Raw genomic sequence first — 52,614 nt, 5'->3', positions numbered from 1 at the left:
GTGGCGCCGTGAGCGGCCAGCGGAGCGGCTCGGGCCGCGAGCCAGAGGTGCAGGGTTGGCTCGCGGAGGCGCCGGAGCGCAGCGGAGGTGGCGCCGCGAGCGCCACCCCGGGCCCGCAGCCGGAGGGGCCGCTGGCGGGCCTGCGCGTCCTCGAGCTCGGAGGGCAGGGGCCGGCGCCGTTCGCGACGATGATGCTCGCCGACCTCGGCGCCCAGGTCGTGCGGGTCGATCCGCCGGGCGAGCCCGACCGGCGGGAGCGCGCGCAGGTCAACGCGATCGACCGGGGGCGCACGACCGTCACGCTCGACCTGAAGTCCGAGGCCGACCGGGCGCTGGTGGACCGCCTGCTCGCCGGCGCCGACGTGCTGCTCGACCCGTTCCGCCCCGGGGTGCTCGAACGTCTCGGCCTGGACCCGGCCGAGCTCACCGAGCGGCACCCGCGCCTCGTCGTGGCGCGGATGAGCGGCTGGGGCCAGGACGGTCCCCTCGCCGCGGCCGCCGGGCACGACCTCAACTACATCGCCGTCTCCGGGGTGCTCGACACGATCGGCCGGCCCGACTCCGGCCCCGTCGTGCCGCCGATGTACCTGGCCGACTTCGCCGGCGGCGGCATGGTGCTCGCCTTCGGCGTCCTGGCGGCCCTGCACGAGCGCGCCTCCTCCGGGCGGGGGCAGGTGGTGGACTCCTCGATGCTGGAGGGCAGCGGGCTGCTCACCGTCGTGATCCGCTCGATGCTCGCGCGGGGCGCCTGGAACCTCACCCGTGGGACGAACTACCTCGATGGCGGGGCGCACTTCTACCGGGTGTACCGCACCGCCGACAACAAGTTCATGTCCGTCGCGGCCATCGAGGCGAAGTTCTACCGCACGTTCCTGCTCACCCTCGGCCTCGAGCCGGAGGACGGGCCGGGGCAGTTCGACGAGTCGGGGTGGGCCGGCTGGGCCGAGCGGATCGCGACGGTCTTCGCCGGGCGCACCCGGCAGGAGTGGACCAGCATCTACGAGGGCGTCGACGCGTGCGTACACCCGGTGCTGGACGTCGCGGAGTCGGCCTCGCACCCGCAGGTGCGTGCCCGGCGGGCCGTCATCGACGTCGATGGCGTCGCCCAGCCGGCCCCGGTGCCGCGCTTCTCGCGGACGCCGGCCGGGATCCCGCGGGCACCGCGGCGCCGCGGTGAGGACACCGACCGGGTGCGCTCGGCACTCGCCACGGACCGCCCCTGGGAAGCCTTGGCCAGGCCTTGACCTGCCTTCGCATCCCACCCTACGATCTCAACCAAGCGCTTGCTTGCTTCGGTTGCTCCGTGTTCGACGACGAACGAACGGAACGTCAATGACACCCCAGACCCCGGCAGCCCGAACCTCGGGACCTGCCGTCTTCGCTGACATCGTGCGCGGGCGCACGGGTGACGATCACCCGGGCCTGCTGTTCGAGGGTCGCACCATCACCTGGGGCCAAGTCGTGCAGGAAGCCGCCGACCGCGCCGCCGCGCTGGCCGACGTGCCCCGGCCCGAGGACAGGCCGCTGCACCTGGGTGTGCTCCTGGAGAACACTCCCGACTACGTGTACTGGATCTGCGCGGCCGCGCTGTCCGGCGCCACCGTCGTCGGGATCAATCCGACCCGCCGCGGCGCCGAGCTGGCGCACGACGTGCGGCACACCGATTGCGACCTGTTCATCACCGAGGACCGCCTCGCCGGCCTCGTCGACGGGCTCGACCTTGGCATCCCCGCCGAGCAGGTGCACAACATCGACTCCCCGCAGTACGCCGCCTGGCTGGCCCGGCACGCCGGCGCCCCGATGCCCACCGGCAGCGCCGACCCCGGCGCCCACCTGCTGCTCATGTTCTCCTCGGGCTCGACCGGGGCACCCAAGGCGGTCATCTGCTCGCACGGGCGCCTTGCCGCGGTCTCCGAGGCGCTGCTGACCCGCACCGAGCTGACCCGCGACTCGGTCAGCTACCTGGCGATGCCCCTGTTCCACGGCAACGCCGTCATGCTCAACCTCGGGCCCGCCATGGTCTGCGGCGCGACGATCTGCATGGTCCGCAAGTTCTCCGCGTCCGGCTTCGTGCGCGACGTGCACGAGCACGGCGTCACCTACTTCAACTACGTCGGCCGGGCCCTGGCCTACGTCCTGGCCCAGCCGGTCGACCCACGCGACGCGACGAGCACGCTGCGCCGCGCCGTCGGCACCGAGGCCTCGGCCGCTGACATCGCCCGCTTCACCCAGCGCTTCGGTGCCGTCGTCTCCGAGGGGTACGGCTCCAGCGAGGGCGTCATGCGGATCAACCGCACCCCCGTGACGCCTGACGAGGCGCTCGGCGTGGCCGTCGCCGGCGCCGAGGTCAAGGTCATGGACGAGGTCACCGGGCTGGAGTGCCCGCCGGCCAAACTTGACGAGACCGGACGGCTCGTCAACGCGGACCAGGCCATCGGGCAGCTCGTCGGCGTCGGCATGGCCGCCCGGTTCGAGGGCTACTACAAGAACCCCGAAGCCGCCGCCGAGCGGGTCCGCGGCGAGGACTTCTGGTCCGGCGACCTGGCCTACCGCGACGCCGACGGGTACTTCTACTTCGCCGGCCGCTCCTCGGACTGGATCCGCGTCGACAGCGAGAACTTCGCCGCCGCGTCCGTTGAGCGGATCATCGAGCGCTGGGACCGCGTGTCGGTCGCCCCCGTCTTCGCCGTGCCCGACCCACGCACCGGCGACCAGGTCATGTGCGCGCTCGAGCTGCGTGCCGGCGCCGGCTTCGACCCCGAGGCGTTCACCGCCTTCCTCGACGAGCAGGCCGACCTCGGCACCAAATGGCGGCCCCGCTTCGTGCGCATCGTCGCCGAGATCCCCACCACGGGCAACAGCAAGGTCGCCAAGCAGGTCCTGCGCCGCGCCGCCTGGGCCACGACCGACCCCGTCTACGTCCGCGACGGCGCGTCCACCGCGTACCGGCCGCTCACGGCAGCGGACGTCAGCGACCTCGAACGGCAGTTCGCCGTCAACGGGCGCACCGCGCTCCTGCCGCCCCCCTGACCCGGCCGGCCCGCCGAACACCGACTGGCGCCCCATGCCCCGAGAGAGGACATGTATGTTCCTGGAGTACACCCCAGCGCAGCGAGAGCTGAGCCGGGAGCTGCGCGCGTACTTCGCGGGCCTGCTCACGCCTGAGGTCCGCGAGGCGCTCGGCGGCACCAACGAGGACCGGCCGGCCTACCGCGAGATCATCCGCCAGATCGGCAAGGACGGCCTGCTCGGACTCGGCTGGCCCAAGGAGTTCGGCGGCCAGGGCCGCCCGCCGCTGGACCAGTACATCCTTTTCGACGAGATCAACCGCGCCCAGGCGCCATTCCCGTTCGTCACCATCAACAACATCGGCCCGATGCTCATGCGCTACGGCACCGAGGAGCAGAAGCGCACCTACCTGCCGGGCATGCTCACCGGCGACGTCATCTTCGCCATCGGCTACAGCGAGCCCGGCTCCGGCACCGACCTCGCCTCGCTGCGCACCAGGGCCGAGGCCACCCCCGAGGGTGGCTGGGTCATCAACGGCCAGAAGGTCTTCACCAGCGGCGCCAGCCAGGCCGACTTCGTCTGGCTGGCCGTGCGCACCGACCCCGACGCCCCGAAGCACAAGGGCATCACCATCCTCATCGTGCCGACGTCGGACCCCGGCTTCAGCTGCACGCCGATCGCCACCAGCGGCATCACCCACACCAACGCCTCCTACTACGAGGACGTGCGCGTCGGCCCCGAGGCCCTCGTCGGCGAGGTCAACGGCGGCTGGCGCCTCATCACCGGCCAGCTCGGTCACGAGCGGGTGGGCCTGGCCGCCATGGGCGGGCGCACGGAGCAGCTGTGGACCGACATCGCCGCGTGGGCCGCCGAGCCCGACGCCGACGGCGTCCGTGTCCTCGACCGGCCGTGGGTGCGCACGCAGCTGGCCCGTGACTACGCGGAGCTGACCGCGATGCGCCTGCTCAACTGGAAGATCGCCGTCGTCGGGGAGGGCCAGAACCCGGCCCCCGCGGCCGCGTCGGTCGCCAAGGTCTACGGCACGGAGACCCACGACCGGGTCTGCCGCAGCCTGGTCTCCGTCGCCGGGCCCCGCGCGACCCGGCGCCCCGGGGCCCCGGACGCCGTCCTCGGCGGACAGCTGGAGGCCTACACCCGCGGCTCCTACATCAACACCTTCGGCGGCGGTACCAACGAGGTGCTGCGCGACATGATCGCGGTCACCGGCCTCGGCATGCCGAGGAAGGGACGGTCCGCATGAGCACCACGACGCAGACCCCGGCCCCGGCCCCCGGCACCACCGACGAGGAGGCCTTCCTCGCCCGCCTGCTCGAGTTCCGCGGCCTCGAGGCCACGCCCACCCGCTACGCTCAGGACGCCGTCAACCAGGCGATGATCCGCCACTTCGTCGAGGCGATGGGCGACGAGAACCCCATATACGTCGATGAGCAGGCCGCCCGTGACACCGGACGGGAGGGTGTCGTCGCCCCGCCGCCGATGCTGTCGACCTGGCTCATGGTCGGCTACAAGGCCCACATGGCCGCCGCCGCGGGCGCCGCGCCGGACACCCCCATGGCCCGGCTGCTCGCGATCCTCGCCGAGGCCGGCTACGTCGGGGTCGTCGCGACCAACGACGAGCACGAGTACGTGCGCGAGCTGCGCCTGGGCGACGAGATCAAGATGACCACGGTCATCGAGGACATCTCCCCGCGCAAGACCACGGGTCTGGGCACCGGCCACTTCATCACGACCCTGCGCACCTACACCGACCAGCACGACGAGGTCGTGGCTCGCCAGCGCTTCCGCATCCTGCGCTTCGACCCGTCCGGCGCCAAGCCCGCTGCTCCGGCTCCGGCTCCGGCCGCGGCCGACCCGGCGCTGCGGCACAAGCCGTTCATCCTGCGCGACAACGCCTTCTGGTTCGAGGCCGCCGCACAGCGCCGCCTCGTCATCCAGGCCTGCACCGACTGCGGCACACTGCGCCACCCGCCCGGCCCGGTCTGCCCCTCCTGCCATTCGTTCGCGTGGCACGAGGTCGAGGCGAGCGGCCGGGGCACGGTGCACAGCTACGTCGTCAGCCACCACCCGAAGGCCCCCGGGTACGACTACCCGCTCACCGTCGTGCTCGTCGACCTCGAGGAGGGCACCCGCCTCGTCGCCGACTTCGCCGGGGACGCCGGCGAGGTCGAGATCGGCCTGCCCGTGCAGGTCGATTGGGTCGACTACGACGAGCACCTCACGCTCCCGCGTTTCCGGGCCGCGACCTCCGTGTCGGAGTCCACCGAACAGGAGACGAACTGATGGACTTCCAGCTCACCGAGGAACAGGTCACGGTCAACGACCTGGCGCGGGACATCTTCGCGCGCAACGGCGACCCGCAGCGCCTCTTCGACATCGAGGCCGGTCCGGAGCGCTTCGACCGCGTCCTGCACCGCGACCTGGCCGAGTCCGGCGCCCTCGGGCTGCTCGTGCCGGAGGAGCACGGCGGCGCCGGGCTGACCCTGGGCGCCGTCGCGGGGGTCTTCGTCGAGCAGGGCCGCACGCTGGGCACCGTCCCGCTGTGGGAGACCCTCGTCGGCGGCGTCCTGCCGCTGGTGCGCTACGGCGACGCCAAGCAGCAGTCCGAGTGGCTGCCCCGCGTCGCTGCCGGGGACGCGGTCCTCACCGTGGCCGTCGACGACCTGTCCGACGCCCGGCCGTACGGCGCCCGCGTCCGCGCGCGGTCCGGCGGTGCGGGAGTCACCCTGAGCGGCACCGCCGTCGGGGTCCGCTCGGCGCACCTCGCCGACGCGATCATCGTCCCGGCCACCGACGAGGAGGGCACGGTCGGGCTCTATCTCGTGCCGACCGCCGGCGGCGGGGTGCGCCTCGACACCTTCGAGCGCACCGACCGCGGACTCGCCTCCGACGTGCACCTCGAGGGCTCCGCCGCGGAACTGCTCGCCGAGGGCCCCGAGGACGACCGGGTCGACTGGCTGCTGTGCCAGGTCTGGATCGCCCTGTCCGCCCTGCAGAGCGGCATCAGCCAGGCCGCTGTGCGTCAGGCCGCCGACTACACCTCGGGCCGCGAGCAGTTCGGTGTGCCGATCGCGACCTTCCAGGCCGTCGCCCACCAGATCGCCAACTGCCACATCGACACCGAGGCGATGGAGGTCACCTACCTCAACGCGCTCTGGCGCGAGACGACCGAGCGGCCCTCCCGTGCGGCCGTGCATGTCGCGAAGTACTGGGCCAGCGAGGCCGGCGACCGTGTCGCACGCACCGTGCAGCACGTGCACGGCGGCATGGGTGCCGACGTCACGTACCCGATCCACCGCTACATGCTCTGGACCACCCAGCTGGCCAACACCGCCGGCTCCGGGGCCTGGCACCTGCAGCAGCTCGCGGACCTGGTCGACGCGGGGGAGCAGCTGTGAGCGAGGCTCAGGTCACCATCGAGCAGGTGAGCGTCGGCGACACGCTGCCGGAGCTCGAGATCCCTCTGACCCGGACCCTCATCGTCGCCGGCGCTCTCGCGACCCGCGACTACGAGGACGTGCACCACGACCCGGCGCAGGCCGAGCGGCGCGGTACCCCCGACACGTACATGAGCATCAACAACACCAACGGGCTCGTCGGCCGCTACGTCACCGACTGGGCCGGCCCCGCCGCGCGCATGGTGCGCCTGAGCACCCGCCTCGGGGTGCCGAACTTCCCCGGCGACACGATGCGGCTGACCGGTGAGGTCGTCGGCGTCGAGCAGGACACCGTGCGGGTCGCGGTGCGTGGCATGAACAGCAAGGGCGCGCACGCCATCTCCGAGGTGACCGTGCGCCTGCCCCGCGGAACGGAGCAGTGACGTGACGGACAACTTCCTGTCGGGTCGCACCGCGATCGTCGGCATCGGCGCGACGGAGTTCTCCAAGGACTCCGGCCGCAGCGAGCTGCAGCTGGCCACCGAGGCCGTCCTGGCCGCCCTGGCCGACGCGGGCCTGAGCCCCGCCGACGTCGACGGCATGACGACCTTCACCATGGAGACCAACCCGGAGAACATGGTCGCCCGCAGCCTGGGCATCCCCGAGCTGAAGTTCTTCTCCCGGATCCCCTACGGCGGTGGCGGCGCCTGTGCCCCCGTCCAGCAGGCCGCCATGGCCGTCGCGAGCGGCATCGCCGACGTCGTCGTGGCCTACCGTGCCTTCAACGAGCGTTCCGGCGTGCGTTTCGGGCAGGGGCCGCCTCCGGCGAAGACCCAGGCCACCTCGGACAATGAGTACCGCTCCTGGGTCAACCCGTACGGTCTGCTCACGCCGGCCCAGCACACCGCGATGTTCGCCCGCCGCTACCTGCACAAGTACGGCGCGACCAGCGAGGACTACGGCCGGGTCGCCGTGCTCGCCCGCAAGCACGCCGCGAACAACCCCAAGGCGTGGTTCTACGGCAAGCCGCTCACCCTCGAGGAGCACCAGGCCTCCCGCTGGATCGCCGAGCCGCTGCACCTGTTCGACTGCTGCCAGGAGACCGACGGCGGCCAGGCGATGGTCATCGTCAGCGCCGAGCGCGCCAAGGACCTGCCGTCCACCCCGGCGTACATCGTCGGGGCGGCCCAGGGCCTGGGACCGGACCAGTACCAGATGGTCAGCTACTACCGGGAGGACCTGACCCGGATCCCCGAGGTCGAGCTCTGCGCCCAGCAGCTGTGGGCCCAGTCAGGCCTCGGACCCGCCGACATGGATGCGGCGATCCTCTACGACCACTTCACCCCGTACGTGCTCAACCAGCTCGAGGAGTACGGCTTCTGCGGCCGCGGCGAGGCCAAGGACTTCATCGCCGACGGCAACCTCGAGGTCACCGGCTCGCTGCCGACCAACACCCACGGCGGCCAGATCGGTGAGGCCTACCTGCACGGCACGAACGGCGTCGCGGAGGGCGTCCGTCTCGTCCGGGGCACCTCGACCAATCAGCCCGACGGCGTCCGCAACGTCCTTGTGACGGCGGGCGTCGGAGTACCGACCAGCGCCCTGATCTTGTCCGCGGATGGGTGAAACGCCGGGCGAGCGCCCGGTGGTCACCACCCCACGGATCCCGCCCGGCAACCGCCGGGCGGACACCCCCTCTTGATCAATTCGGCTCGTGTTTTGGACGGGTGATATGGGTTTCATCAACAAAACCTGGGAGCGCGTCATCGCGCTGACGGCCGCCGGGGCGCTCGCCATGGTGGCCGGCTGCACCAGCACCAGCCCGACGGACAGCAGCAGCGGTTCCGGAGGCGAGATCGACACATCGGCCGTGCTCAAGTTCGCGTCGGCGGGTCCGTTACGCGACCTCGATCCGGCCCTCCAGACGAGCTACGGCGCCTGGGGCTACCTGTTCCTCGTGTGGGACCGGCTGACCATGCTGGACAAGGACGACAAGGTCGTCCCGGGTCTGGCCAAAGAGTGGAACTTCGTGGAGAACGGCAGCGTCCTGGAGCTCAAGCTGCGTGACGACGTGAAGTTCCACGACGGCACGGCGTTCGACGCCGAGGCCGTCAAGGCCAACATCGAGCGGGGCAAGACCCTTCAGGGCTCGACCCTCAAGGGCGACCTTGCCGACGTCGAGTCGGTCGAGGTCGTCAACCCGACGACCGTGCGCCTCAAGCTGGTCAAGGGCAAAGGGGTCCAGCTGCCCGCGTCCTTCACCGGCACGGCCGGCATGATGGTCAGCCCCAAGGCCATCAAGGACGGCGTCGACATCAAGACCAAGCCGGGCACCGCCGGCTCAGGCCCGTACATCGCCACCGAGCTCGTGCCCCAGGAGAAGCTCGTGCTCAAGCGGGCCGACAGCTACTGGGACCCGAACGTCGGCCGTCTCGGCGGCATCGAGCTGCAGCGCGTGCCCGACGCCGCGGCCCGCCTCAACGGCCTGCAGAGCGGCCAGATCGACCTGGCCCCGCTCAGCTCGGCCACGGAGATCGCCACGGTCCAGAAGATCGTCACCCCGGGCAGCGGTCTGCAGAAGCACGAGGTGAAGTTCAAGAACCTCGTCGGCATCTACCTGCGCGCCAACAAGGGCGACGTCAGCAAGCTCGAGGTCCGCCAGGCGATCGCCCACGCGGTCGACCCGGCGGCGATCAGCGCGCTCTTCAGCGGCACCTGCACGCCGACGCGCCAGGTCGTCCCCGAGACGGACCCGAGCCGCGTGCCGAACTACACCTACCCGTTCGAGTTCAGCGTCGACAAGGCCAAGGCCCTGGTGCAACAGGCTGGCGGCGCCAAGGTGACCGTCACCTTCGCCGCGGGCACGAACGCCGAGCAACCGGCCAACGTCGTGCAGGCGTCGCTGCGGGCCGTCGGCATCGACGCGACGCTCAACCCCGTGCCCAACACCGAGAACGAGCCGCGCTTCATCGCAGGCGACTTCGAGCTCATGGTCGGCACGTCGTGGAGCCCGAAGGCCGACCCGGCGGCGACGGTGAACACCTACCTGCTCAACACCTACAAACTCGCCGCGAACCCCTCGCTCATCGAGGCCAAGGCAGCCGAGGCCGCCAACCCAACGCTGTCGATGGACAAGCGCGCCCCGCTGTACCAGGACATCTGGAAGACGACGCTCGAACAGGTCTGGTTCCTGCCGCTGTGCAACCAGACCGTCGCGAACGTCGCGAAGTCGAACGTCGTCGGCATCGACAACATCCCCATGTCGAACATCGGCATCTGGGATCTGCGCAACATCGCCGTCAAGAAGTAACCGCCGCTCCTGACCACCCGGTGGTGTCGCCGCCGGGTGGTCAGGGCCACCCGCTGTGGCCAGGGCCGGCGGCGACACCCCAGCACGGCCTCGCCGGCACCAGGCCGTGCGGGACTCACACCCCAGGCGCCACCAGGCGCCGCGTGCCACGCTCTGAGCCGAGGTAAGAGATGCTCCGATACGCCGGCAGGCGACTGCTCGCAGCGATACCCCTGCTGTTCTTCGTCCCGTTGCTCGTCTTCGCTCTGATCGAGCTCGCCCCGGGGGACCCGGCCACCATCCTCGCCGGTGACGAACCGACCCCGGAACGCATCGCGGCGATCCGTGAGGAACTCGACCTCAACGATCCGGTCCTGCTCCGCTACATCCAGTGGATCGGCGGCGTCCTGCACGGCAACCTCGGCACGTCCTTCGTCTCGGACCAGAGCGTGACCGACCTGCTGACGCGACGGATGGCGACGACGATGTCGCTGGTGCTCGTCGCGATGATCTTCGCCATCGTGCTCGGGACCGCCCTGGCGCTCGCGGCCACGCTGCGCTCCGGCGGCATCGTCGACCGGGCCGTCAACTGGTTCGCCTCGATCGCGATCGCCATCCCGGGCTTCTGGTTCGGCCTCGTGCTTGTCTCGGTGTTCGCGGTCGGGCTGCAGATGTTCCCGGCGTTCGGCTTCCAGCCGCTGTCCGCCGGCTTCTGGCCGTGGCTGTCGCACCTCATCCTGCCCGGCTTCGCCCTCGGTCTGCTCCCGGCCGCCGAGGTGACCCTGCAGCTGCGCTCGGCGCTCGGGCAGGTCATGAAGACCGACTACATCCTCAACGCCGAGGCCAAGGGCCTGTCGCGCACCAGCGTCGTGTTCAAGCACTCCCTGAAGAACGCGTGCATCCCCGTCATCACCGTCCTCGGCTTCCGCGTCGCGGAGGTCCTCGCCGGATCGGTGACCATCGAGATGATCTACAACATGCCGGGCCTCGGGCGCACCGCCGTCGAGGCCGTGCAGGGGCGCGACGTCCCGGTCCTGCTCGGCTTCGTCCTGTTCAGCACGAGCATCGTCGTGCTCGTCAACCTCATCGTCGACATCTCCTACGGCTACTTCAACCCGAAGGTACGCTCATGAGCGCGAAGCGGACCCCGACGTCCCCGGGGCCAGGGCACGACTCGCACGGAGCCGGCACGCCTGCGGACGGCCTCGCCGGGACTGCGGCCGAGGTGCCCACGGCGGACATCGGCACGGGCGACCCGGAGCCGGCCGCGGCTCCCGGCATCCTCAAGAGCATCGTGCGGCGCCCCACGACGATCGCGGCCGGAGCCTTCCTGCTCGTGCTGACGCTCATTGCGATCCTCGCCCCGGTGCTGGCGCCGCACGACCCCGACGTGCAGAACCTGCTGCTGCGGCTCAAGCCGCCGAGCGCCGAGCACTGGCTGGGGACCGACGACTACGGCCGGGACGTGCTGAGCCGGCTCATCTTCGGGGCGCGGGTCTCGCTGTGGGCGGCGCTGCAGGCCGCGGCCGTCGCGCTCGTGCTCGGCCTGCCCTTCGGCATGATCGCGGGCTACCGCGGCGGCTGGATCGACACGATCCTCACCCGCATCATGGACGCGATCATGAGCGCTCCGTCGCTCGTGCTGGCCATCACCATCGTCGCGGTCCTCGGCTCCGGCATCACCAACGCGATGCTCGCCATCGGCCTGGTCATGGCCCCGCGCTTCTTCCGGGTGGCCCGCGCCGGCACGATGGACGTGCGGCACGAGACCTACATCGAGGCCTCGATCGCCCTGGGGTGCAGCACCCTGCGCACGACGGTGCGGCACGTGCTGCCCAACGTGCTGCCGCCGATCATCCTCGTCATCTCGGTGTCGCTGGGCACCGCCGTCGCGGCCGAGGCGAGCCTGAGCTTCCTCGGGCTGGGCGTGAAGGCCCCCGCGGCCAGCTGGGGCTCGATGCTCTCCACGGCCTCCTCGAACATTCGCCTCGCGCCGTACCTCGTGTGGCCACCCGGCATGATGATCTTCCTCACCGTCCTCGCCTTCACCTACGTCGGTGACGGTGTCCGCCGCGCTCTCGTGCGCACCCGGTCGGGCAACTGACCGGTCCGGCAACAAACAGGAGCTGACATGGCAGGGAAACGGGCGGCCGGCGTGATGGCCCACACCGGGAACGACGCCACCGGCGCGGCGGCGGACCTCCTGCGAGTGGAGAACCTCAACGTCGAGTTCCGCTCCCCCTCGGGCGGGTGGCAGACGACCGTCCAGGACGTCTCGTTCTCGCTGAAGCCGGGCGGGTCGATGGCGCTCGTCGGCGAGTCCGGTTCCGGCAAGACGGTGACCTCGGTCGCGGTGATGGGTCTGACCGGGGCGACGGGCGGGCGGATCGCCTCGGGCCGGATCGTCTTCGACGGCCGGGACCTCACCGCAGGCACGCAGAAGCAGTGGCGGGACCTGCGTGGCCCCGGCATGGGCATGATCTTCCAGCAGCCGATCCGCAGCCTGAACCCGGCCTACACCGTCGGGGACCAGATCGCGGAGTCGGTGCGCAAGCACCTGGGCCTGAACCGCAAGCAGGCCCGGGCCCGCGCCGTCGAGATGCTCGAGATGGTGCAGATCCCGCGGGCGGCGCAGCGGGTCGACGAGTACCCGCACGCGTTCTCCGGCGGCATGTGCCAGCGTGTCATGATCGCGATGGTCATGGCGTGCAACCCGCGCCTGCTCATCGCCGACGAGCCGACGACGGCGCTCGACGTGACGGTGCAGGAGCGGATCCTGGAGCTGTTGCGCGACTTGCAGGAGCAGACCGGGGTGGCGCTGCTGTTCGTCAGCCACGACCTCGCGGTGGTGGCCGAGCTGTGCCAGCAGGTGGTGGTCATGTATGCCGGCGAGGTGGCCGAGAACGCGCCCGCCGAGAAGATCTTCTTCAACCCGCGGCACCCGTACACCTCCGGCCTGATCGGGTCGATCCCGAAGCCGGGCCTGAGCACCGACCGGCGGCTGCGCGCGATTCCCGGTGGTATCCCGGCCCCGGGTGCCTGGCCGCACGGGTGCCGGTTCAGCAGCCGGTGCGCGTTCGCCGAGCCGGGCCGGTGCGACGTGGCCCACCCGGGCCTGATCCGTATGGACGGCGCCGGTGAGCACGACGTGCGATGCGTGCGTGCCGCGGAGCTCTCTCTGGATGGAGTGACGGTCTGATGAGCCTGCTCGAGGTCAGGAACCTCACGAAGTCGTTCAGCTCCGGCAGGGACTGGCTCGGCCGGCGTACGAAGTGGTCGCACGCGGTCAAGGGGGTGAGCTTCGCCCTGGAGCGCGGTGAGTGCCTCGCGGTCGTCGGTGAGTCCGGCGCGGGCAAGTCGACGGTCGGGCGCATGGTGCTGCGACTCATCGAGCCGGATTCCGGATCGGTGACCTTCGACGGGGTCGACGTGCTGGCCACGAAGCCGAAGCAGCTGCGCGAGCTGCGCCAGCGGATGCAGATGATCTTTCAGGATCCGTACAGCTCGCTCGATCCGCGGATGACGATCAAGGACGCGGTCGCCGAGCCGCTTCTCGTGCACACCGACAAGGACCGTGCCACGCGTGAGCGGGAGGCGGCCGAGCTGCTCGACAGGGTCGGCATCGGATCACGCTATCTGGGGCGCTACCCGGCCGAGCTGTCCGGCGGGCAGCTGCAGCGGGTCGCGATCGCACGGGCGCTGACGATGAAGCCGAGCCTCATCGTGTGCGACGAGCCGGTCGCGGCGCTGGACGTGTCGGTGCGGGCGCAGGTGCTCAACCTGCTGCTGGACCTGAAGGAGGAGCTGGGTCTGGCGTACCTGTTCGTCTGCCACGACCTGGCGCTCGTCGAGGTCATCGCCGACCGGGTCATGGTGATGGCGTCCGGTGAGGTCGTGGAGGCGGACACGACGGCGCAGATCTTCGGCAATCCGCAGCAGGAGTACACGAAGAAGCTGCTCGCGGCGATTCCGCTGCCGCTGCCGCGGGACGCGCAGGGCAACCGGCTCGTCGCGCCGGGAAAGGTGGGCTGAACGGTGACCGCTACGACGGGACCGACGCGGACGCAGCTGCTCGCGCGGTTCGCGACGACGACCCGCGACGAGGACATCCCCGCGCCGGTGCGTGACTACGGCAAGCTCGTCCTGCTCGACTCGCTCATCTGTGGTCTGGCGGCGGTGCGGTTACGGCGCAGCCGCATGGTCCAGCAGGTCGCCGCCCGATTCGGCGGCCCGGCCGAGGCGACGGTGTTCGGGTTGGGGCAGCGGGTCGCGGCGATCAACGCCGTGCACGCCAACGCGGACATGATGAACGCGTTGGATGCGGACGACACCTTCTTCAACTCGGCGCATTTCGCGGTGTTCGGGGTCGCGGCCGGACTGGCCGAGGCCGAGCGGCTGCACGCCGCCGGAGCGAGCCTGTTGCGCGCGAGCATCCTCGCCTTCGAGATCAACGCGCGGCTGAACCTGTCGACCTCCCTCATGGCCTTCGAGGACGGGCAGTTCCGCTGGTCGCCGCTGTCGTCGCACGGCTACGCCTCGATGGGCACGGCCGCGGCGTGCGCCGTGGTCGGCGGCTGGGAGCCGGAGCGCCTGGCGCACGCGCTCGGCCTGATCGCCTGGCTGGCCCCGCCGGCGAAGAACACCTACCTGGCCGAGCGGCGCTCGTTCAACGCGTTCAAGTACGGCCCGTACGGTGCGATCGCGCAGGCCGGGATGCTCGGCGCGGCGCTCGCCGAGGAGGGGTACACCGGCGACCTGGACGTGCTGGACCGCACTCCGGGCTTCATCGAGGCGATGGGCTTTCTCGGGGGTGAGCGGCACGAGATGGTCGCCGGCCTGGGGTCGACGTGGTGGATCAGCGAGACCTCGCTCAAGCCGTACCCGACGTGCCGCTTCACCCATGCCGCGCTCGACGCGATCCGCGCGTTCCCGAACACCCACGGCGTGCCGGTGTCGCAGATCGAGTCCATGGAGATCCGGCTGAGCCCGGCGGCCTACCGGACGTTGCAGTTCCGGGAGCCGGCCCAGCAGATCCCGGACACGCTCGGCGCGCCGCTGGACGGCGCCTTCAACATGCCGTACGCAGCGGCGCTGGTGCTGCTCGGGTACGCCCCGGGTCCGCAGTGGTACGACCCGCAGCGGCTGGCCGACCCTGCGGTGTGGGACCTGGCGCGCCGGATCACGACGGCGCCGGACCCGGTGCTCGACGCGGAGTGGGAGGCCGATCTCAAGGAGCACCCGGGTGGTCAGATCCGCCGGACGCGGGGTGCGCTGACGATCAGGGCCGGTGGCCGGGAGTACGTCGTCGAGTCGGACTTCGCCCAGGGCGACCCGTGGGACGAGGCGACCCGGGCGGACTGGGACTTCGTGGCCGGCAAGCTGGCGACGTTCTGCGACGGGATTCTCGATGCGGGCACGCAGGAGCAGCTCGTCGAGGTGGTCCGGGGTATCGAGGACGTCGCCGACGTCGCCGAGACGTTGTCACCGTTGCTGGCCCGCGCGCAATGAGCCGGCGGGACCGCATCGGTGCGGAGACGAGGTCGTTCGCCTCCTACGGCCGGCCGTGGCTGGTGGTCATCCGTGGGCCGCGCGGGATGGCGTTCGACCGGTTCCTCGTGCGACGGACCGGGTTCTCGCTCGTGTCGTTGCAGTACGCGCTGGCGGGCAGGTTCCCGTACAACCCCACGCTGCTGCTGACGACGGTGGGCCGCCGGTCGGGGCAGCTGCGCGACGCGGCGTTGCCGTACGTGCCGTACGGGCCGGACCTGGTGGTCGTCGGCTCCAAGGGCGGCGGCCCGACGGATCCGGCCTGGGTGGTCAATGCGCGTCACCACGAACTGTGCTGGATCGTCCTGCGGCGCAAGACGATCGCGGTGCGGGCGCGGGTGACCGACGGGGAGCGCGACCCGGAGCTGCTGGCGCACGTCGTGGCGCACAAGCCGAATGTGGCGCGCTACGTTGAACGGGCCGCGGGATTCGGGCGGCAGATCCCGCTCGTCGTGCTGTCCGCCGTGTCGGGAGAGCCGCTGACCGAGGGTCTCAGCCGGTCGTGAGGACGATCCGCCCGACGAAGTCGGAGGCCTCCAGCTGGTCGTGCGCGGCCGCGGCCTGATCGAGCGGGTGCGTGGCGGCGATCGCGGGGGCGGCGGTGACGGCCGAGAGGGTGAGGGCCTCGCACAGCTGGCGGGCCACCGCCTCGGGCCCGGGCCGCCCGATGCCGCGCAGCGTCCAGCCCTTGACCATGAGCCGACCCAGGTGCAGGTGGGCGTGGCTGCCGGCGGTGACGCCGCAGGTGACCAGCCGCCCGGCGGGGGCGAGGATCTTGAGCACGTCGGACCACAGGGTGCCGCCGACCGACTCGACGATGACGTCGGCCTCGCCGCCGGGCAGGGCGGCACGCAGGGCGTCGACGACGTCCGGGCGGTAGTGGTCCACGGCGTCGAGGGCGCCGAGGGCGCGCACGGCGTCAGCCTTCGCCGGGGCGCTGGTACCGATGACGCGCGCGCCCAGGTGGTGGGCGTACTGGACGGCGAAGGTGCCGACGGCGCCGGCGGCGGCCACGACGAGGACCCGGTCGCCGGGGCGCACCCCGGCGAGGTTGACGACCGCGTCGTAGGCGGTGCGTCCGGCGGTGGGCACCGCGGCGGCGTGGACGGCGTCGAGCGCGACCGGCCGTGGGAAACAGTGCGAGGCCGGGACGACGGCGAGCTCGGCGTGGGTGCCGGTGGTCAGCCCGACGACCGCGTCGCCGGGAGTGAAGCCGGTGACGCCGGGACCGGTCCGTACGACGGTGCCGGCGACGTCCCGGCCGAGGATCGTCGGCCCGGTGACCGCCATGCCGTGGGTGCCGCGACGGATGTAGGTGTCGACCCGGTCCAGACTCGCTGCCTGGACCTTCACGAGCACCTGACCGGGGCCGGGCGTCGGGGCCTCGAGCCGGCCGAGACGCAGGCTGTCGGGGGAGCCGGAGTCGAGGACGTAGCTGGCGAGCACGAGGGCTCCTCTCAGAGCAGGGCGAGGGTGGCGGAGGCGATGACGTGGTCACCGAGGCTGTTGGTGCCGCGGACGTCGACGGTGACGTGCGTTCCCCCGCTGGCCTCGGGCGCTCGCTGCAGGCCGGTGACGACACCGTCGAGGGTGAGGGTGTCGCCGGGGTGGTTCTGCGCGGCGAGGCGGGTGCGGAAGCCGACGACGCGAGCTTCCGGCCCGGCCCAGTCGGTGAGGTAGCAGTTGACCAGCGCGCTCGAGCCGAGGATGTTCATGTAGACGTCGCGGGCGCCTCGTTCGTGGGCCGCGTCGCGGTCGAGGTGCACGTCGTTGAAGTCGAAGGTCGCGGTGGCCAGTGCCGCGATGGACAGCTGGGTGACGGGGACCGGCCAAGGGGCGAGGCGCTGCCCGGTGCTCACCTCGGCTGCGGTGCGGGTGCCCGTGCGGCGTTCGGGTCGCGGGGCGGTGAGCACCGGCAGGACCTGGCCGTCGCGGGTGCGTCGGTGGGCCACGACGACCGGCATACCGTCGTGCACGAGGTCGGGGCGCAGGTCCACGACGTCTGCGGTGAGGCGGGTCCCGTCGGCGAGCTCGGCGGTGCCGACGAGGTAGGGGCGCTCGTCGAGAGGGGCGGCGGCGTAGCCGGGTTGCAGGTGCGCGGTCAGGGTGCCGGTGGTGCCGGCAGGCGGCAGGTCGGCCGGGGCGGCGCCGACCGGGCGCACCGGCCGGGCGAGGCGGTCCCCGGGTGTCGCCGGGACCTCGGTGCGGGTCGCCGGGTTCCAGCGCAGCATCCGCAGGATGACGCGTCCGACCGGCTCGCCCTCGACGGTGCGGTACTCGCTGACGAGGTCGACGAAGTGGCCCTGGCCGAGGCGGGTGGACTTCTGTGGGGAGACCGCGCCGATGGAGGGGAACTGCTCGAGGTGGTCGCCGACGCGCAGCGGGCGCACGTAGGTGTGCTCCGTCTGCACCGCGGCCACCGAGGTGAAGCCGCGCTCGGCGAGGACCTCGTTGACCCGGTCGAGGCTCTCGGCGTGGCGGTGGCTGCGCCGGTTGCCCGGCAGGGTCCACATGTTCAGCGAGGTCGCCGGTGCCACGATGCCGCCCCAGGCGGAGCGGGCGGCCCACTGGGGGTCCTGGTAGGCGGGGTTCTCGTCGCCGACGGCGTCGCACCAGATACGGATGGCGGCCTCGGTGACCGGGTCCTTGGCCCGGCGGGGTGGGTCAGCGAGACCGATCAGGGCGTCGAGCCGGGCACGGAAGTCCGCGTCGCTGGCGGTCATGGGGCTCCTTCGCGGACGATACAGTCAACCAAGCGCTTGCTTGACTGTAGGAGGGGGTCGCCCTAGGGTCAAGGCTCAGCGGTCGAACGAGCCGCACCGCCCACCCGTGAGAGGGCCGGAATTGATCCCGAGCACTCCAGAGACCGCCACCCGCGCGTTCTTCTCGTTCCCGAAGGTGACCGACCCCGCCCGCCACCGCGACTACAACGCGTGGCACCAGCTCGACCACCGCCCCGAGAATCTCGCCCTGCCCGGCGTCGTCCACGGTGACCGCTGGGTGCGCACCCCCGCGTGCGAGCGGCTCGGCAGCTACCCCGACGCCGCACTCGCCGGCAGTCAGTACATGGCGATGTACTGGTTCGCCGAGCCGGCCGCTGACTCGATCCACGAGTGGAAGGACCTCGGCGACCGGGCGATCCACCAGGGCCGGCGACCGGAGCTGGCCTGGACCGAACGGCCGATGACCCGGATGTTCCGCCCCGTCCAGGGCTACGTGGCCCCTCGCGCGCTCGTCACCCTCGCCGCGCTGCCGTTCCGGCCCAACCGCGGGGTGCACGTCGAGGTGAGCCGGGTCGAGACCTCGCAGCACCCCGATGTGGCGGACCTGTCCCAGTTCGAGCACGAGACCCAGGTGCCCGACCTGCTCACGCGCGACGGCGTCGCGGGCGTGTGGACCTTCCGCAGCGCCCCGAGCGGCAGCAACCCCACCGGGCCGGTCGTGCGGATCCGGCTCATCTACCTCGAGGCCGACCCGGTCGAGTTCACGCGGGCCCTGGCCGAGGACCCGCTGCCCGCCCCGCCCACGGCGCTCGCCGGCACGGCCACCCCGCTGCTCACCGGGCCCCTGGCCACCGTCACCCCCTGGGTGTGGGACTGGTTCGACGAGCCCGCCGCGGCGGCGACGGACAGCGTAGCCCGGGGATGAGCGAGGTCACCGGCCTGCTCGAGCGCTACGGGCCATGGGCGCTGGTCGTCGGCGGTTCCGAGGGGGTCGGCGCCGCCTTCGCCGACCAACTGGCCCGGGCCGGCCTCGGCGTCGTGCTCGTCGCCCGCAAGCCCGAGGCCCTCAACGAGGTCGCCGACCGGGTCCGGTCCCACGGGGCCCCGTGCCGCGTGCTCGCACTGGACCTGCTCGACGCGGACTCGACCGCCAGGATCGTCGAGGCCGTCGCCGATCTCGACCTCGGCCTGCTCGTCCTCAACGCCGGCGCGAACACCTACCGCAGCCGCTTCGTCGAGGCGGATCCCGCCCGGGTCCAGGCCGTCATCGACCTCAACGTCACCCGCCCGCTGGAGCTCTGCCGGGAGCTCGGTGCCCGGCTCGCCGCGCGTGGCCGCGGCGGCATCCTCGTCGTCGGCTCCTCCGCCGGCTACCTCGGCCACGCCGACATCAGCATCTACGCCGCGGCGAAGTCCTTCGCCCGGATCTTCACCGAGGGCCTGTGGCTCGAGCTCGGACAAGTCGGCGTCGACGTGCTGCACCTGGTGCTCGGGCTCACCGCCACCCCCGCCATGGAGCGGGCCGGCCTCGACCTGACCGGCGCAGCCGACCCGGCCGATGTCGCCGCCCAGGGGCTGGCCGCCATGGGTGCCGGCCCGGTGCACGTCGTGCGCCAGCAGGCCGAGGTCGTCGCGCGGCGCTCCGCTGCGGACCGGGCCGCCCTGGTCGCCGGCAATTACCGCGGGATGCGCGCGATGCTCGGCCGATCGAGCCCCGACCCGACCTGACGGCCCGGGGCGACGACCCGCACGGACGACTCAGGACCCGCCGTGCGGGTCCGGCTCACCGGCCCCGGGACCCGGGCCGCCGAGCGGCCACGGGCGGCTGACCGGGTCGGACCCGTCGCGGGATCCCCGCAGCGAGGCGTCGGGGATCGGCCACTGTCCGGCGAGGTCGTCGACCCGCTGCCACTCCGAGACGGTCAGACGTTCCTGCACCCGCCACTCACCCGCGCGGCGGGTGACGAGGTCGACGTAGCGGAACCCACTGACGATGTTGCCGTGCGGCGGCTCGGACGTGCTGCGCTGCAACGCGATGCCGTACGTCTCGGCCCGGGCCCGGTCCGGCTGCGCCGGGTCGAGCTCGACCAGGACGTTCGTCAGGTAGTGCATCGTCATGGTGCGCCGCGCCACGAGCGCGAAGACCACGTCAAGCGTCGTGTCCCGGTCGGCCACGGTCCCGCCGAGGGTGATCCGGGCGTCCGGATGGAAGGCGCTCGCTGCCAGGTCCCGGTCCATCCGGTCCACCCCGCGCGCGTAGCGCAGCAGGGCCCGCTCGATGGCCCGCTCGGCGAGCAGCACGTCCAGCTCGCCCGGGCCGGACCGGAAGGGCTGGAGGACGCCGGCGGTCGCGGGCAGCGTCGCCGCGGGTGTGGCCGGGCGGGACCGGTCGGTCACGGCGAACTCCTGGAAGTGAGCGGTGGACAACGGGAGAGGTCGGTCATGTCGCGGGCACGGGGTCGCTGTCCCCGCGGCGGCGCAACCGCACGAGCACCGCGGCCGCCATGGCCAGGCACGCGGCGGCGTACAGCAGGAAGGCGGTCGCGGAGCCGAACCACGTGCTCAGCCCGCCGAGCAGGAGGGCACCGAACGGCATACCGCCCCAGCCGAGGAAGTAGAGGCTCATCACCCGGCCGCGCTGCGCGTCGTCGACGACCCGCTGGATGATCGTCTGCAGGGTCACCATGGTGCCGATGCTGAACGCGCCGCACAGCAATGCCGCCGCCGCGAGCACGGGCACGGTCGTCGCCGTGCCGAGCAGTGCGGTGCTGGCGGCGAGCAGCACGAGGATGAAAGCGGCGTGCCGCACGGTGGCGATGCGCCTGGAGAGCCGGGCCACGACGAGGACCCCGACGAGCGAGCCCACCCCGGTCAGGGCCACGAGCATGGGGAAGACGGTGTCCGGGTGGACCGAGGTTGAGGCCGCCCGGACGACGAGCTGGGTGGTGAAGGCGCATCCGAAGAACGCGTTCACCCCGACGATGGTCAGGCAGAGCGCGGCCGGTGGCCGCTGCAGAGCGTGCCGGAAGCCGGTGCGGACCTGCGCCGTCAGGCTCTCACGGACCACCGGGACGACCGGCGGGACGCGACGGGTCCGGATGGCGGCCGCGGCCGCGACCGAGGCGAGGCTGAGCGTGGCGTACATCATGAACGTGCCCAGCGCTCCCCAGGCCACGAGGATCAGCCCGGCGACGGCGGGGCCGATCGACCGGGCGAGGTTGAGCCCGGCGGCCTGGAGCGGGACGGCGGTGCCGAGCGCCTCGGCCGGGACGGTGTTGGCCACGAGGGCCTGGGTCACCGGGGACAGGAAGCTGATCCCGGTGCCGGCGAGGAAGGCGAGCGAGAGCAGCACGGGCAGGTCGGCGATGTCGGCCGCGGCCGCCGCCGCGCAGACCCCGGCCAGGACGCTGACCGCCAGGAGCACACCGATCTGCAGCCGCCGGCGGTCGAGGGCGTCGGCGAGCACCCCGGCCGGGATAGAGAACAGCGTGTACGGCACGAGCAGGCAGAAGAAGAGCGCGCCCATCGTCGCCGGGGTGTCGTCGACCTCGGCGAGCGCCGACTGGAAGGCGATGTTGCAGCCCCAGTAGCCGGCCTGGGACAGCACCAGGGTCAGCAGTACGAAGCGGAAGTCTCGGAATCGCAGAGCCGAGAACATTTCCACGTCGTCGCCATCCTTCGGGTCGGTTGCCAAACCCTACCAAGCGCTTGCTTGCGCCACCAGTGCGGGTGTGGTTGTCTGGCCGCACCTCGAGTGAAAGGACGTGTAGTGGGCGGCTTCTGCGCAGGACGCACGGTGATCGTGACCGGTGCCGGACAGGGACTGGGCCGGGCCCATGCCCTCGAGTTCGCCCGGCAGGGCGCCGACGTCGTCGTCAACGACATCGACAGCAACCGGGCGGCGGCCCAGGCCGTCGTCGACGAGATTCTCGCGTCCGGCGCCCGAGCGGTCGTCAGCACCGGTGACGTCAGCGACTGGTCCTACGGTGAGCGCCTCGTGCGCGAGGCCGTCGAGACCTTCGGCGGGCTGCACACCCTCGTGAACAACGCCGGCATCAACCGCGACCGGATGCTGGTCAACATGAGTGAGCAGGAGTGGGACCTCGTCCTGCGGGTCGACCTCAAGGGCCACTTCGTGCCGATGCGCCACGCCGCCGCCTACTGGCGGGACGAGGCCAAGGCCGGCCGCCAGGTCGCCGCGCGCGTCGTCAACACGTCCTCCGGCGCCGGGCTCATGGGCAGCGTCGGGCAGGGCAACTACGGCGCCGCCAAGGCCGGGATCGCCGCCCTGACCCAGATCGCGGCCGCCGAGTGGGCCCGCTACGGCATCGTGGTCAACGCGATCGCCCCCTCGGCCCGCACCCCGATGACCGAGGCCGTCTTCGCCGAGGCGATGGCCGCCCCCGAGACGGGATTCGACGCGATGGACCCGGCCAACGTCTCCCCACTCGTGGTCTGGCTCGGTTCCGACGCCGCGCGGGCCGTGACCGGCGCCGTCTTCGAGGCCGCCGGCGGTGAGGTCTCGCTCGCCGACGGCTGGCGCCACGGGCTGGCCGCCACAAAGGGCGAGCGGTGGGAGCCGGAGGAGCTCACCGGCGCGATCGCGGACCTCATCGCCCGCTCCGAGCCGCCGACCCCCGTCTACGGCGCCTGACATGGGTTCGGCGGCGGCGCGGGCCACCGGAGCACCGGTGAGCGACGAGCAGTTCCGGGCCGAGATCCGCGGCTGGCTCCACGAGGCCCTCACCGGGCCGTTCGCCGAGGCCGTCGGCACCGGCGGCGAGGGGCGCGAGCACGAGGCGCACGAGTTGCGCCGCGAGTGGGAGCGTCACCTGGGCAGGGCCGGCTGGATCGGTCTCGGCTGGCCCAGCGAGTACGGCGGACGCCCGGCGACCCTGGCCCAGCAGGTCATCTTCCACGAGGAGTACGCCCGCGCCGGCGCCCCCGGCCGGCTCGGGCACATGTCCGAGCAGCTGCTCGGCCCGACCCTGCTCGCCTTCGGCACGCCGGAGCAGAAGGCACGGTTCCTGCCCGGCATCACCAGCGGCGAGGACATCTGGTGCCAGGGCTACTCCGAGCCCGACGCCGGCTCGGACCTCGCCGGGGTCCGCACCCGCGCCGAGCGACAGGGCGACACCTACGTCATCACCGGGCAGAAGGTGTGGACCTCGCTCGCGCACCTGGCCGACTGGTGCTTCGTCCTTTGCCGCACCGACCCCGACTCGACCCGCCATGCGGGCCTGTCCTACCTGCTCGTGCCGATGGACCAGCCCGGCATCACGGTGCGCCCCATCACCCAGCTGACCGGCACGAGCGAGTTCAACGAGGTCTTCTTCGACGGAGCCGTCGCCGCCGCCGAGCACCGCGTCGGCGCCGAGGGCGCGGGCTGGAAGGTCGCCATGGGCACCCTGGGCTTCGAGCGCGGCGTGTCCACCCTCGGCCAGCAGATCGGCTTCCGCCGGCGGCTCGACGCCGTCATCGCCCGGGCCCACGACAACGGCGCCTGGCAGGACCCGGCGCTGCGGGACCGCTTGATCGACGCCTACATCGGGCTGCAGGTGATGCGGCACTCCGCGGTGCGGCTGCTGGCGTCCGCCGGTGAAGGGCTGTCCGGCCTGGAGGCGTCGATCTCCAAGCTGCAGTGGGCGACGTGGAACCGCTCGCTCGGCGAGCTCGCGGTCGACGTCGAGGGGGCCGGGGCGCTGCTCACCGGGCCTGCGTACGAGCTGGACGACGCCCAGACCCATTTCCTCTTCAGCCGCGCCAACACGATCTACGGCGGCTCCAACGAGATCCAGCGCAACATCATCGCCGAGCGCCTGCTCGGCCTGCCGCGATGAGGTGATGACGATGCCCGAAGCGAACGCCGACCCTCAGCCGGTGGCCGAGGAGCTGGCCCAGATCCGCGTTTCCGTCGCCGAGATCCTCGACGAGCGGGCCGACCTGCGCCGTACCCATGAGGTCATGGTCGGGGCGCCGGGCCACGACCCGCAGCTGCATGAGCTGCTCGCGGCCGAGCTGGGCCTGCTCGGACTCGTCGTGCCGGAGCACCTCGGCGGGCTCGGCGCCGACGTGGCCGCCGGGACCGCCGTCATCGAGGAGCTCGGGGCCCGGCTCGTGCCCGGCGCGCTCGCGACGAGCCTCACCGCGATCCTCGCCGCCCGGGCCATCGGCGCGAGCGCCGAGCCCCTGCTGGCGCGCGTCGTGGACGAGCAGCTGACCCTGGCCATTGCCATCGCCGAGGACGGCACGGGCTGGGACCTCGAGCAGACCGCCACCCGGGCCGGCGGCACCGGCGGCGAGTGGGCGCTGACCGGGACCAAGACCCTCGCCGTCGGGGTCGAAGCCGCCCGGGTCGTCCTCGTCACCGCCCGGGACGCGGGCGGTGAACTGGGCGTCTACGCCGTGGACCGGGCCGCCGACGGGGTGGATGCGCAGACGCACATGACGCTCGACCAGACCCGGCGGCTGAGCACGGTGCACCTGCGCGGGGCCGCCGCCACCCGGGTCGATGCCCCCGGCGGCGAGGGCGCCCGGGTGCTGCTCGACCACGTGCGCGCCATGCTCGCACTGGAGTCGGCCGCCGCCGCCCGCGCCTGCCTCGACCGCACCGTCGAGTACCTCAAGGTCCGCGAGCAGTTCGGCCGCCCGATCGGGTCGTTCCAGGCCCTCAAGCACCGCTGTGCCGACCTCGCCGTCGCGGTCGCCGGGGCGAGGGCCACGGCCGACCACCTGGTCACAACGCTGCGCACCGGCGCCGCCACGCGCTCGCACGACGCGGCACTGGCCAAGCTCGTGTGCACCGACACGCTGATGACTGTGGCAGCCGAGGCGATCCAGTTGCACGGCGGCATCGGGTTCACCTTCGAGCACGACGCGCATCTGTTCTTCAAGCGCGGGAAGTCGGCCCAGCTGCTGGCCGGCGACCCGTCGGCGGTTCGCGCCGAGGTGGCGGCGCTCGCCGGGCTCTGAGCCGGCCGCCGACGTCCGCGGCAGGCAGCAGCGCACGACCGAGGGGGTCCGCACCGACGCGCGGACCCCCTCTGTCGTGCCTGGCCTGCGGGCTCAGCCGAGCGGACCGGTGCCGGGCGGCTGGGCGGCCAGGTGGCGCGACGGGATCTCACCGCCACCGGCGACGACGATCTCCGTGCCGGTGATGTAGCCGGCCAGCGGCGAGGCGAGCAACAGGCAGGCCGCGGCGACGTCGGCCGGGGTGGCCATCCGCTGCATTGGGATCGTGCGGGCCACGCGATGCTGTCCCGCCTCGTCGCCGTAGTAGAGGTGCGACAATTCGGTCTGTACGAGACCCACCGTCACCTGGTTGACCCGCACGGCCGGCGCGAAGTCGATGCCGAGGCACTGGGTCAGCATCGTCAGGCCCGCCTTGGCGGCGGCGTACGCGGCGGTGTCCGGGGCCGGGTTGGCACCGGCGACCGAGCCGATGTTGATGATCGTCCCGCCGCCCTGACGCTGCATGACCTCGTTGGCGGGCTGGGCGACGTAGAACGGAGCGAGCAGGTTGAGCGTGACGATCGCCGAGACGAAGCGCGGGGAGACCGTCGCGGTGTCGGCGCTCGGCGCGCCGCCGGCGTTGTTGACCAGGATGTCCAGCCGGCCGAACCGGTCCACCGCCGCGGCGACGAGGGCCTTGGCCTGCTCCGGGTCCCGCACGTCCGACTGGACGAAGACAGGTGTGCGTCCGTCGGCCTCGGGCAGGTGTTCGGGCTCGCTGCGGCCGCATACGAGCACCTGCGCCCCGGCCTTGAGGAAGGCGCGGGTGATCTCGGCACCGATGCCACGGGTGCCTCCGGTGACGATGGCGACCTGGCCGGTCAGGTCGACGCCCCCGTGCGTCGCGGGCGTGGTGGGGGACTGGGTCATCCGAGCCTCTCAATGATCGTGACGTTGGCCTGGCCGCCACCCTCACATCTCTGCGGGCAGGAGCCGGACGTCGGATCGGTCGGGTCTGGGCGCCTTGCCGGCGGCGTGGCCGGCATTGCCGCGGTGAGTCTAGCAAGCGCTTGGTTGGTCGGCTACGATCCGTTCCTGACGAGTCCCGGCTCAGCGTGAGGAGATGTGCGTGAGTGGCGTGTTGACCACGATCCCCGTCCTGCTGCGGCAGGCCGCGCAGGACGCCGCGGAGGTCGAGGCCCTTGTCGACGGTGCCGTGCGCATGACGTTCGCCGAGCTCGACGCGGCCGTCACCCGGTTCGCCAGGGCCGCGGTCGCGCACGGTCTCGAGCCCGGGGACCGCGTCGTCGTCTGGGCCCCGAACAGCGCCGACTGGGTCATCAGCGCCCTCGGCGTGCTGGCCGCCGGGGGCGTGCTCTGCCCCGTCAACACCCGCTTCCGCGGGGAGGAGGCGCGGCACGCCATCGCCAAGGTCCGGGCCACGATGGTCATCCTCGACGACACCTTCCTGGACGCCAACTACCTGGCCACGCTGCGCGGCGACGGGCCACCACCGGCCGCCGGGCACCCCGTGCCGTCGCTGCCCTCGGTGCGCACCGTTGTCGACCTGTCCGCCGCCGCCGGCCGCGAGCAGGCCGGTGACGGCGTGTTGTCCCTGGCCGACTTCACCGCGCCGGCCGACCGGATCGACCCCGGCGTCATCGACGGACGGATCGCCGCCATCGACCCCGAGGGCGTGGCCGACATCCTGTTCACCTCAGGCACCACCGGCTACCCCAAGGGTGCGATGGTCTCGCACGCCTCGAACCTGCGCGTCGACCTGCAGTGGGCCCGGCTGGTCGGGCTGCGGCACGGCGACCGCTATCTCATGGTCAACCCGTTCTTCCACAGCTTCGGGTACCGGGCCGGCATCCTCGCCTGCCTCCTCATGCGCGCGACGATCATCCCGGTCGCCGTGTTCGACGTCGAGACCGTGCTGCGCCTCATCGAGCAGGAACGCGTCACCGTCTTCCCCGGCGCGCCCACCATCTACACCACCCTGCTCGAACACCCGGACTTCGGCGCCTACGACACCAGCTCGGTGCGGCTGGCCGTCACCGGGGCGACGGTCGTGCCGGTGCCGCTGCTGCACCGGATGCGCGAGGAGCTCGGCTTCCGCGACGTCATCACCGCCTATGGCCTGACCGAGACGTGCGGCACCGCGACCGTGTGCCCGCCCGACGCCGACCTCGAGCGGATCTCGACCAGCTGCGGACGGGCGATCCCGGGCACCGAGCTGCGGATCGCCGGTGCCGACGGGCGGACGCTGCCGGCCCGTGAGGCCGGCGAGGTCCTCGTGCGTGGCTACAACGTGATGCTGGGCTACTTCGAGGACCCGGTCGCCACCGCAGAGGTCATCGACGAGGACGGCTGGCTGCACACCGGTGACGTCGGCTGGGTCGACGAGGACGGTTACCTGCGCATCACCGACCGGATCAAGGACGTCTACATGAACGGGGGCTTCAACGTCTACCCCGCCGAGGTCGAGCGCGTGCTGCGCGAGCACCCCGCGGTCTTCGACGTCGCCGTCGTCGGGGTCCCCGACGCGCGGATGGGCGAGGTCGGCAGGGCCTTCGTGCAGACCGTGACCGACTGGAGCGGGGACGAGTCGGTGCTCGTCGACGAGCTCGGGCAGTGGTGCCGGGACCGGCTGGCCAACTTCAAGCGCCCCCGCAGCTTCAGCATCCTGCCGGCCCTGCCACGGACCCCGAGCGGGAAGATCCAGAAGTTCAAGCTGGTCGGGTGAGCCCTGCGCCCACCCGGACAGGTGCCCGGTCACGAACGCGACCGGGCGAGGGTCAGCGCCGGCGCAGCGCTGCCGCGAGGGTCGCGGCCCGGCCGGCGAGGGCGGCCGCCTGCTCGGCGAACGATGCCGCGGTGCGGTCACCACCGCTCATCGCGCCCTGCGCGACCCTGGTGTGCACGCCCTCGACGATGCACGCGGTCTTCCACCAGTTGTAGGCGACGAAGTAGTCGATCCGGGCCGCGTCGGTGCCGGTGGCGAGGCAGTACCGGGCGAGCAGCTCGTCGCGGGTCGAGAAGCCGGGCAGGACGGTGGCCGGGTCGTGCAGCGCACGCGCCGCGTCGCCGGCCTGCGCCCAGTAGACGAGCAGCTGGCCGACGTCGGCCAAGGGGTCCCCGACCGTGGTCAGCTCCCAGTCGAGCACGCCCTGCACCCGCCACCGGTGGTCGAGCATGCAGTTGTCGAGGCGGAAGTCCCCGTGCACGATCCCCGAGCGGGACTGCTCGGGAGCCGTGGCCACGAGGTGCTCGTGCGCGGTCTGCAGATCGGGCAGGTCGCGGATCCTGGTCCGGTGCCAGTTCTCGTGCCAGCGCCTGAGCTGGCGGGTGATGTAGTCACGGCGATGGGCCAGACCCTCGAGCCCGATGACGTCCGGCTCGAGTCCGTGCAGGGCCACGAGGGCGTCGACCAGCGTCGGGCCGATGCGCGCGCGGTCGGCCTCGGTGGTGTGCCGCTCGACGTCGGCGGGGCTGCGCAGGACCGTGCCGTCGAGGTGCTCGAGCACGACGAGAGGGGCGCCGGCCACCTCGCCCGTCTCCTCGACGGCGAGCACGCGCGGCACCGGGAGGTGGCCGTGCAGGCCCCGCAGGATCCGCGCCTCGCGCAGCACGTCGTGCGCGGTGGCCGGGTGGTCCCCGAGCGGCGGGCGTCGCAGCACGACGACGTGGCCGGCCGCGTCGGTGGTCCGGTAGGTGAGGTTGGAGCGTCCCCCCGCGATGAGCTCGTGCCGCAGGTTCCCTTGCAGCTCGGGCACGGCGCGGCCGAGCCAGGCGTCGACCCCCGCCGGGAGACCGGCGGGCCGGGTGGTGCCGCTCGGGGCCGGACCTGTCTGCGCCTGGCCTGCTGCTGTCATTGGAGCGCCTCCTCGTTGTCGGACGAGCGTAGCAAGCGCTTGGTTGGTTTTGGCGTACCGTGCACCTCGACAGACCCCACACCTGAACGCCCGGCACCCGAACCGGTAGGAGCCCGATGTCCACCACGATCAACCCGACCTGTGTCAGCGGCATGGCCGCGATGTCCTGGGCGCTGCCCGAGGAAATCGCGATGTACCGGCGCACCGGCACCGACCTCGTCGGCCTGCAGTGCGGCAAGGTCGCCGCCTTCGGCGTGGCGGCCCTCGGGGACCTGCTCGCCGAGCACGACGTACGGCTCGGCTACCTCGTCCACGGCTTCACCGCCCACCCGGACGACGGGCCGGGCTGGGCGCGGCAGGTCGCGGCGCTGCAGGCCGGCGTCGTCAACGCCCGGACGCTCGGGGCCGACCTCGTCTACCTCACGTCGGGCCCGTCGGCGCGCCTGACCTGGGAGGGGGCGGCCGACCGGTTCGCCGAGCGGATCGCCCCGGTGGTGGCCACCGCCCGCGAGCACGGAGTGCGCCTCGGCGTGGAGAACACCCTGCCGGTCAGGTGCGACCTCAGCTTCACCCACACCGCGCGGGACGCCTTCGCCCTGGCCGACCTCTGCGGCATCGGCATCTGCCTCGACCTCTACTGCTGCTGGCAGGAGCGGGGCCTGACCGACCTGATCCGCGAGCGGGTCGCGCAGATCGAGATCCTGCAGGTGTCCGACTTCCGGGTCGGCACCTCGATCTTTCCGAACCGGTGGGTGCCCGGGGACGCTGACCTGCCGATGGCGAACCTGCTGGGGACCGTCCTGCGGGCCGGCTACCTCGGCATCGTCGACGTCGAGCTGCTCGGCCCGGCCATCGAGGCCGAGGGCGCCGAGCCGGCGGTGACCCGCTCGATCACGTGGATGCGCGAGCAGATCGCGGCGGCGCGTCGCTGAACGTTCAGGGCACGTCCGCCCACCGCGGCGGGCGCTTGGCGACGAACGCGGCCGCGCCTTCGGCGGCGTCCGGGCCGGCGAGCAGCTCGAGGGTCGCGATCCGGTTGGCCGCGGCGAGGTCGTGTTCGCGGGTGTCCAGGCTCAGGTGCATGAGCCGCTTGGTCGCCAGCACCGCCGCTGGGGAGTGGGTCGCGATCCGGGCGCCGAGCGTGAGGGCGCGCGGGAGGACCTCGCCGGTGGGGACCACGGCGTTGACCAGGCCGAGTTCATAGGCCCGGGCCGCCGGAAGCGGCTCGGCCGTCAGCCCGATCTCAAGGGCGACGGCGAGCGGCAGGCGACGCGGCAGGTCGGTGCCGCCCTCGGAGGCGGCGATGCCGCGCCCCACCTCGGGTAGTGCGAAGTAGGCGTGCTCGGCCGCGACGACGAGGTCGCAGGCGAGGGCGAGTTCGAAACCACCGCCGACGGCGGGCCCGTTCACCGCGGCGATGACCGGCTTGCGGTAACCGCCGCGCAGCAGCGTCAGCGGGGAGCGGGCCACGTCGACCAGGCGCCCCTCGGCTGCGGCGCGCAGGTCCATCCCGGCGCTGAAGGACAGCTCGCCGGTGCCGGTCAGCACGACCGTGCGCACGCCCGGGTTCGCGTCGTACCCGAGCAGGGCGTCGGTCATCGCCAGGAGGGTATCGGGGTCGAGGGCGTTGCGCACCCGTGGCCGGTTGATCCTGATGACACCCACCGCGTCGACGCGCTCGCACACGACTGTGTCCATCGTTGCATCCTCCTTCGTCTCAGGGCCTTGACCCTTTCCTGCCGGCTGTTAACCTACCAACCAAGCGCTTGCTTCGCCGGTATCGACTGCGGATGTCCGGCACGTGACTCACCTCTCGCACCGCTCGCCACCGCGCTGGAGCAGTGCCCCGACAGACGGAACGACGAGGGACATATGGCCGACAAGACTCTGACCACCCGCGATGTCGTCTCGCGGCTCGAATCCGGGATGACCGTCGGCATCGGGGGGTGGGGCTCGCGGCGCAAGCCCATGGCCCTCGTCCGCGAGATCTTGCGCTCCGACCTCAAGGATCTGACCGTCGTCAGCTACGGCGGGCCGGACGTCGGCCTGCTCTGCGCCGCAGGCAAGGTCAAGAAGGTCGTCTTCGGCTTCGTCTCCCTCGACAGCATCGCCCTCGACCCGCACTTCCGCGCCGCGCGGCAGCAGGGCGCCGTCGAGGTCGCCGAGTACGACGAGGGCATGCTCCAGTGGGGGCTCTACGCCGCCGGTATCCGCCTGCCCTTCCTGCCGACCCGCGCCGGGCTCGGGTCGGACGTGATGAAGCAGAACCCGACCCTCAAGCTCGTCCAGGACCCCTACGGCACCGAGCAGCTCGTGGCCATGCCGTCGCTGCGCCTCGACGTGGCACTCGTCCACATGAACCGCGCCGACGCCCAGGGCAACGGCCAGTTCCTCGGGCCCGACCCGTACTTCGACGACCTCTACTGCCTCGCCGCCGAACAGGCCTTCATGTCCTGTGAGCGGATCGTGCCCACGGCCGAGCTCAGCGCCACCGTGCACCCGGCGACCATCAAGATCAACCGTCAGCTCGTCACCGGCGTCGTCGAGACCCCCAACGGCGCGCACTTCACCTCCTGCGCCCCCGACTACGAGCGCGACGAGGCCTTCCAGCGTGAGTACGTCAAGGCCGCCGGCGACCGGCAGGCCTGGGCCGCCTTCGAGAAGCGGTACCTGTCCGGTACCGAGGATGACTACCAGGCGGCCGTGACCGCCCGAGCCGAGGAGGCCGCATGAGCAGCACCGTGACCGAATCCGCAGACCAGCCCGCGAGCAGCGCCGCCGCTGCCGGCGCGCCGGTGACTCGCGCCGAGTACTGCGCGGTCGCCGTGGCGGAGGCGTTCGCCGGCGACGGTGAGTTCATCGCCAGTGCCTTCGGCACGATCCCGGCCATCGGCGTCCGCCTCGCCCGGCTCACCGTCGCCCCCGACCTGCTGCTCACCGACGGTGAGGCCCGCTTCGTCTCCGGCAGCTGGCAGATCGGCGCGGACCCGCACGCCACCGAGGGTGTCGTCGTCGAGGGCTGGAGCCCGTTCCGCACGATCTTCGACCTCGTCTGGCACGGCAAGCGGCATGTCATGATGATCCCGAGCCAGATCGACGGGCACGGCAACACCAACATCTCGGCCATCGGCGACTACGCCAAGCCCAAGGCCCAGCTGATCGGCGTGCGCGGCGCCCCTGGCAACAGCGTCTACCACCCGACCAGCTACTGGGTGCCCAACCACTCCACGCGCGTCTTCGTCCCGACCGTCGACATGGTCTCCGGCGTCGGCACCGACAACGCCCGCGCCGCCGGCCCGGCCGCGAGCACGTACCACGACCTGCGCCGTGTCGTCACCAACCTCGCGGTCCTCGACTTCGGCGGCCCCGACGGCGCGATGCGCCTGCTCAGCCTGCACCCCGGTGTCACGCTCGAGGAGTTCCGTGCGGCGACCGGCTGTGACGTGCACGTCGAGGACGAGGTCCCGGCCACCCGCGAGCCGAGCGCCGAGGAGCTGCGCCTCATCCGCGAGGTCATCGACCCCCGCTCGCTGCGCGACCGCGAGATCCGCACGTGAGCCAGGGATCGCATCCGACGTTGCGCACCCGGGCGACCGACCTGTTCGGGGTGCGGTATCCGATCGTCCAGACCGGCATGGGCTACGTCTCCGACGTACGCCTGACCACCGCGACGGCCAACGCCGGCGGGCTGGGCATCCTTGCGGCGGGCCTGCTGTCCTACGACGAGCTCGTCGTGGCCGTCAGCCAGATCCAGGCCGGCACGGATGCGCCGTTCGGCGTCAACATCCGCGCCGACCAGCCCGACGTCGTCAAGCGCATCGACCTGCTCATCTCGGCCGGAGTCAAGGTTGCCTCCTTCGCGCTCGCCCCCAAGCAGGAGCTCATCGCCAAGTGCAAGGACGCCGGCCTCGTCGTCGTCCCGTCGATCGGCGCGCGCCGCCACGCCGAGAAGGTCGCCGCGTGGGGCGCCGACGCCGTCATCGTGCAGGGCGGTGAGGGTGGTGGCCACACCGGCGGCGTGCCCACCAGCCTGCTGCTGCCCCAGGTCGTCGACGCCGTCGACATCCCGGTCATCGGCGCTGGTGGCTTCTTCGACGGCCGCGGCCTCGTCGCCGCGCTCGCGTACGGCGCCGAGGGCATCGCCATGGGCACCCGCTTCCTGCTCACCAGCGACTCGCCGGTCCAGCCGTCGGTCAAGGACGTCTACCTGTCCAAGACGGTCAATGACACCGTCCTGACCCTGCAGGTCGACGGCGTGCCGCAGCGCGTGCTGCGGGCCGGCACGGTCGAGGCGCTGGAGCGCACCTCCGCTCCCGGCCGGCTGCTGCGGGCGGTGCGCAACGCCTTCGCCTTCCGGAAGCTGTCCCGCGCGCCGTGGGGCGACATGGTCCGGGAGGGCCTGGCCATGCGCAAGGCCCACGACCTGACGTGGAGCCAGGTCGTCATGGCGGCCAACGCTCCGATGCTCTACCGGTCGGCCCTGCTCGAGGGCAGGACCGACGTCGGTGTCATGGCCACCGGCCAGGTCGTCGGGCTCATCGACGACGTCCCGAGCGTCGCCGAGCTCATCGACCGCATCATCGGCGAGGCCACCCAGATCCTTGACCGGCTCGGCGCGCCCGCGCCGGTCGCGTCGATCCCGGCCGCACACGAGGAGAACTAGTCATGGGAGCACTGCAGGGACGGGTCGTCGTCATCACCGGCGCCGGCCGGGGCCTCGGCCGTGAGCACGCGCTGCTCGCCGCCGCCGAGGGTGCCTCGGTCGTCGTCGCCGACACCGGCGCCGCCGCCGACGGCACCGGCGGCGACCCCTCGGTCGTCGAGGCCGTCGCCGCCGAGATCACGGCCGCCGGCGGGCAGGTGCTGGCCAGCACCGCGGACGTCTCCACCACCGAGGGCGCCCGCGAGCTGCTCGCGCTCGCCCGCGACACCTACGGGCGCGTCGACGGCCTCGTCAACAACGCCGGCATCCTGCGGGACCGGATGTTCGTCAACATGAGCGAGGACGACTGGGACGCCGTGATCCGTGGGCAACTGCGCTCGACGTTCGCGCCGTGCCGGGTGTTCGCCGACCACTGGCGCACCGAGTCCAAGGCCGGCAACCGGCCGGTCGCCTCGATCGTCAACGTCTCCTCGACCTCAGGACTCATCGGCGCCGTCGGGCAGACGAACTACGGCGCGGGCAAGGCCGCCATCGCTGCCCTCACCGTCATCCTCGCCCAGGAGATCGGCCGCTACGGCGTACGCGTCAACGCGATCGTCCCGGTCGCGCGCACCCGGATGACCCAGGACCTGCCCGGCATCGGGGAAATGGTCGCCGCCCCGGCCGACGCGGGCGCGTTCGACGTCTACCACCCGGGCAACGTCTCCCCGCTCGTCGCCTGGCTGCTCACCGCCGCCGCGCCGGTGACCGGCGAGGTGTACTACGCCAAGGGTGGCGAGATCCGCCGTTTCGCGCCATGGAGCTACGACTGGACCGTCGACAAGGGCGCCCGCTGGAGCGTCGAGGAGATCGCAAAGGAGATGGCCACCCGTGGCTGACACCGGTCACACCACCGCCGACTGGGCCGGCCCCGCCCACAGGCTGCTCTCCGGGCGCTCGGTGCTCGTCACCGCCGCGGCTGGCACCGGTATCGGCTTCTCGACGGCCCGCCGCGCCGCCGAGGAAGGCGCGCGGGTCGCTGTCAGCGACCGTCACGAGCGCCGCCTCACCGAGTCGGCCGACGAGATCGAGCGTCTCACCGGGCACCGGCCGCTCGCGGTGCCCTGCGACGTCACCGACCAGGCCCAGCTCGACCACCTCATGGACACCGTCGCCGCCGAGTTCGGCGGCATCGACGTGCTGGTCAACAACGCCGGCCTCGGCGGCACCGCGGCCGTGCAGGACATGACCGACGAGCAGTGGGACTCCGTCCTGTCGGTGACCCTGACCTCGACGTTCAAGGCGACCCGGTCGGTGCTGCGGCACATGATCCCGGCGGGCAAGGGGGTCATCGTCAACAACGCATCCGTCATCGGCTGGCGCGCGCAGAAGGGGCAGGCGCACTATGCCGCGGCGAAGGCCGGCGTCATGGCGCTGACCCGGTGCTCGGCCCTCGACGTCGCCGAGCACGGCATCCGGGTCAACGCGGTGTCCCCGAGCATCGCGATGCACGCCCACCTGGCCAAGGTGACCAGTGACGAGCTGCTCGCCCAGCTCTCGGCCCAGGAGGCCTTCGGCCGGGCGGCGACGCCGTGGGAGATCGCCAACGTCATCGTATTCCTCGCCAGTGACTACTCGTCGTACATGACCGGCGAGGTCGTGTCCGTCTCGAGCCAGCACCCGTGACGACCCGGCGCGCGCCGGCGGTGCCGCCAGCACGCACCTGACCAACGAAAGGAGCTCGTCGTGGCCAATCCCGACGCGCAGGGCGTCACCGGCGCCCCCTTCCGGCTCGACGTCGAGCGCGGCAAGATCCGCGAATTCGCGCTTGCCACCGGGGCGGCCGACGCGGCCTACCTGCAGGAGGAGCAGCCGGTCGTGCAGCCGACGTTCCTCACGACGACCTTCTTCTGGCAGGACGAGGACTCCAACCCGTGGTCCGCGGTTGACCTCGACCAGCAGCGCGGCCTGCACGCCGAGCAGCAGTACACCTTCTTCGGCGAGCCGCCTCGCGCCGGGACCAGGCTCACCTGCCAGTCGCGCATCGGCGAGATCTACACCAAGGTGGGTCGCCGCGGCGGTGAGATGACCTTCGCCGTGATGTACACCGACTTCCGCGACGAGACCGGGCGTCTCGTCGCCCAGGCCAAGCTCACCGGTGTCGAGACGGCCCGCCCGCCGGACACCGAGGGCACGACACAGGACGGAGCCTCCGCGTGAGCGACACGACCTCCACCGCCCGGCCCGGCCCGCCCGAGGCCGGCCTGCCCGTCCCGGCGACCCCTCCGGCGCGCACCTACGGCCCGGTGACCCGCACCGACTTCGTCCGCTACCAGGGCGCCTCGGGCGACATGAACCCGATCCACCACGACGAGGTCTTCGCCACGGCCGCCGGGTTCCCGAGCCCCTTCTCGGTGGGCATGTGGCAGGCGAGCCTGCTCGGCACCTTCGCCACCGACTGGCTCGGCGGCCCCAACGTGCGGGACTTCCGCATCCGGTTCCTGGCCCAGGTGTGGCCGGGCGACACCCTCACGCTCGAGGGTGCTCCACTGCGCACCTACGTGCTCGACGGCGAGGACGGTCGTGAGGGCCGCGTCGACGTCGAGCTGACCTGCCGGCGTCAGACCGGCGACACGGCCGTCACCGTATGGGCGACGTTCGTGCTGCCCTAGGACCTTTCCATCAGGGATGGCCGGCTGTGGCGGGCCACCTTGTGCAACAGGCCGCCCTAGGCATTGACGCCACCCTTCGCGGGCGCGACACCCGAGACCAGCGAGCAGCCCGGGACTACCGAGGAGCAGGGATGACCCCCACCACCCACCCGTCCGTGACGACGACCATCCACACCGACGGCATCGCCGAGATCGTCGTGGACAACCCACCGGTGAACGCACTGCCCGTGGCCGGCTGGTTCGCACTCGCCTCCGCCCTCGACGCCGCCGGCGCCGACGAGTCGGTGCGGGTCGTCGTGCTGCGCGCCGAGGGCCGCGGCTTCAACGCCGGCGTCGACATCAAGGAGATGCAGCACACCGACGGATTCACTGCGCTGCTCGGCGCCAACCGCGGCTGTTACGCCGCGTTCAAGGCCGTCTACGAGTGCCCCGTCCCGGTCATCACCGCCGTCAACGGCTTCTGCCTCGGGGGCGGCATCGGGCTGGTCGGCAACTCCGATGTCATCGTCGCCTCCGACGACGCCACCTTCGGCCTGCCCGAGGTCGACCGCGGCGCCCTCGGTGCCGCGACCCACCTGTCCCGGATAGTGCCGCAACACCGGATGCGCGCCATGGTCTACACCTCGGCCACGGCCACCGCCCAGGAGTTGCACGCGTACGGCACGGTCCACAGCATCGTACCCCGCGAGCAGTTGCGCGAGGCGGCGCTCGCGGTCGCGACCCAGATCGCCGCGAAGAACCCCACCGTCATCCGGGCCGCGAAGGCCTCGCTCAACGGCATCGACCTGTGGGACGTCAACCGCAGCTACCGCTTCGAGCAGGGCTTCACGTTCGAGCTGAACCTCACCGGGGTCGCCGACCGGATCCGCGACGAGTTCGCCGGCACCGACAAGGCGGCGCGCTCGGGCAGCGAGGGCTGAGCCGTGCGTTCGATGGTGGTCCGTAAGCTCGGGGATCCCGAGGTGCTCACGGTGACGGACGGGCCGCAGCCGCAGCCCGGCCCCGGGCAGGTGCTCGTCGACGTCGTCGGCGCCGGGGTGAACTTTCCCGACGGCCTTATCGTCGCCGGCACCTACCAGACCAAGCCGGAGCTGCCGTTCGTGCCCGGCTGTGAGGTCGCCGGCACGGTCGCGGCGCTCGGCGACGGGGTGACCGGCCCGCCCGTCGGCACCCGCGTCATCGGCTTCTGTGGCATCGGCGGCTACGCCGCGCAGGCGCTCGTCGACGCCCGTATGGTCCACCGGTTGCCCGAGGGCATCGACCTCGTCGAGGCAAGCACGATCCCCGTTGTCTACGGCACGTCCTATCACGGGCTCGTCGACCGGGCCGGCCTCGCAACCGGCGAGACACTGCTTGTGCTCGGCGCCTCCGGCGGCGTCGGCCTCACCGCCGTGCAGATCGGCAAGGCCCTCGGCGCGACCGTGATCGCGGCCGCCTCGAGCGAGGACAAGCGTGAGCTGTGCCTGGCGCACGGGGCCGACCACGCCATCGGCTACGACGACATGACGGCGATGGTGCGCGAGCTGACCAGCGGCGCCGGTGCCGACGTCGTCTACGACCCCGTCGGTGGCGACGCCGCCACCGCGGCGCTGCGTACCCTCTCGTGGGCTGGGAGGTTCCTCACCGTCGGCTACGCGGCGGGCGAGATCCCGCAGGTGAAGTTCAACCGGCTGTTGCTCACCGAGGGCGCGGTGCTGGGGGTCCTTTGGGGCGCCTGGGCCAAGCGCAACCCGGAGGCGAACGCCGCGAACATGACGACGCTGCTCGAGTGGGTCGCCGCTGGCCGGCTGAGGCTACACGTCAGCGAAGTCTTCCCGCTCGAGGAGGCTGCCCGCGCGCTCGCCACGGTGATGAACCGTGGCGCTCGCGGCAAGATCGCCCTCCGTGTGAACTCAGGCAAGGAGTGACGGTGGCTGACGCGACCGACCTGACCCAGATGGACCTCGGCCCCGGCCCGCGCTCGAGCGAGTTGCTCACGACGTTGCGCACGTTTATGGCCGAGCATGTCTACCCAGCCGAGAAGGTGTACGCCGCCGAGCTCGGTGCCGCGGCCCGCGTGAACGGGGGCGTGTCCCACGTCCTGCCGCCGGTCGTCGAAGCGCTGAAGGACACGGCGCGCAGGCTAGGTCTGTGGAACCTCTTCCTGCCTGATCTGTCGGGCCTCACGAACGTCGAGTACGCATACCTCGCCGAGGAGACCGGACGCTCGCCCTACCTCGCCCCCGAGGCGCTCAACTGTGCCGCGCCGGACACGGGCAATATGGAGCTGTTGCACATGTTCGGCACGCCCGAGCAGAAGCAGCAGTGGCTCACACCGCTACTCGAGGGCACGATGCGCTCCGGCTTTGCGATGACCGAGCCGGACGTGGCCTCCTCCGACGCACGGAACATCTCCACCTCGATCGTGCGCGACGGAGACGAGTACGTCATCAACGGACGCAAGTGGTGGACGACCGGCGCGGCGGACCCGCGCTGCGACATCCTCGTGCTGATGGGCAAGACGGACCCGGAGACGGCCGTCTACCGGCAGCAGTCCATGGTGCTCGTGCCGGTCGCCACCCCCGGGGTGACGATCGTGCGCTCGCTGCCGATCTTCGGCTACCACGACCAGCACGGTCACTGCGAGATCCGGTTCGACGACGTGCGGGTGCCGGTGACGAGCCTGCTCGGCGCTGAGGGCGACGGTTTCGCGATCGCCCAGGCCCGCCTGGGCCCAGGCCGCATCCACCACGCGATGCGCTGCCTCGGCATGGCCGAGCGGGGCCTCGAGCTCATGGTGCGCCGGACGATGGCCCGCGAGGCGTTCGGCGGCCCGCTCTCCGAGCAGGGCGTGATCCGCAATTGGATCGCCGAGTCCCGCATGGAGATCGAGCAGGCCCGCCTGCTCGTGCTGAAGACGGCGTGGCTCATTGATCGGGGCGGGGCCAAGGACGCCGCGACCGAGATCGCCGCGATCAAGGTCGTCGCGCCGCGGGTCGCCCGCAACGTGCTGGACCGTTCGATCCAGGCACATGGCGGCGGCGGGGTCACCGACGACTTCCCGATCGCCCGGATGTGGGCCAGCGCCCGGATCCTCGGCATCGCCGACGGCCCGGATGAGGTGCACCTGCGCACGGTGGCCCGCACGCAACTACGCTACTACCGTGACACGGCGCCAGCGGGCGCCGCCGAGACGGGGCAGGGCTGAGATGGACCTGACCTGGTCGGCGCAGGACGAGCAGTTCCGGGCGGAGGCCCGGAACTGGCTGGCGGCGAACGTGCCGCGGCAGCCGCTGCCCTCGGGGGACACCGCGGAGGGCTGCGCCGCGCACCTGGCGTGGGAGCGGGCGCTGCACGCGGACCGGTGGTCGGTCGTGTCGTGGCCCAAGGAGTACGGCGTCCGCGAGGCGTCGACATGGCAGTAGCTCATCTTCGAGGAGGAGTACTACCGGGTCGGTGCGCCGCAGCGGGTGACGCAGAACGGCATCTTGTTCCGCACGCGTCAGGCGCCGAGGGTGCCGACCTCCGCGCAGGCGAACGGCACGGTGATGCTGACCTCGCCCAGCTTGCCCGCGTCGTCGCTGAGGGCCGGCAGGGTCAGTGTGCCCGCGGGCCGCTCGGCCGGGCCGGTCATCGACGCCTTCGCGCCGCCGACGTCCTCCGCCGTCAGTTCGCTGAGGGTCACCCCTTTCTTCGGTTTCGGGGCGGACCAGTCGAGGCCGGACAGGGTGTTCATGAGGGCGCCGGTGTGCTGGACGACGGTGATGCTCAGGTCCTCGTCGGAGACGCTGCCGTCGGCGGCGATGGTGACGGTGCCGATGGCGCCGACGTGTGCGTCCGTGTCGAAGTAGAACGACACGCTGAGGTCGCCGCCGCTGCGGTAGCACCGGGTGGTGGCCGCCCAGCCCGGGCGGGTGCCGGGCATCCCGGCACCGCTGACCGTGATCTCCTGCGCCGGCAGGGTGGTGAGGGTCGCCGTGCAGTCCGTGGCGCCCTCGATCGTGGCGAACACCCGCCGGTCGCCGCGCCGCAGCAGGAGGGCGGGCATCAGGCCGAGACCGCCGAAGACCTCCTGGGAGGCCGCCGCTTCCTTGGGGTAGCGCAGTTCGTCGGCGACGTACCACTGGCCGGCGCCCAGCATGTCCACGAGGCGGTCGCACCGCTGCGCCGTGACCATGCGCAGCCCGTCGCCGGGCAGCGGTACCGCGATCACCTCGGGGGTGACGTAGAGACCGGCGAAGCCGGCCGGCAGCGCGGCCCCCGGCGGGTTCGCGCCCGCCCCGGTCGTCGGCCGCGGCGCGGGCTTGTGGTCCGAGGTGCACGCGGCGAGGCCCCCGGCGAGGACCGTGGCGAGCAGTCCGGTGAGCACCCGGCGGCGGTGGTCAGAGGTTGTCGTACTCATACGTCACCTTCGGGCAGCGCGGGTCCTCGGTGACCCGCAGGACGGGCCAGGTGAGGTCGCTGAGCGGGAACGAGTTGCCGGCCAGGAGGATCTCCACCTCGCCGACCGGGCGGCCGACCCGCCAGTCGTCGAGGATCTCGGCGCGGGTGTTCAGGTAGCGGTCCGGGTTGAGGTCGAGGACCCCGTCCAGGAACTGCTTGCCGCCCTCGCCGGTCATGATGAAGAACGGGTTGGGGCCGGACCGGTCGTTGGTCAGGACGCTGAGGTTCGAGTTCTCCTGGCCGCCGATGCTCTTCGGGACGGGAATCCCGGCGACGGCGCCGGCGAGCTGCTCGAACTCGCTGTACTCGACCCCGCTGTAGCCGCCCTTGCCCTTGAACGGCCCGGCCAGGCCGGTGCAGCTCACCAGGTCGACGTACACCTTGGGAATCGACGCGAGGATCAGGTTCACGGAGTTGCTGCCCTTGGCGACGAGGATGTCCGAGCCGTGGTAGGTGACCGCGATCGTGATCGTCTGGCTCGGCAGCCCGGCCTTGACCAGGACGTCGCGGAGCAGGTCGAAGGTCTTGCCGATGCCGTAGCCGACCGGGTTGCCGAGCAGGCCGTAGGTGTCGCCGAGCTCGAACGGGAAGCTCTCCTTGTCCAGCGCCGCGATGAACGTCGCCTTGCCGCGCAGCTCCGGCCCCTCGCCCGGCGGGTCCTCGACCGGCGGCTTGACCTCCAGGGTGGACTTGCCGTCCTTGCCGGTCTTCTCGCCACGGGTCATCTTGGCGCTGTCCGCGGCCACCGCCTGCAAGAGCTGGCCGCCGCCCTTCTGGATGGTGCCGACCTGCGGCTGCTGGCTGGACCAGCGGACCGTCAGGCCCTCCATCGGCCCGGCCTTCGGCATCTCGACGCCGGCGAGCGCGTAGCATTCGAGCTTCTCCAGGGCGACCTTGATGTCGAAGATCGCGGTGGCGGTCAGCGTCACGTGCTCGCCGCGGCTGCCCGGGGCGTGCTTGAAGTGCGTCGCGGACTTGTCGGCGGTGAGGTCGATGCGGGTGCCGAGCATCAGCATGATCGCGCTGGCCGTGGCGCCGGCCTTGCCCCACGCCTCGTTGGCCTTGTCGAAGATCTCCTTCGCGCCCTCGCCGAGGATCGCGCCGGCCAGCCGGTCCTTGAGCTCCCCTTTCAGGAAGTCGCTGTTGGCCTTGATGACCGGGTCGTCCGGGGCGGCGAACAGGGCCGCGAACTCGCCGCACGCGCCCTTCGGGTCCTCCGCGTGGGCCACGCCGCCGCCGACCAGCCGGTCGAACAGGCCGGGCGCGGGCGCGGCCGTGCCGTTCTTGGCGCCCTTGGCTACCAGCGCGAACCGGCTCGTCGCGTGGCTGAGCAGGAGGATCGTCTGCAACGGGTCGAACCACACCTCGGCCGGGTCGGCGGCGGGATGGATCACCTGGCGGTGCTGGGCGGCGAGGGCGCGCACGGCGGCGCCCGCGGTCGTGAACACCGCGCCGTCGCCGGGCTGCTTGCCCCAGCCGCCGATCGCCGTGGCGAGCTGCGCGAAGGTCGGCGCCTTGTCGGTCAGCCCGACGGCCACCAGCAGCGCCGAGAACTGCTCCGGCGTGTACCTGTCGCCCTCCCGCGTCGCCTCGGCGAGCAGCGGGACCAGCTCGGCGTAGATCGGCGCGTCCAGCAGCGTCACCTCGTCCGGGGCGGCGACGACCGGCCCTTTCGCGGACACGATCGCGAACCCCGAGCGCCGCAGCAGCTCGGCGGTGGCGGCCGGGGCGCCGGCCGGGTCGCTGGTGATCGTCGCGACGAGCTGCTCCGCCGCGGCCGCCGGCTCGGCGGGCAGGCCGGCAGCGGCGGCGGCGACGGACTTGCGGTCGACGGCGCCGCGTGCGGCTGTGTCGTCGCGGTCGCTGTCGTCGGTGCAGCCACCCGCCGCCAGCGTCGCGACGACGGCCAGGGCCAGCCAACGCCGGCCGGTTGAGCTACGTCTCAAAGAACTTCCTCACCAACGGTCTCACGACGCTTCCCGGGCCAGGCACCGGCCGGTTCGGCCAGGGCGACGGCATGCGGCCCGGCCCGAGCAGGACACCACGCGCCTGTCCCGAGCGGTAAGGGACCACCGTCCCGGTGGGCCGGGACAAGCGGCCGCTGCCGGTCGCCGCGGCGTCGATCATGTACCGATCAGACGGGAGCGAGAACGCAGCTGTCGGACTGTAGACACGAATCATTCTCACGACGAGTGCGGTTGTCGCAGGCGCCCGGCGCTCGTCGTGCCTGGAAGTCGACGGCCGGCCAATGGCCGACCAGCGCAGAACCAGCGCCGGACCAGCCGGCTCAGCATCTCCCACCGCCGCGGCGGCTCGGGTCGTCCGGCCTGCCTCGGCACGCCGGTAGATCACTGTCTTTAGGGTGTTCAGGATGCCCGCCCCGCGCCGATCGTTGCCCAGATCGGGCTTTCGCACCCCGCGTCGCCATCGTCTTCGATGGAGGCGGCGCGTGGCACTACTGGGCGCGGCTGGCCATTCACGCGGCGACCCACCTGTGGGGCGGGCGAGGATTCCTCCTCATACCGCATGTGCAAGGTGAAGTAGCGCCAGCGCTGCTGCAGGCCGCGCGTACCTACGACCCGGACTACGTCGTTCTGCTCACCACCACGGTCGGCCAGCGTGAGCGTGTCACGCCCGGCGAAGTTCCGTTGCTGCGGGACGGCCAGCCTGCCGAGCACGAAGTACGGGCCCGCTGGGTTAAGCAGGTGGCCGATGACCCTGTTCCTGACACCGACGGAGAGCGGGGCCGACGTGCTGTCGCCGAGCCTCCGGGGATGATGACGAAGAACGTCTCGTCGCGCTCAGCCTCGATGACCCTGCCGAGCCGTTGACGCCGTTGGCCCAGATCCCGAAGGTGGCCGGCGGTCCGAATCTTCGGCACCGCCCTCATGGGGCGGTGCCTTCGGTGTGGCGGTTGCGGCCCGGTGCGGCGCCTTCGACGTACCCGAGGTCGGCGAAGATCCCGTGCTCAGTGACGAGGACTGCCTACAACTGGTGCGCTGGCTGGTGTTCAAGGGCGGCAGGTTCACCGCCTCCCCGCCAGCGCGGCTGCTTGCTCCGTTCAGTGAGGGCGACGACCCCAACCGTGCCGGGACCGCGTTCGAGCGCACGACTCATCGAACCCGCCAGCGCACCGAACTCACCACCGCCCAGAAGAAGACCCTCGCCGCGCTCGGCCTGCCCAACCCCCGCCGCGTCTTCGAGGCCACCCCCGCAACCCCCTGACCAGCGCGGACACCCCGGCCTAGTGACACGCCCCATCACCAGGCCAGCCAGTATTTTCCCAGCTCAACCCACAATCTCGCGGACCAGTCAGCTACCTGATCTGTGGAACGCGGGGTCACGAAACGAAAACGTCGCGCGATGAGGGGTGGCCGGTTCAGCGCGAAGCCTCCCTGGCCCCTTTAACCTGCTGGACAAGTGGACAACCGATCCTGTCGTGGTCCCAGATTCCGAAGGGTGTCCAGTGCCAGAAATCAGCCCACATCTATCGAAATACATCACTCAGCCTGGTCCGGCCGGGGTGCACAGCGCCGCCGAGTACGTGGCCGCGCTGCACTCGCTACGGGTATGGTCGGGCTTTTCCTACCGCCAGCTGGAGCGTCAGGCGCGCGAGCGCGGCGAGGTCCTGCCGCACAGCACGATAGCCGCGGCATTAGCCCGTACCACCCTGCCCCGGGCGGACGTGGTCGCCTCGTTCGTTCGGGCGTGCGGCGCGGAGGAGGACACGGTCGCGAGCTGGCTGTCGGTGCGGCAACAGGTGGCGACCGGACAGTTCCGCGAGGACAGCCTTGCTACGCTGGACTCGGGAGTTCGGGCCGACGAGCGCGGCGCGCCGGTCCCACCCGCCCGATCGATCCAGCGTGGCCGGCTGCTGGCCGCGGTGGGTGGCACGGTCACGGTGGTAGTGCTCGTGGCGCTGGCCGCCGAAGGGCTCTTCGATGTCCGGCAAACGCCGACCACAACACACACGTCGCCCGCGAACCCGTCGAGCGCTCAGGCGTTGGTGCCGTCCGGCCCGTACCGCCTGCAGATGGCCCGCTCCGGCCTGTGCCTCTCCGAACAGCGAGGAAGCGGTAGTGGCCACCTGTACGAGACTCCGTGCGAGGAGCAGTTTCCCTCGATGGCGCTACGACACGTCGTTGACGACATCTACCGGGTCGCCATCGACCACCCGCAGTTCGGTCCGGGCTGCATGGGCATCCCCTTCGGCAGCATGGACACCGGCATCGAGGTCGAGGACGGCGCCTGCGGCAATGGAGCCGTCGAGGAGTACAGGTGGGAGCCCGTCACTTCTCCGGCGACCGGCTACCGGATCCGTCCGAAGCACAGCGGGATGTGTCTGGGGTATCCGGCCGACTCGGTGATCGGCCAGGACACGCTGCGCCAACTGCCATGTGATTCGTCGGCACTCGGACAGGTCTTTCAGCTGCAATGACGTCAGCCGCGCGCCCGTCTCAGCTGTTCGGGACAGTATCGAACGGCCGAAACCGTTGCCGGGTGCGGGCCGTGCCCGGTTCGCTGGCCCCATGAGGAAAAGCAGACTTGGCTCCCTGCTCGTGGCACTGGGCGTGGCGGCCGCCTTCGTGTTCGCTTCGGCGGGAACCGCGAGCGCGGAGGACGACCCGTTCAGCGGCCTAGCGGCGGCCGACGTTCCCGGCGTGGGCGATGAAAGGGCAAATCTGTACCAACCGTTCACCAACAACCACTCCGGCAAGTGCCTGGAGATCCCCGGCGGTTCGAACGCCGACGGTGTGCAGGCCACCCAGTACACCTGCAACGGCAAAACCCACCAGAAGTGGCGGGTCGAGTTCGCGGGCGTCAAGCTCGGCCTGAAGTACTACAATCTGCGCAGCCAGGACAGCGATAAGTGCCTGTCGGTCAAGGGAAACAACAGCGCCAACGGCACTGCGCTCATCCAATGGCCGTGCAATCCGGAGGACAACGCGGAGGCGTTCGTCTTCCTGTTGGTGACGGGCGTCGGCTCGGGCACCAACTTTGTCATCAAGAGCCTTAGCACCGGGAAGTACCTCCAGGTCAACGGTGAGAGCCTGAGCAACAGCGCCAAGATCAGCATCTGGTCAGGCCAGCAGAAGAGCCACTTCTACTGGAAGCGTCCGGGCTGGTAAGGCGGCCCTGCAGGTGGGTGACGACGCAGGCAAGCGCGTCGTCACCTACCGCGGTTTTGCCAGCGGCCCCCGACCCCGTCCACGGGTGGCAGCAGATCGGCCAGGACGGCGGCCGGACCGTAGGTCAACGCCAGTAGCTCGGTGAGCGGGCGAGCGAGGGGGTTGGTGGGCTCTGCCGGCGGACCCCCGCCGAGCGAGCGAGTTCAGCCCCCGTGCACCGGGCTGAACTGGGGCACGATCGTCTTCGCTTGCGCGCCCAGCGCGACCTCTTCACCGCGCTCAACGTCGAACCACCCAAGAAGATCCTGGACCTAGCCACACACCGCTGACCAGCGCAAACACCCACACCTAGTGACACGCCCCGTCACCAGGCCAACCCACATTTCCCCAGGTCAACCACCACTTTCACCACCTAGACAGGGCACGGCGCGCCCGGCTTCCGCCCTGACCCTCCCGAGGGGTCGCCGGCGGCGCACACCGGCGGTGTGCGCAGTGCGGGCAGGTCTTCGGACTCGCGGGCGCGATACCTTCCGGTGCCACCTACTGGCCGTCGCTTCCCAGACCCCGAGAGGTCCAGTGCTTGATGACGGCGGTCGTTCCCACTCACCGCTGCGGGGCAGTCCCGGTCTCACACCGGGTTCCCTCTTACGACGCCCCGTCCTTGCGAACGAGGCGAACCAGCACTGCGAGCCATCGTACGGGTGCCCGGCGACGTTCGGGACCGGGGCACCCACGACGTGTGTCACAGCGTGCTTGACGTTGTCCCTGACATCCGCCGCACGGGGAGAGGCGCTGCTTGCCGGCGCCGGCCCGGACGGATGCGCCTGCGACGACGTCGCCACTGTCCTGCGCGGTGATGCCGCACAGGACAGCAGCGCACCGCCGCTCAGAAGTCGTCGTCGAAGCTGACCGTGCCCGTCACGCCGACCTGGTACGCCGACACCCGGCGCTCGAAGAAGTTCGACAGCTCCTGGACGTCCTGCAGTTCCATGAACGCGAACGGGTTGCGGCTGCCGTACAGCGGCGCGATACCGAGGGTGGCGAGCCGCCGGTCGGCGACGTGTTGCAGGTACTCGCGCATGTCCGCGAGGGACATCCCGGAGACGCCCTGTTCCAGGAGGTCGGCGGCGAACTGCACCTCGCACTCGACCGCTTCGGCGAGCATCTCGCGGACCTGCGCCTCCAGCTGGGAGTCGAACAGGTCGGGTTCCTCTGCCCGTACCGTGTCGACGACGTCGAACGCGAACGCCATGTGCATCGACTCGTCGCGGAACACCCAGTTCGTTCCCGACGCGAGGCCGTGCAGCAGCCCGCGGGAGCGCAGGAAGTACACGTAGGCGAAGGCGCCGTAGAAGAACAACCCCTCGATGCAGGCGGCGAAGCAGACCAGGTTGAGCAGGAACGCGCGCCGGTCGTCGCGGGTCTTCAGCTCGTGCAGGTCGCCGAGGGAGTCGATCCAGCGGAAGCAGAACTCGGCCTTGCGCGCGATCGACGGGATGTTCTCCACGGCGGCGAACGCCGCGGTCCGTTCGGCGTCGTCGGTGACGTATGTGTCCAGGAGGTTCAGGTAGAACTGGACGTGCACGGCCTCCTCGAACAGCTGCCGGGAGAGATACAGGCGTCCCTCCGGGCTGTTGATGTGCTGGTACAGGTTGAGGACCAGGTTGTTGGCGACGATGGTGTCGCCGGTGGCGAAGAACGCGACGAGCCGGGACACGAGGTGCCGTTCGGCGGGGGAGAGCTTGGGCAGGTCGGCGAGGTCGCTGTGCAGGTCGACCTCCTCGACGGTCCAGGTGTTCTTGATGGCGTCCTTGAACCGGTCGAAGAACTGGGGGTACCGCATCGGCCGCAGCGTGAGGTCCATGCCGGGGTCGAGCAGCATCGGCCGGATGTCGGCGCCGAGACGGGGTTCGGGGATGGTGGTCACTGGCAGGCCTCGCACGACTCGGGGTTTTCCAGGGAGCAGGCGACGGCCTCGGCGGGCGGCGCGACGAGGGAGACCGTGGCCTGCTGGATGCGGGTCGCGGGCCGGGACCGCAGGTAGTAGGTGGTCTTCAGGCCGCTCTTCCAGGCGTACAGGTACATCGAGGAGAGCTTGCCGATGGTGGGCGCGGCCAGGAACAGGTTCAGCGACTGCGACTGGTCGATGTAGGCGGCCCGCGCGGCGGCCAGGTCGATGAGGGCCCGCTGCGGCAGCTCCCAGGCGGTGCGGTACAGCTCGCGCACGTCATCGGGCAGGTCGGCGACGTCCTGCACCGAGCCCTCGGCGCGCTTGATCTGCTCGCGGATCGCCGCGGTCCACAGCCCACGGGCCTTGAGCTCCCGCACCAGGTACGTGTTGATCTGCAGGAACTCACCCGACATGGTCTCGCGTTTGAACAGATTGGACACCTGCGGCTCGATGCACTCGTAACACCCTGCGATGGACGCGATCGTCGCGGTCGGCGCGATCGCGATCAGCAGCGAGTTGCGCAACCCACTCGCCGCGACCTTCTCACGGAGCAGGGCCCAGCGCTCACCCTCGGTGGGCGCGCCCCACAGGTCCGGGTGCAGCTCGCCGCCGGCGGCGCGGGTCTCGGCGTACGCGGGGTGCGGCCCGAACCGCTCCGCCAGGTCCGCCGACGCTTCCAGGGCGGTGAGGTAGATCTCCTCCTGCACCCGCGTCGACAGCTCGCGGGCGGCGGGGGAGTCGAACGGCAGCCGCAGCGTGAAGAACGCGTCCTGCAGTCCCATGAGGCCGAGCCCGACCGGCCGCCACCGCGGGTTGGACGCGGCGGCCTGCTGCGACGGGTAGTAGTTGATGTCGATGACCCGGTCCAGGAACACCACGGCGGTGCGGACGGTGGTGCGCAGCTTGTCCCAGTCGACGCCGCCGGCTGTGAGATGCGCGCCGAGGTTGATCGAGCCGAGGTTGCAGACCGCCGTCTCGTCGTCGCTGTTGACCTCGAGGATCTCGGTGCACAGGTTGGACAGGTGGATCGTGTTGCCGGGCGCGCCCGTCTGGTTCGACAGCGCGTTGGAGCGGTCCTTGAACGTCATCCAGCCGTTGCCGGTCTGCGCCAGGGTGCGCATCATCCGCCCGTACAGGTCGCGGGCCTTGACGGTGCGCACCGCGTGCTTCTCGGCGACGCGGTACGCCTCGTCGAACTCGGCACCGAACAGGTCGGGCAGCTCCGGCGCGTCGGACGGGTCGATGAGCGACCAATCGGCGTCGGCCTCGACCCGGCGCATGAACTCGTCCGGGATCCAGTTCGCGAGGTTCAGGTTGTGGGTGCGGCGGGCCTCTTCGCCGGTGTTGTCGCGCAGCTCCAGGAACTCCTCGATGTCCGGGTGCCACGGCTCCAGGTACACGCACGCGGCGCCCTTGCGCCGGCCGCCCTGGTTGACGGCGGCAACACCCGCGTCCAGGGTCTTCAGGAACGGCACGATGCCGTTGGACTTGCCGTTCGTGCCGCGGATGAGCGCGCCCCGGCCGCGCACCCGGGACCAGGAGATGCCGATCCCGCCGGAGAACTTCGACAGCTTCGCGACCTGGTGGTAGCGCTCGTAGATCGAGTCGAGCTCGTCGCGGGGCGAGTCGACCAGGAAACACGACGACATCTGGGTGTGCGCGGTGCCGGAGTTGAACAGCGTCGGCGAGCTCGGCAGATACGCGAGGGACGACATGAGCCGGTAGAAACCGATCGCCTCACCCGGGGTCTGCGACAGCCCGCACGCGACGCGCAGCAGCCAGTACTGCGGGGTCTCCACGACCAGTCTCGACGAAGGGTGGCGCAGCAGGTACCGGTCGGCGACGGTCCGCAGCCCGAAGTACTCGAAGCGCAGGTCGCCGTCGACGTCGACGGCGTCGTCGAGCTTGCGGGCGTTGCGGGCTACGAACGCCGCGGTGTCGTCGCTGATGAGGCCCTGCTGGTGCGCGTGCCGGATCGCCTGGCTGAAGCTCGCCACGCCCTGCCCGCGGACCTCCTTGTCGACGTACGCCGCGAGCAGCCGCGCCGCGAGCCGCGAGTACTGCGGCTCCTCACCGATCAGCTCCGCCGCCGTCTGGATCGACAGCTTGTCCAGCTCCGCCGTCGTCGCCCCGTCGTACAGTCCGCTGATCGTCTTCGTCGCCACCCGCAGCGGGTCGACCTCGTCGAGGTCGGCGACCCATCGCTCGACCGCCTTCACGATCTTGTTGACGTCGACCGGCTCCAGGTCGCCGTTGCGCTTGCGGACCTGCATCGCGTGCCGGCGCTGCTCCGGCGCCTTCCCGGCCGTCGCCTGGTCCTGCGTCACCGTCATGTGCTCCCCCTCGTCGCCTGCTCATCACCACCGGATGAACGCAGGGGGAAGCCCGCCACAGAAAGGCGCACGCGAGGAGCACCTGGCGATGGCGTCAGCCGTCCCACGCGGCATCCGACCACCGCACGCCGCCCTCGGCGCGCGGTGCGCTGGCAGGTCTTCGGACTCGCGGGCGCGACCGTCTCCGGTCACCTACTGGCCGTCGCTTCCCAGACCTCACGGTCCAGTGCTCAATGACAGCGTTCGTTCCCACTCACCGCTGCGGGGCAGTCCCGGACTCACACCGGGTTCCCTGTTGCCACGACCGCACCGAAGCGCGGCCGAACCAGCTGCAAGCGACACCATATATGGGTGCGGGCGAGAATTCACAACACCAGATCCTGTGTCGGCGTGTCGTGCCGTAGCTCACAGCCGGGTCCGCCGGCCGGCACCGGCGGACCCGGCCGTGGTCACGCGGGGACGGAGGGCGGGGCGCCGGACCCGAACGCCCAGCCCTCGACGGTACCGATGGCGGGGTCGTAACCGGTGGCGCCGAGGCTGCTGTAGTTCCAGGCACCGCCGGGCACTGCGTGCCAGTAGGACCAGTACGCCGACGCCGGCGGGGTGTTGACGCATGGCTCCGTGGCGGCGGTGGGCTTGCCGTTGATCCGGCAGATGAAGGCGAGGCTCCAGCGCTGGGTGCCGGTGACGGTGAACCCGGCGCCGCGGCCTGCGAGTCGGCGGCGGTGAGGGTGGCGAAGCCGGCGCCGGTCAGACCGGGCACGGCCTGCGCGGTCGCGCGGATCGCGGTGGCCGGGTCGAACCCGGTCGTCGTGTAGGTGATCGCGCCGCGGTCGGCGGCCGGGCCGGAGCAGCGCACCTGCAGGCCGAGCAGGAATCCGCGGGCCTTGAGCCAGGCGACCGGCCGGCCGGCGCCGCGCAGCGCCTGCGCGGCGAGGCCGGTGCTGTTGGCATTGCTCGACGCGGTGTCGGCCGCGGTAGGTCGGCCCGTAACACTCGATGATCACGCAGTCGTCGGTCAGTGTCGCCAGGACGCCCGCGATGTCATGGCGTCGCCAGGCGTCGAAGTGGTCGGTGAGCTGGTTCATTTGGCCTGCCTCGGCGCCTCGGCCCGGGGTCGGTGGTTCGACGAGCGAACCGCGTATGCCCAGTTGGCACAGCTGGGCGGTGACCCCCTGATTGCGGCCGACCATGTCCTGTACAACGCCAAGTCGGGCGGCTGTGACATGACCTCGGTCGATGCCTCGGCGCTCAGCAAGCCCAACATCCCGACCCCCGAACGGGCACAGGTTCGGCGCGGTCAGGGCTGCAGGAGCACACGCTGGGCGGCGCGCTCCAGCAAGGCCCGGTCGGTCGCGGCGGCGAGGGTGTCATGGGCCGGGTGGCTCAGCACCTGGACGATCGCGATGTCGAGATTCAGCGCCTGCAGCGTCCGTTCGGTCTGGGGCCCGGCATGACTGCCACCGGGGGTACGGATTCCGCCGATCAGCAGGACCGTGGTGCGCTCGTTGCGCACGGCGGCCGCGACGATCGGCATCGGCGTCACCACGGTCAGGCCGGCGACGTCGTCGAGCAGCTCCGTCAGCCGCACTGCCTTGGGGCCGCCCGAGATCCCGACCGCCATGCCCGGCTGGACGAGGCCCAGCGCCTCCTGGACCTCGTCCGGGGCCGGCCGATGCGCTGGCCGTGCCGGCTGCTCCTCGCCGATCGGCATGGCTCCGCCGCGGACCCGGTGCAACAGCCCGCGATCCGCGAGCACCTCCAGGTCCCGGCGGATCGTCGGGATCGACACGTCGAAGCGCTCGCTCAGCTCGTGCAGGCCGATGCCGCCGAGTTCGCGGGTCGCCGCGACGATCCCGGCGCGACGCGTCTCGATGAGCACCTCACGCCTCCTCGATCACCGTTACCGCACCGGCCTCGACAACGCGGCCGCCGACTTCAGCGGCGTGCTCGCCATGGTTGATCGCGATGACGAACGGCGGGCGCCGCACGACCTCGACCGTTTCGGGCACGTCGTGGCGGACCGAGAGCCCTGTCTGAGGCAGGATCCGGGCCAGCAGTCGCTCGAGGCCGGCCGCGTCCGGGCGGGTCGAGACGTACCAGGCCGTGCCGCCTCCGTGCGCTTTGCGGGTGACGGCCGGACCTCCGGCCGCCGGTCCGTCCGAGTAGGTCAGCACGACCTCCGCGGTGTCGACGACGAGGTCCTCGGCCCACACATCGGCGGCCGTGCCGTCCGAGAGCTCGATGTGCCGGCCCTGCCGCAGCGGCAGGAACTCCTCGACTGTCACGCCGAGCAGGTCGCGGAGCGCCCCCGGATGCGCATCCCCGTGCACGGTGTCGTTCGCGTCGACGATGCCGGAGAAGTACGACACGAGCAGCGTTCCCCCGCCGGTGACGTATGCGTCGAGGTTCTTCGCCGCCGCGGCCGTCGTCAGGTACAGCGATGGTACGACGACCAGCGGGTACCTGCTCAGGGCCGCCTCTGGGTGGACGAAGTCGACGGTGAGGTGGGCCTTCCACAGCGCCGTGTAGTACGCCTCGATCCGCTCGCGGTATGCCAGGTCCACGGACGGGCGCCATTCCAACTCGAGGGCCCACCACGACTCCCAGTCCCACACGATCGCCACGTCGGCCTTGACCCGGGTGCCGCGCAGCCGGTCCAGCCCGGCGAGGCGT

The 52,614-nt window shown here is 71.5% G+C and carries 49 protein-coding genes and 2 riboswitches (1 of these 51 running past the window's edge); of the genes, 36 read left to right on the top strand and 13 right to left on the bottom strand.

The genetic code is table 11. The features are described from left to right. The 14 genes from AB0I21_RS26885 to AB0I21_RS26820 all read left to right on the top strand — a co-directional run. Nucleotides 1–1,244, top strand: a 1,244-nt coding sequence (locus AB0I21_RS26885) for a CaiB/BaiF CoA-transferase family protein (RefSeq protein ID WP_360565170.1), incomplete at its 5' end; no start/stop codon positions are given. Between the two features lie 145 nt (nt 1,245–1,389). Further along, complete coding sequence (locus AB0I21_RS26880) at nt 1,390–3,030, top strand: AMP-binding protein (RefSeq protein ID WP_360565168.1); 1,641 nt, start codon at nt 1,390–1,392, stop codon at nt 3,028–3,030. Nucleotides 3,031–3,085: 55 nt separating this feature from the next. Further along, nucleotides 3,086–4,270, top strand: a complete 1,185-nt coding sequence (locus AB0I21_RS26875; RefSeq protein ID WP_344510877.1) for an acyl-CoA dehydrogenase family protein — start codon at nt 3,086–3,088, stop codon at nt 4,268–4,270. Then, nucleotides 4,267–5,310: a MaoC family dehydratase N-terminal domain-containing protein gene (locus tag AB0I21_RS26870; protein WP_360565166.1), complete on the top strand. Its 1,044-nt coding sequence runs from the start codon at nt 4,267–4,269 to the stop codon at nt 5,308–5,310. Before AB0I21_RS26875 ends, AB0I21_RS26870 begins: the two co-directional genes overlap by 4 nt. After that, nucleotides 5,310–6,425 (top strand): acyl-CoA dehydrogenase family protein, encoded by a 1,116-nt coding sequence (locus AB0I21_RS26865; RefSeq protein WP_360565164.1) that lies wholly within the window; start codon nt 5,310–5,312, stop codon nt 6,423–6,425. Before AB0I21_RS26870 ends, AB0I21_RS26865 begins: the two co-directional genes overlap by 1 nt. Next, complete coding sequence (locus AB0I21_RS26860) at nt 6,422–6,847, top strand: MaoC/PaaZ C-terminal domain-containing protein (RefSeq protein WP_360565163.1); 426 nt, start codon at nt 6,422–6,424, stop codon at nt 6,845–6,847. Before AB0I21_RS26865 ends, AB0I21_RS26860 begins: the two co-directional genes overlap by 4 nt. Nucleotide 6,848: 1 nt before the next feature. After that, entirely contained in the window at nt 6,849–8,030 is a 1,182-nt protein-coding gene (locus AB0I21_RS26855) for a lipid-transfer protein (RefSeq protein WP_344510869.1), read from the top strand. Between the two features lie 106 nt (nt 8,031–8,136). After that, nucleotides 8,137–9,714: an ABC transporter substrate-binding protein gene (locus AB0I21_RS26850; protein ID WP_360565161.1), complete on the top strand. Its 1,578-nt coding sequence runs from the start codon at nt 8,137–8,139 to the stop codon at nt 9,712–9,714. Nucleotides 9,715–9,884: 170 nt separating this feature from the next. Next, complete coding sequence (locus AB0I21_RS26845; protein WP_360565159.1) at nt 9,885–10,826, top strand: ABC transporter permease; 942 nt, start codon at nt 9,885–9,887, stop codon at nt 10,824–10,826. Next, entirely contained in the window at nt 10,823–11,797 is a 975-nt protein-coding gene (locus AB0I21_RS26840) for an ABC transporter permease (protein ID WP_344510863.1), read from the top strand. The genes AB0I21_RS26845 and AB0I21_RS26840 overlap by 4 nt, the downstream gene beginning before the upstream one ends. A gap of 27 nt (nt 11,798–11,824) precedes the next feature. After that, nucleotides 11,825–12,892: an ABC transporter ATP-binding protein gene (locus tag AB0I21_RS26835; RefSeq protein WP_344510861.1), complete on the top strand. Its 1,068-nt coding sequence runs from the start codon at nt 11,825–11,827 to the stop codon at nt 12,890–12,892. Continuing rightward, the gene (locus AB0I21_RS26830; protein ID WP_344510859.1) at nt 12,892–13,725 is read left to right on the top strand and encodes an ATP-binding cassette domain-containing protein; all 834 of its coding nucleotides are present in this window, start codon (nt 12,892–12,894) and stop codon (nt 13,723–13,725) included. Before AB0I21_RS26835 ends, AB0I21_RS26830 begins: the two co-directional genes overlap by 1 nt. Before the next feature lie 3 nt (nt 13,726–13,728). Continuing rightward, nucleotides 13,729–15,201: an MmgE/PrpD family protein gene (locus AB0I21_RS26825; RefSeq protein ID WP_360565157.1), complete on the top strand. Its 1,473-nt coding sequence runs from the start codon at nt 13,729–13,731 to the stop codon at nt 15,199–15,201. Next, nucleotides 15,198–15,746 carry a nitroreductase/quinone reductase family protein gene (locus tag AB0I21_RS26820; protein ID WP_360565155.1) on the top strand — a complete coding sequence of 183 codons (549 nt, stop codon included), beginning with the start codon at nt 15,198–15,200 and terminating at the stop codon, nt 15,744–15,746. Before AB0I21_RS26825 ends, AB0I21_RS26820 begins: the two co-directional genes overlap by 4 nt. On the opposite strand, the gene AB0I21_RS26815 is transcribed toward AB0I21_RS26820, so the two are convergent. After that, a complete protein-coding gene (locus AB0I21_RS26815) occupies nt 15,733–16,686 on the bottom strand; it encodes a zinc-binding dehydrogenase (RefSeq protein WP_360565153.1) in 954 nt (317 codons plus the stop codon). The two genes, AB0I21_RS26820 and AB0I21_RS26815, sit on opposite strands and share 14 nt — an antisense overlap. Nucleotides 16,687–16,697: 11 nt before the next feature. Next, complete coding sequence (locus AB0I21_RS26810) at nt 16,698–17,963, bottom strand: MaoC family dehydratase N-terminal domain-containing protein (protein ID WP_360565151.1); 1,266 nt, start codon at nt 17,961–17,963, stop codon at nt 16,698–16,700. 106 nt (nt 17,964–18,069) lie between these two features. On the opposite strand from AB0I21_RS26810, the gene AB0I21_RS26805 reads away from it, so the two are divergent. Both AB0I21_RS26805 and AB0I21_RS26800 read left to right on the top strand, forming a co-directional pair. Beyond that, entirely contained in the window at nt 18,070–18,888 is an 819-nt protein-coding gene (locus tag AB0I21_RS26805) for a hypothetical protein (RefSeq protein ID WP_360565149.1), read from the top strand. Further along, complete coding sequence (locus tag AB0I21_RS26800; RefSeq protein WP_360565147.1) at nt 18,885–19,691, top strand: SDR family NAD(P)-dependent oxidoreductase; 807 nt, start codon at nt 18,885–18,887, stop codon at nt 19,689–19,691. Before AB0I21_RS26805 ends, AB0I21_RS26800 begins: the two co-directional genes overlap by 4 nt. A gap of 30 nt (nt 19,692–19,721) precedes the next feature. Here AB0I21_RS26800 and AB0I21_RS26795 read toward each other — a convergent pair whose 3' ends face one another. Then, nucleotides 19,722–20,360 carry a nuclear transport factor 2 family protein gene (locus AB0I21_RS26795; protein ID WP_360565145.1) on the bottom strand — a complete coding sequence of 213 codons (639 nt, stop codon included), beginning with the start codon at nt 20,358–20,360 and terminating at the stop codon, nt 19,722–19,724. A gap of 43 nt (nt 20,361–20,403) precedes the next feature. Then, nucleotides 20,404–21,621: an MFS transporter gene (locus AB0I21_RS26790; RefSeq protein WP_360565179.1), complete on the bottom strand. Its 1,218-nt coding sequence runs from the start codon at nt 21,619–21,621 to the stop codon at nt 20,404–20,406. Nucleotides 21,622–21,717: 96 nt separating this feature from the next. Here AB0I21_RS26790 and AB0I21_RS26785 point away from each other — a divergent pair, with 96 nt between their 5' ends. The 3 genes from AB0I21_RS26785 to AB0I21_RS26775 are packed head-to-tail and all read left to right on the top strand — an operon-like array spanning nt 21,718 to nt 24,935. Further along, on the top strand, nt 21,718–22,617 hold the full coding sequence (locus AB0I21_RS26785) for an SDR family oxidoreductase (RefSeq protein ID WP_360565143.1): 900 nt from the start codon (nt 21,718–21,720) through the stop codon (nt 22,615–22,617). Nucleotides 22,618–22,654: 37 nt separating this feature from the next. Next, the gene (locus AB0I21_RS26780; RefSeq protein WP_360565142.1) at nt 22,655–23,803 is read left to right on the top strand and encodes an acyl-CoA dehydrogenase family protein; all 1,149 of its coding nucleotides are present in this window, start codon (nt 22,655–22,657) and stop codon (nt 23,801–23,803) included. Between the two features lie 10 nt (nt 23,804–23,813). Then, the gene (locus AB0I21_RS26775) at nt 23,814–24,935 is read left to right on the top strand and encodes an acyl-CoA dehydrogenase (RefSeq protein ID WP_360565141.1); all 1,122 of its coding nucleotides are present in this window, start codon (nt 23,814–23,816) and stop codon (nt 24,933–24,935) included. Between the two features lie 93 nt (nt 24,936–25,028). Here the strand turns inward: AB0I21_RS26775 and AB0I21_RS26770 are convergent, their stop codons facing one another. Next, nucleotides 25,029–25,844, bottom strand: a complete 816-nt coding sequence (locus AB0I21_RS26770; RefSeq protein ID WP_360565139.1) for an SDR family oxidoreductase — start codon at nt 25,842–25,844, stop codon at nt 25,029–25,031. Nucleotides 25,845–26,052: 208 nt separating this feature from the next. Here AB0I21_RS26770 and AB0I21_RS26765 point away from each other — a divergent pair, with 208 nt between their 5' ends. Further along, nucleotides 26,053–27,660: an AMP-binding protein gene (locus AB0I21_RS26765; RefSeq protein WP_360565177.1), complete on the top strand. Its 1,608-nt coding sequence runs from the start codon at nt 26,053–26,055 to the stop codon at nt 27,658–27,660. Nucleotides 27,661–27,712: 52 nt separating this feature from the next. Here AB0I21_RS26765 and AB0I21_RS26760 read toward each other — a convergent pair whose 3' ends face one another. Then, nucleotides 27,713–28,789: a phosphotransferase family protein gene (locus tag AB0I21_RS26760; RefSeq protein ID WP_360565137.1), complete on the bottom strand. Its 1,077-nt coding sequence runs from the start codon at nt 28,787–28,789 to the stop codon at nt 27,713–27,715. Nucleotides 28,790–28,905: 116 nt separating this feature from the next. Here AB0I21_RS26760 and AB0I21_RS26755 point away from each other — a divergent pair, with 116 nt between their 5' ends. After that, on the top strand, nt 28,906–29,721 hold the full coding sequence (locus tag AB0I21_RS26755) for a sugar phosphate isomerase/epimerase family protein (RefSeq protein WP_360565135.1): 816 nt from the start codon (nt 28,906–28,908) through the stop codon (nt 29,719–29,721). 4 nt (nt 29,722–29,725) lie between these two features. Here the strand turns inward: AB0I21_RS26755 and AB0I21_RS26750 are convergent, their stop codons facing one another. Continuing rightward, nucleotides 29,726–30,487 carry an enoyl-CoA hydratase-related protein gene (locus tag AB0I21_RS26750; protein ID WP_360565134.1) on the bottom strand — a complete coding sequence of 254 codons (762 nt, stop codon included), beginning with the start codon at nt 30,485–30,487 and terminating at the stop codon, nt 29,726–29,728. A gap of 174 nt (nt 30,488–30,661) precedes the next feature. On the opposite strand from AB0I21_RS26750, the gene AB0I21_RS26745 reads away from it, so the two are divergent. The 11 genes from AB0I21_RS26745 to AB0I21_RS26695 all read left to right on the top strand — a co-directional run bounded on the left by AB0I21_RS26745 (nt 30,662) and on the right by AB0I21_RS26695 (nt 39,507). Next, entirely contained in the window at nt 30,662–31,522 is an 861-nt protein-coding gene (locus tag AB0I21_RS26745) for a CoA-transferase (RefSeq protein ID WP_360565132.1), read from the top strand. Then, complete coding sequence (locus AB0I21_RS26740; protein WP_344510826.1) at nt 31,519–32,346, top strand: CoA-transferase; 828 nt, start codon at nt 31,519–31,521, stop codon at nt 32,344–32,346. The genes AB0I21_RS26745 and AB0I21_RS26740 overlap by 4 nt, the downstream gene beginning before the upstream one ends. Beyond that, nucleotides 32,343–33,452, top strand: coding sequence for a nitronate monooxygenase (locus tag AB0I21_RS26735; RefSeq protein ID WP_360565130.1), 1,110 nt, complete (start codon nt 32,343–32,345; stop codon nt 33,450–33,452). Before AB0I21_RS26740 ends, AB0I21_RS26735 begins: the two co-directional genes overlap by 4 nt. A 2-nt stretch (nt 33,453–33,454) precedes the next feature. Beyond that, on the top strand, nt 33,455–34,330 hold the full coding sequence (locus AB0I21_RS26730) for an SDR family NAD(P)-dependent oxidoreductase (protein ID WP_360565128.1): 876 nt from the start codon (nt 33,455–33,457) through the stop codon (nt 34,328–34,330). Continuing rightward, nucleotides 34,323–35,117 carry an SDR family oxidoreductase gene (locus AB0I21_RS26725; RefSeq protein WP_344510820.1) on the top strand — a complete coding sequence of 265 codons (795 nt, stop codon included), beginning with the start codon at nt 34,323–34,325 and terminating at the stop codon, nt 35,115–35,117. Before AB0I21_RS26730 ends, AB0I21_RS26725 begins: the two co-directional genes overlap by 8 nt. 60 nt (nt 35,118–35,177) lie before the next feature. Beyond that, complete coding sequence (locus AB0I21_RS26720; RefSeq protein ID WP_360565126.1) at nt 35,178–35,651, top strand: MaoC family dehydratase N-terminal domain-containing protein; 474 nt, start codon at nt 35,178–35,180, stop codon at nt 35,649–35,651. Next, nucleotides 35,648–36,103 carry a MaoC/PaaZ C-terminal domain-containing protein gene (locus tag AB0I21_RS26715; RefSeq protein WP_344510816.1) on the top strand — a complete coding sequence of 152 codons (456 nt, stop codon included), beginning with the start codon at nt 35,648–35,650 and terminating at the stop codon, nt 36,101–36,103. The genes AB0I21_RS26720 and AB0I21_RS26715 overlap by 4 nt, the downstream gene beginning before the upstream one ends. 131 nt (nt 36,104–36,234) lie before the next feature. Then, nucleotides 36,235–37,023, top strand: a complete 789-nt coding sequence (locus tag AB0I21_RS26710) for an enoyl-CoA hydratase family protein (protein ID WP_360565124.1) — start codon at nt 36,235–36,237, stop codon at nt 37,021–37,023. 12 nt (nt 37,024–37,035) lie between these two features. Next, on the top strand, nt 37,036–38,010 hold the full coding sequence (locus AB0I21_RS26705; RefSeq protein ID WP_360565122.1) for an NADPH:quinone oxidoreductase family protein: 975 nt from the start codon (nt 37,036–37,038) through the stop codon (nt 38,008–38,010). A 29-nt stretch (nt 38,011–38,039) separates the two neighbouring features. Continuing rightward, nucleotides 38,040–39,290, top strand: coding sequence for an acyl-CoA dehydrogenase family protein (locus AB0I21_RS26700; RefSeq protein ID WP_360565175.1), 1,251 nt, complete (start codon nt 38,040–38,042; stop codon nt 39,288–39,290). Nucleotide 39,291: 1 nt separating this feature from the next. Further along, a complete protein-coding gene (locus AB0I21_RS26695; protein WP_360565120.1) occupies nt 39,292–39,507 on the top strand; it encodes a hypothetical protein in 216 nt (71 codons plus the stop codon). Between the two features lie 77 nt (nt 39,508–39,584). Here AB0I21_RS26695 and AB0I21_RS26690 read toward each other — a convergent pair whose 3' ends face one another. Together AB0I21_RS26690 and AB0I21_RS26685 are read right to left on the bottom strand one after the other, a co-directional pair. Then, on the bottom strand, nt 39,585–40,484 hold the full coding sequence (locus AB0I21_RS26690; RefSeq protein WP_360565118.1) for a hypothetical protein: 900 nt from the start codon (nt 40,482–40,484) through the stop codon (nt 39,585–39,587). After that, nucleotides 40,465–42,471: a hypothetical protein gene (locus AB0I21_RS26685; protein ID WP_360565117.1), complete on the bottom strand. Its 2,007-nt coding sequence runs from the start codon at nt 42,469–42,471 to the stop codon at nt 40,465–40,467. The genes AB0I21_RS26690 and AB0I21_RS26685 overlap by 20 nt, the downstream gene beginning before the upstream one ends. Nucleotides 42,472–43,053: 582 nt before the next feature. On the opposite strand from AB0I21_RS26685, the gene AB0I21_RS26680 reads away from it, so the two are divergent. The 4 genes from AB0I21_RS26680 to AB0I21_RS26665 all read left to right on the top strand — a co-directional run bounded on the left by AB0I21_RS26680 (nt 43,054) and on the right by AB0I21_RS26665 (nt 45,654). Next, nucleotides 43,054–43,356 carry a hypothetical protein gene (locus tag AB0I21_RS26680; protein WP_360565115.1) on the top strand — a complete coding sequence of 101 codons (303 nt, stop codon included), beginning with the start codon at nt 43,054–43,056 and terminating at the stop codon, nt 43,354–43,356. 133 nt (nt 43,357–43,489) lie between these two features. Further along, complete coding sequence (locus AB0I21_RS26675; RefSeq protein WP_360565113.1) at nt 43,490–43,750, top strand: hypothetical protein; 261 nt, start codon at nt 43,490–43,492, stop codon at nt 43,748–43,750. A gap of 241 nt (nt 43,751–43,991) precedes the next feature. Beyond that, nucleotides 43,992–44,963, top strand: coding sequence for a hypothetical protein (locus AB0I21_RS26670; protein WP_360565111.1), 972 nt, complete (start codon nt 43,992–43,994; stop codon nt 44,961–44,963). A gap of 91 nt (nt 44,964–45,054) precedes the next feature. Further along, nucleotides 45,055–45,654, top strand: a complete 600-nt coding sequence (locus tag AB0I21_RS26665) for an RICIN domain-containing protein (RefSeq protein WP_360565110.1) — start codon at nt 45,055–45,057, stop codon at nt 45,652–45,654. Nucleotides 45,655–46,133: 479 nt separating this feature from the next. Next, nucleotides 46,134–46,351, bottom strand: a riboswitch (cobalamin riboswitch). A gap of 189 nt (nt 46,352–46,540) precedes the next feature. Here AB0I21_RS26665 and AB0I21_RS26660 read toward each other — a convergent pair. The 4 genes from AB0I21_RS26660 to AB0I21_RS26645 form a co-directional block, all read right to left on the bottom strand. Beyond that, the gene (locus AB0I21_RS26660) at nt 46,541–47,536 is read right to left on the bottom strand and encodes a ribonucleotide-diphosphate reductase subunit beta (RefSeq protein ID WP_360565173.1); all 996 of its coding nucleotides are present in this window, start codon (nt 47,534–47,536) and stop codon (nt 46,541–46,543) included. A gap of 41 nt (nt 47,537–47,577) precedes the next feature. Next, a complete protein-coding gene (locus tag AB0I21_RS26655; RefSeq protein WP_360565108.1) occupies nt 47,578–49,938 on the bottom strand; it encodes a ribonucleoside-diphosphate reductase subunit alpha in 2,361 nt (786 codons plus the stop codon). A gap of 133 nt (nt 49,939–50,071) precedes the next feature. Then, nucleotides 50,072–50,283, bottom strand: a riboswitch (cobalamin riboswitch). Nucleotides 50,284–51,238: 955 nt separating this feature from the next. Next, on the bottom strand, nt 51,239–51,820 hold the full coding sequence (locus AB0I21_RS26650; protein ID WP_360565107.1) for a DeoR family transcriptional regulator: 582 nt from the start codon (nt 51,818–51,820) through the stop codon (nt 51,239–51,241). Between the two features lies 1 nt (nt 51,821). Further along, nucleotides 51,822–52,614, bottom strand: the final stretch of a protein-coding gene (locus tag AB0I21_RS26645; protein WP_360565105.1) for a beta-galactosidase. The gene runs 1,163 nt beyond the window's last position; 793 of the gene's 1,956 nt are visible here — the last part of the coding sequence; its start codon lies beyond the right edge, outside the window — the gene reads right to left on this strand; it ends in the stop codon at nt 51,822–51,824.

It is taken from the genome of Dactylosporangium sp. NPDC050588, assembly GCF_040654975.1.
In the GTDB taxonomy this organism is placed as follows: Bacteria; Actinomycetota; Actinomycetes; order Mycobacteriales; family Micromonosporaceae; genus Dactylosporangium; species Dactylosporangium maewongense.
This window is presented reverse-complemented; position numbering and strand designations above follow the sequence as displayed.

Excerpts from the sequence above, each read along its gene's own strand:
- AB0I21_RS26875 (WP_344510877.1), top strand. The coding sequence starts at position 3,086 with ATGTTCCTGGAGTACACCCCAGCGCAGCGAGAGCTGAGCCGGGAGCTG.
- AB0I21_RS26870 (WP_360565166.1), top strand. The coding sequence starts at position 4,267 with ATGAGCACCACGACGCAGACCCCGGCCCCGGCCCCCGGCACCACCGAC.
- AB0I21_RS26865 (WP_360565164.1), top strand. The coding sequence starts at position 5,310 with ATGGACTTCCAGCTCACCGAGGAACAGGTCACGGTCAACGACCTGGCG.
- AB0I21_RS26850 (WP_360565161.1), top strand. The coding sequence starts at position 8,137 with ATGGGTTTCATCAACAAAACCTGGGAGCGCGTCATCGCGCTGACGGCC.
- AB0I21_RS26845 (WP_360565159.1), top strand. The coding sequence starts at position 9,885 with ATGCTCCGATACGCCGGCAGGCGACTGCTCGCAGCGATACCCCTGCTG.
- AB0I21_RS26840 (WP_344510863.1), top strand. The coding sequence starts at position 10,823 with ATGAGCGCGAAGCGGACCCCGACGTCCCCGGGGCCAGGGCACGACTCG.
- AB0I21_RS26835 (WP_344510861.1), top strand. The coding sequence starts at position 11,825 with ATGGCAGGGAAACGGGCGGCCGGCGTGATGGCCCACACCGGGAACGAC.
- AB0I21_RS26830 (WP_344510859.1), top strand. The coding sequence starts at position 12,892 with ATGAGCCTGCTCGAGGTCAGGAACCTCACGAAGTCGTTCAGCTCCGGC.
- AB0I21_RS26820 (WP_360565155.1), top strand. The coding sequence starts at position 15,198 with ATGAGCCGGCGGGACCGCATCGGTGCGGAGACGAGGTCGTTCGCCTCC.
- AB0I21_RS26810 (WP_360565151.1), bottom strand. The coding sequence starts at position 17,963 with ATGACCGCCAGCGACGCGGACTTCCGTGCCCGGCTCGACGCCCTGATC.
- AB0I21_RS26800 (WP_360565147.1), top strand. The coding sequence starts at position 18,885 with ATGAGCGAGGTCACCGGCCTGCTCGAGCGCTACGGGCCATGGGCGCTG.
- AB0I21_RS26790 (WP_360565179.1), bottom strand. The coding sequence starts at position 21,621 with ATGTTCTCGGCTCTGCGATTCCGAGACTTCCGCTTCGTACTGCTGACC.
- AB0I21_RS26775 (WP_360565141.1), top strand. The coding sequence starts at position 23,814 with ATGCCCGAAGCGAACGCCGACCCTCAGCCGGTGGCCGAGGAGCTGGCC.
- AB0I21_RS26770 (WP_360565139.1), bottom strand. The coding sequence starts at position 25,844 with ATGACCCAGTCCCCCACCACGCCCGCGACGCACGGGGGCGTCGACCTG.
- AB0I21_RS26760 (WP_360565137.1), bottom strand. The coding sequence starts at position 28,789 with ATGACAGCAGCAGGCCAGGCGCAGACAGGTCCGGCCCCGAGCGGCACC.
- AB0I21_RS26755 (WP_360565135.1), top strand. The coding sequence starts at position 28,906 with ATGTCCACCACGATCAACCCGACCTGTGTCAGCGGCATGGCCGCGATG.
- AB0I21_RS26750 (WP_360565134.1), bottom strand. The coding sequence starts at position 30,487 with ATGGACACAGTCGTGTGCGAGCGCGTCGACGCGGTGGGTGTCATCAGG.
- AB0I21_RS26745 (WP_360565132.1), top strand. The coding sequence starts at position 30,662 with ATGGCCGACAAGACTCTGACCACCCGCGATGTCGTCTCGCGGCTCGAA.
- AB0I21_RS26740 (WP_344510826.1), top strand. The coding sequence starts at position 31,519 with ATGAGCAGCACCGTGACCGAATCCGCAGACCAGCCCGCGAGCAGCGCC.
- AB0I21_RS26730 (WP_360565128.1), top strand. The coding sequence starts at position 33,455 with ATGGGAGCACTGCAGGGACGGGTCGTCGTCATCACCGGCGCCGGCCGG.
- AB0I21_RS26710 (WP_360565124.1), top strand. The coding sequence starts at position 36,235 with ATGACCCCCACCACCCACCCGTCCGTGACGACGACCATCCACACCGAC.
- AB0I21_RS26705 (WP_360565122.1), top strand. The coding sequence starts at position 37,036 with ATGGTGGTCCGTAAGCTCGGGGATCCCGAGGTGCTCACGGTGACGGAC.
- AB0I21_RS26700 (WP_360565175.1), top strand. The coding sequence starts at position 38,040 with ATGGACCTCGGCCCCGGCCCGCGCTCGAGCGAGTTGCTCACGACGTTG.
- AB0I21_RS26695 (WP_360565120.1), top strand. The coding sequence starts at position 39,292 with ATGGACCTGACCTGGTCGGCGCAGGACGAGCAGTTCCGGGCGGAGGCC.
- AB0I21_RS26690 (WP_360565118.1), bottom strand. The coding sequence starts at position 40,484 with ATGAGTACGACAACCTCTGACCACCGCCGCCGGGTGCTCACCGGACTG.
- AB0I21_RS26665 (WP_360565110.1), top strand. The coding sequence starts at position 45,055 with ATGAGGAAAAGCAGACTTGGCTCCCTGCTCGTGGCACTGGGCGTGGCG.
- AB0I21_RS26660 (WP_360565173.1), bottom strand. The coding sequence starts at position 47,536 with ATGCTGCTCGACCCCGGCATGGACCTCACGCTGCGGCCGATGCGGTAC.
- AB0I21_RS26655 (WP_360565108.1), bottom strand. The coding sequence starts at position 49,938 with ATGACGGTGACGCAGGACCAGGCGACGGCCGGGAAGGCGCCGGAGCAG.